Here is a 57,671-nt window from a genome sequence, read left to right as displayed (position 1 = left end):
CGCTCAACGGTGTTTTTCCCGAGGTGAGTAAGGAAAACGGTTGAACGTGTTTCCAGTCATATGGGATATAGGGGTGGGTTCCCTCTTTGCGAGCTTTGAATGGGTAGATCAGGTTCAGTGGAAATGACAAGCCATCGGCAATTCCAGTAACATAAATATTATTAAGATTATGTTGGTCAAGTAATGTTTTGTGCTTGACGTAGAGCCTGTCAAGAATAAACAAGGCCTTGATGCTGGCGTCGGATAGGATGTGGTTGAGTTCGGTATCCATGTACAATGGGTTGACCATGACAACGGTGCAACCCGCTTTGAGGACGCCGAGATATGCAATGATGGTTTGAGGAAGGTTGGGCAACATGATGGCAATACGGTCGCCTGGTCCGTATCCGCTCGCAGCCAATCCCCCGGCAACGGTTTCACTGAGTGTTCTAAGACGCTGGTAGCTGATGTGGGTGTTTTTAAAACGGATAGCTGTTCGTTTCGGTGACGACTCTGCTGCGGCGTCCAATATGGAAAAAAGCGGTTTTTCTTCATACGACATCGGATTTTTTACGATGTCGGCATATTGTGAGAGCCAGGGACGGGAGAATGTATCGGCCATGCTGCTTCCTTGTTAACGACCAAAAGACTCGGGCACTTACCGGTAGAGAACGTCCTCAAAAACGGAAAATGTGATAGTCCGTCTTGGGTGGTAGAAATACGATCGCATTCTCCGTGACATTGATGGTTACTGCATGCGTTGTCGTGTTTGCTCGATATACGAGCAAAGGACACAATGTGCGCGGACGGCATGGAATGAACAACAATGATGAGTAACCTCGCTCTTACGGGATGTTTGAGATATTGTAAATGATCCCGTTGTGATCTCTCTTGTTGAGGTGATTGATGTTCATGAGCAGAGGTTGTGTATCCAATAAGCAAGCGTTCATATCCTGTTGATACGAGCATTGCAGAAGACTTTTTAACACTATTGAATCGTGCTATCTGACGCGCGTTCGCTCCGTGATCAGATACTGTTTCGCCTGTTGGTGATCACCCTTAAAACATGGAGTGCCCTCTGGGTAACGACCGTGTGTATGATGTTTTTCTTTATAAAGGAGTCCACATGACTACGGTGTCTTCATTTTTGGAAACCCATTTCCGTCATTTTAACGCTCGGGAAACGCTTGACGCGGCCAAAGCGTGGAATGACCTGCTTCAGGGCGGGGGAAAAATGTTTCTCTCCATGGCTGGAGCGATGAGTACGGCTGAGATTGGTGTTTCTTTGGCTGAAATGATTCGTCAAGACAAAGTTCATGCGATTTGTTGTACTGCTGCTAATCTTGAAGAGGATTTATTCAACCTCTTCAATCATAATGAGTACAAAATGGTACCCGAATATCGGGATTTGTCCCCCGAAGCAGAGAAAAAACTCTATGACCAGGGGCTCAACCGGGTTACCGACACCTGCATTCCCGAAGGTGTAATGCGTCAAGTGCAGACAATGCTTGTTGAGCAATGGCGCGTGGCCGCAGAATCCAATGATCCGAAGTTTCCATACGAGTTCATTTTCGATTTGCTCGACAACCCTGAAGTGAAATCGTTTTTCCAAATTCCGGTCGAGCATTCTTGGGTTGTCGCGGCAAAAGAAAAAGGAATCCCCATTTTCAGCCCCGGTTTTGAAGACAGCACACTCGGCAATATTTTTTGCTCTGAAGTCATGCGTGGGCATGTACGTGGACACCATGCCGTTCGGAGCGGTACCGAGCAAATGGAGAAATTGGCAAGCTGGTACCTCCAAATGAAGGATGAGAAGGCCCCCATTGGCTTTTTCCAAATTGGTGGTGGTATTGCCGGTGATTTCCCCATATGCGTTGTTCCGATGCTCATTCAAGATATGGAACTCGAGGATACACCGTTCTGGGCTTACTTCGCCCAGATTGGCGACAGCACAACATCGTATGGATCGTATTCCGGTGCTGTTCCCAATGAAAAAATTACGTGGGGAAAATTGGACGTTGATACGCCTCGTTTTATGATCAATTCCGATGCGTCCATTGTGGCGCCTCTTATTTTTGCCTACGTTCTTGGCTGGTAAATCCAGTTATTATAAGAAAAAAGAACGGCTTGCATCCTCAAAAGGGTGCAAGCCGTTTTCTCGTAGAGGCCGTGGAGAGTTATCGTTTTTTATGACCTGAAAATCGTTTGGGATCGAGGCCATGCTTTTTGACTTTATAGTTTACCACGCGATAGCTCTCATGAAGATTCTTGGCTGCTTGAAACATGTTCCCGCTAGCTTTTTTCAGTGCTTCGACCAACAATTCTTCTTCGAATTTGGCGACAGCTTCACCGAATGAGAGCATGGGTTCCGTCCCTGAGCTTTCTGCGGTTTGCAGCGTTGGCGGGAGGTGATAGGCTCGAATAACGCCCTCGTCGCAATTGGCGACGGCCCGATCAATACAACTTCGCAATTCACTGACATTGTCCGGCCAGTGGTATTGATGCAAGAGATCAATGGCGGGGGTGGATATTCGCTTGATCGTTTTGCCTTGTGCTTTGGCAAATTCTTGCAGAAATGATTCGGCCAGCGGCAAAATATCACTTGAGCGATCGCGTAGCGATGGAACGTAAATCGGGTAGACACTCAGACTGTAGTAGAGGTCTTCGAGAAAGGTTCCAGTGGCCATCATATCTTCCAGAGACGACGCCGTGGACGCGACGACGCGCACATCGACAGGAATAGGACTGTCTGCGTCGATGCGTTGAACCGCTCCTTCTTGCAAGACACGAAGCAGTTCTTGCTGGCAGCTTAGACTCATTTCCTCAATGCCATCCAGGTAAACAATACCTCCCTGGGCCAACTCGAAAACACTGCGCTTGGATTGCGTATGTTGCGAAGGACCGCCTTTTTGAATCCCGAACAACTTCCGTTCGAGGTGTTCTTCCGGCTCGGTGAGAAACTGCACTTTGAGAAACGGCTTATCACGTCTGTTGCTTTGTTTATGCAAACTTTCAGCGAGAAATTCTCGTCCAGTTCCTTCTTCACCACGCAACAGCACCGGCGTATCGTTGAGTGCTGTCTGGCTAATTTGGCGCATAACGAGACGCATGCTTTTGGATACGGCCAGGACATTCGTCGGAACCACATCGTCCAGAGGCGTCGGGATGGACGGTTCCGGACGTTTTTTCATGGGTTTGACAAGTTCTTCGGCAAGCTTGGGCACAGTGTTGCCAAATAACGCGGCAAGTACTTCAAGAAAGCGGCAGTGTGTCTCCAGAAAAATGAGAGGAGCTTTGGGAATATCCAAGCTCAATGTGCCCAATACGGTTCGCCCCTGTTCCTGATCCGATGCCGGGAGATTACTCCGTCCTATCACCGGCGCAGACATGACCGGCACGCATAAGAAAGACAGACTATCGAGTTCTGCCGGAGGGCGTCCATAAAAGTCAGGGTGATCGTTAATATTCTCAATAATGAGACGACGTTTGGTTGCAACGACCTGGCCCGTTACAAGCGGGCCAGGTGCGTAAAGATGTTGGAAGCTGTTTTCACCGCCTTTGGTGATACTCATTTTTGAATTGCGCATCGGCAGGTCAAACAGGTCGAGATACACTCGTTTGTAGCCAAGCATATTAATGAGTGTGTCCAAGGCAATATCCAGGGACTGTCTGATGGACCGGTCGGCACCGATTTCCTCGATGATACGCTGAAGAGCACTGAGGAACAGAGGAGACCCGTCATCGAATTGAGCAAAAGCGGTCATGACGCATTATTCACTTGCAGCTTGGACGCCAAGGTCAATGGCGTGGAGGTTCAAATCGACAAGTTTGGGTTTGAGATAAGTTCGCACCGACTGCTTGAGTGCCTCAACACCAAACGGCAACAAATCTTTGGCCAGAAATGCACCGAGCAAGACCATGTTCGCGCTTTGTACGGCGCCAGCCTTCAACCCGAGCGTTTTGCAAGGCAAAAACGAAATAGTCAGTCCACAACTCTGGGCTTGTTGAGCGACCGCATCGACATCGGGATACGTTTCAACCCCCTTGGCCACTCCGGGAGGTAGAATTGATTCCGAATTCGAAATAATCGTTCCGCCTTTTTTAAGATACGGCAGAGCCCGCAGGGTTTCAAGGAGTTCGAAGCCAAGCAACAAATCGGCTTCACCATGAGAAATCTTCGGGCTTCTATAGCCACCGATGAGGATCGTCGATTCGACGACGCCACCACGTTGTGCCATACCATGGATTTCTCCTGAAGTGACCTCAAGGCCGGCATCCATGGCTGTAAGAGCCAGAATTTTGGTTGCAGTCAGTGTTCCCTGTCCGCCTACACCTGTGAGGAAAATGCGTGCCCGCTTCATTTCGCGCCTCGCTTTTGGGCCTTGATGTTGGAACCGACCTGCAAACAATACATACATCCGGCGCAATGATCGGGATCGATATCGAATGTACCAGTGCGTTTATGAAATGCCGGGCAGGCCAGGCTTTCCAAACAGTGTTCGCTTTGGGTGGGATCGCCTTCAACGGATGCCACCATTGGCTTCCCTTTCTTCCCGATTTTTTTGTCATGAATCGGGCAGGGAGCTTCAAGGATAAGGACGCGAACTCCCGATGTGTCACGCATCTGTTCTAATGCCGTAACGGTTGCTTGTTTGTTGAATGGGTTGACCTTTGCGACGTGTGCGACGCCGCATGCCCGGACAATACCCTCAATGTCGACACGGGATTCAGCAGGACCAAGCACGGTATCGCTCACACCGGGGTGCGGCTGATGACCGGTCATTGCTGTTGTGCGATTGTCGAGAATGACAAGGAGAATATCGTGATTGTTGAAAACGGCGTTGATCAGTCCGGTAATCCCGGAGTGAAAGAACGTGGAATCACCGATAAAACTGATAACGGGTTTCCCCGATGCTTTGGAGAAGCCGCTTCCCGCACTAATACTTGACCCCATACAGAGGATAAAATCGACAGCGCGGAAGGGGGGCAGAAAACCAAGCGTGTAACATCCGATGTCGGACGAAAAATAGACATCTTCACCAAAAACTTCACGCACCGCATGGTAGCTTGCCCGGTGTGGGCAGCCCGCGCACAAATTCGGCGGACGTTTCGGAAGCGTTGCTTGAGGCTGACAGATTTTGTTCTGTTCTACCGGTCGGCCAAGAGCCCGTCGAAGGATTCGGCGTACCAATACCGTAGAATACTCGTCATTGAGCGGTGCATCTTCCCCTTTGCCAACAACTTCAAGTGATACGTGATGTTTCTGCAGCAATGCACGAATGGCGGTTTCGAGAATAGGCTCAAGCTCTTCCAATATGATGAGCGTGTCGAGCCCGGAAACAAAGTCGAGAATGCGCTTTTCCGGCAAGGGGTGTGTCATTCCGAGTTCGAAACACTTGACCAACTCGGTTGCATCTTCATCGAGGAGCGCATCGTGCAGATAGGCACGGCAGATGCCCGAAGTGATGACACCGACTTTGCCTTGTCCGGTAATCGTATTCAGGGGAGAGAATTCACTTTTTTCGGAGAACGTTGTCAATCGAGACAATAGCCGCTGATGCTGAATGCGCGAAAACGCAGGGACTGGCACAAATTGGACGGGCTCACGCTCGAACGGTGCATTGTGCGTAGAGACAGGCAATGCGCCGAATGTGACAGCGCCCCGAATATGGTTGACGCGGGTGGTTGTGCGCAACATGACAGGTTGAGCATGTTCAATGGAGAAGCGCATAGCCTCAATCATGTAGTCTTTGCATTCCTGCGCCGTCGACGGTTCGAAGCAGGGGATCTTCGCCAACCGTGCGTAATACCGATTATCCTGTTCATTTTGGCTGGAATGACACCCCGGATCATCGGCAGACAAAATGACAAGGCCTCCCGGTGTGCTGATATACGACAATGTCATGAGAGGGTCAGCCGCGACGTTGACTCCAACGTGCTTCATGGTAACAAGTGTCGGGACACCGGCCAGAGCTGCGCCGCCAGCCACTTCCATAGCCACTTTTTCATTGATCGAATATTCGAACGTGAAGGATGCATCAGAGGCGAGCCGGAAAAATGTGTCAGGCACTTCGGATGATGGGGTACCAGGATAGCAGGATATAAACTGCACACCTGCTTCCAGAGCCCCTCTGACGATGGCTTCGTTCCCAAGTAAAAAATGGACCTGTCCGGGCGCGTCCGCAAGCAGCGGATTAGGCATGAGGTTTACTCCGTGTTGAAGGCAAAAGGGGGATTATTGTCAATTGCCGAAAAGAGCTGGAAGCAGCACGCTTCTACGATGAAGCGGCTTCTTTCGCATTGTCGGGTGTCTCTGTCCGGCTTTTCAATTGCTCAATCTTGAAGTCGATAAACTCCATCAACGGCATGTTGGCGATGGTCTTCATCTTTTCATAACTGGCCAATGCCATCTCATAATTTCCAGCCTGCTCGGCAACCGTGGCCAAGCGCGACGCCACGACCGGTTCCATGGCCTTCGGGGCACTTTTTTGCAGTGCCTCAAGGACTGTTACAGCTTCGGAAAATTGTTTTTGATGGGCCATCGCATCGGCTTCACCCAGAAGGGCAAGCGGTTTGATGTCGCTGTCGGCCACACTTGCCAGGTTTTTCCAAGCAGCTTGGGCCGCGGCAAAATCTCCTGAATCTTGAGCAGCTTTAGCGGTTTCGAGATATATAGATGGTTTGACTGAATCCGGGGCAGTTTTCGCAAAGTCATTCAGAGCGGTGATCAGGTCGCTTCCCGATTTGTCCGTTAAAATGGTCTGAAGATCCTGGTTGGCTTGAGTGGCAACCGAATCGACATGGTTAAGATAAATACTACGACCGATGACAACGGCGAGAAGCAAAGTAATACCAAAGGCTAGCTGTTTCCAATTTCTTCCGAGCGCCGTCAACAGCGGGTGAAGTTCTTCATGCGTTTCTTCGGCAACAGCGTTCAAAAAACCACCATCAGTATGTGACGCGGGCCCAGATGTGGGCTTTTTAGTGGACATATGTGAATTCTCCATTAAAGTTCATAGTGTATTCAGCAAATGAAAGAACCGTAGTAGATAATGGAAAAACCAGATATTTGTCAAAACAGATAGGGGCCAGAAGTTCAAGGTTTTCGAATGCACCCGTTGACTTTTTGGGAAACCGCAGAGTAGTTTTTCCCAGTGTCGACCGGCTGTTGCCGGTTTTCCCTTATCAACAAAACGTGCCGGACGGCGTGACGAATTTCGATTTTCGCTACGCCGGTATGATACCATAGGGAGTTCTGTCGTATGGATATTGAAACGCAAATGCTTGACTTGGCCAAGCGGGCGAAACGAGCTGGGGCCGTGTTGGCGGGGGCTGGTGGCCAACAAAAAGCCAAAGCCATTTCCGACTTGGCTGTACTACTTGAAAAAAATAAAAAAGCTATTTTCGAAGCCAATGCTAAGGATTTAGACGCTGCAGCCCAAAATGGACTCGATGCTCCGAAAATGGACCGGCTGCGCATTGACCAAAAAGTTCTTGATTCTATGATAATGGCATGCGGAGAAGTCGCGGCTATTTCCGATCCTGTGGGAGAGATGGAATCCATGTGGCAACGCCCCAATGGGCTCATGGTCGGCCGTATGCGCATTCCGCTCGGCGTTATTGCCATGATTTACGAATCACGGCCCAACGTCACCGTGGATTCGGCGATTCTTTGCCTTCTCGCAGGAAATGCCGTCATTTTGCGCGGGGGGAAAGAAGCCATCCATTCCAACTCATGTCTAGCCGATATTCTCTCGACGGCTCTTGAACAAAATGGCTTGCCGAGAGATGCCGTTCAACTCGTCAAAACAACAGACCGAGCTGCCGTGACGGCACTGTTGAAGTTGGACGACTATATTGACGTCATTATTCCTCGTGGTGGGGAAGGGCTCATCCGGGCTGTTGTCGAACAGGCGCGTATGCCCGTCTTGAAGCACTACAAGGGCGTTTGCCATATTTATGTGGATGCCGAATGTAATCTGGATGAAGTCGTCGAGGTGGTTCATAACGCCAAAGTTCAGCGTCCGGGCGTTTGTAATGCCTTGGAATGTTTGTTGGTTCATAAAGACGCGGCCCAAACCGTTCTCCCTGAGATCGGTTCCCGTCTTGGGAAAGACGGCGTCAGTTTTCGTGCCTGTGCCGCATCGTTGCCCCTGCTTGGCGATACAGCTCAAGCGGCAACGGATGCCGATTATGGATACGAATTTCATGACCTCATTTTAGCGGTCAAAGTCGTCGACGATATGGACGCAGCTCGTGCTCATATTGCTGAATACGGTTCGAATCATACCGATGTCATTTTGACAACGAATTATGAACGCGCCATGGAATTTATTCGCCTCGTCGATACATCGATGGCCGGAGTCAATTGCTCAACACGCTTTAATGACGGTGGACAGCTCGGGCTGGGTGCGGAAATCGGTATTAGTACATCGAAACTGCATTCGTATGGTGTTATGGGCGTTAAAGAGCTTACAAGCGCTAAATTCGTTGTGTTTGGCAAAGGTCAAATCCGGTCCTGAGTTACTAAGGAACCGAACCTTTTTTATCTTTTTGGGAGAGCACTTCCCTTGGTGTGGGAAGTGCTCTTCATTACCCCAGGCATTGGATATTCTTTAATGGATCGGCACACTTTTCGACTCGGCGTGTATGGAGGAAGTTTCAACCCCATTCACATTGCCCATTTGCGTTTAGTCTTGGAAGCGCAGGAGGCGCTCGGTCTTCACCGGGTCGATCTTGTGCCGTCTGCCAGACCACCTCACAAGTCAGAAAAAGGAATTTTGCCGTTTGCCGTGCGCCGCGAACTTGTGCACTTGGCAGTGGCCGATCTTCCCGGGGTGTTTGTTAACGATATCGAGGAAAGCAGACCGGGGCCTTCCTACACCATAGATACTTTGGCGCAGTATCAACGCGAGAATCCAGGCAAGCAGATTTATTATCTTATGGGAACCTGGGACTTGTTGAGTCTTCCAACATGGCACCGCGGTCTGGAATTATGGACGGTTGCCAATCTTGTCGTCATAGAACGCGGGAACAAAGGAAGAGCGGATGTCGAAGCATTCCTGGACACACATCGTCAACAATTTGCACTTCTTGAGCAAAAAAACGATGACTGCTGGTCGCTGTCACCCGATCGAACTCTGCACTACGTACGTATGCCACGACTTGACATCAGCGCCACGCTTGTTAGAGAGCGCTTCCTTTCAGGAAAAAGTATCACGTTTTTTGTGCCCGAAGCGGTCGAGCATGGGCTTGAGCGTATGCGGGGAATGATTTCCGAGATATGGAACGTTCCCACTCGACACGAAGAAAATGACACCTGCCTCTCGATTTGAAGCGGCATTGCGAAAACGAGGTTGTCCTTGATTTCATCCAATACTCGGCTGCGTTTTGTTACGGCTCTTGTTTCGAGCCTGATATTTCTTGTCCTCATTTCTTTGCCTCTCGCAGCAAAGTTGACCGGACTCGCTTCAACGGTGGAAGTTTCTGAAATCGGTGGCAAGACGCTTCCGGAATTTACTTTGCATCCGGTTGGGTTCGGTCGATATTTTGATGTATTGCGTTCTGGGTATCTCGAAACGCATTATCCCTTTCGCAGCATTTTGATCAGTTGGTATAATTACGCAACAACCCGCTTTATTGCTTCATCCTCCGTTTTTTCAGCGTCCGTTATCACTGGTAAAGATGGTTGGATGTATTTAGCAAAAGATGGTTCGCGTGATGTTCTTATGGAGCATCGGTCAGCGACACCTTTGACGGAACCTGAACTCCAAGCACTGCGCGACGATTACCAAGCTCGCGCCGATTGGCTCGCACAACGTGGAAAGCATTATATGCTTGTTGTGGCGCCGTCGAAAGAAACAATCTATCCCGAGTATTTACCGGAAATATTCAAACAGGTTGGCAAAACGTCTCGGCTTGATCAGGCCCTTGATTATCTGAAGGCACATTCCACGCTGGATGTTGTTGATTTGCGGCCTGTGCTGCTGGATGCCAAGAAAAAAACGCAGATTTTCTATGCGACGGACAGTCATTGGAATGTCCGTGGCGCTTTTGTCGGGTATCGCATGATGATGGAGGAGATCCGTAAGATCATCCCGTCAACGCCGGTACTTTCGAGGAAGGATTTCAACGAAGATTCCTTTGATGAAGTTCCCGGTGATTTGTCATTCATGCTGGGGCTGCAGGATTACGTCAAAGAAACGCGCTATTACTATCTTTCCAAAAAGCCAGCCAAAGCGCGTCCTGTGACACTGACGGACCAGAACGTCGAATTTTTTCAACCCCCGTTATGCTCTGTCATTGAGGATTCTAAGTTGCCGCGTGGCATATTTTTTCACGATTCTTTTTTTTGGGAACTGCTGCCTTTTGTGGCAGAGAGCTTCAGTGAAGGCGTGTACGTGTGGATGAAACCTCCACATGACGGGGCGCCACGTTTTTTTGACAAAGCGTTAATCACTGAAGTGAATCCTGATATCGTGGTGGATGAAATCACGGAACGTTTTTTTCTCCCCAGAGTGGCACAGTAATCGTTCACGGTATGCAGGCCGGTCCATCACTGTTTGGGAGAACAACCAGGACAGACCTCCGAAACCTCTTGCATCAGGGCGTTTCATCCCGTATCCTGACAATGCTTATCTGATCTGTTTGCAAGACCAATTTGTCAAACAACCTGTATCCAGAGAGTCGTTATCAGTATATTGGCAACCACTTTCATGTTCTTGATATACCTCCTATGATTGAACTCGTCGTGGCGGTGACTTTCGCTGTATTGGCGTCGGCGTTTTGCTCCGTCAGTGAGGCCGCCCTCTATTCCATCCCGTGGAGCTGGATTGAAACTCTTCGCAAGAGTGGAAAAAAGTCCGGTGAAGACTTGTACCGTTTGCGTTCGCAGGTCGAGCGCCCCATTACAGCTATTTTAACGCTCAACACCTTTGCCAACATCGCCGGTGCATCCTTGGCCGGAGCTGCGGCCGTGGAAGTGATGGGCGAACAATACCTGTGGATATTTACACTGGGATTTACCGCGCTTATCTTGGTTTTTGGAGAAATAATCCCGAAAACCGTTGGCGTCGTGTATAATCGAAATATTGCTGGAGTCATGGGACCGCCATTGCGCGTCCTTGTTTTCATTATGGCGCCGATTATTTGGGTTGGTGGCTTGCTTGTGAAGATTGTTGATTCTGGCAAAAAAGGGCCGCAGTCCACGGAAGAAGATATTTTTGCGTTAGCCTCGCTTACCAGGAAAGCCGGGGTCATCAAACCGTATGAAGAACTTTCCATCAAAAATATTCTCACGCTGGATAAAAAAGTTGTACGCGACATCATGACGCCGCGTACTGTCGTGTTTTCGCTCCCTGCGGATATGACCGTCGCCCAAGCCCGGGAATACAAATCCTATTGGCCACATAGCCGTATTCCCGTGTATGAGAATGATGATGCCGAAGATGTTGTTGGTATTGTCTATCGACGCCAGGTTCTTGAAGCTTTAGCCAATGATCAAGACGATGTCATGATTGGCGATCTCATGAAACCCGTTCAATTTGCGTTGGAAACAATGACGTTGGATAGGTTACTGATAAAGTTTCTCGAATCACGAATGCATCTCTTTGTTGTCCTCGATGAGTACGGCGGTGTGGGTGGTGTTGTCAGCCTTGAAGATGTCCTTGAAGAAATCTTGGGCAAAGAAATCGTTGATGAAACTGACCAGGTCGCCGATATGCGAGAACTTGCACGAATCCAAAGAGAAAGCCTACTCAATCAGGGTGGGAACATCGATTAAACACATCGTCTGTCTCGAAGTAAACATCACGAAAAAAAAGTTGCCTCTTTCGTGGAGCCGCACCGATGATTACAGAATGAAAAACACATTTTTCAGGGAAGTTCATCTGTGGAGGCTTGCCCGGGGGGATAAGGTGAGGTATGATGAGGGTTGATTCCTCGTTAGGAATTAATCCTAGTGGTGTGGTTGCGGTCACACCGAAACGAGAAGTATTGAGGTAACAATGGCCGGCAAAAAAAATTCGAGTGTATACCTTGTCGCAGCAATCCTGTTTCTGGGAGGGCTGGGCTATCTTATTTTTACGGGGCTTGGCGAAAATAGCGTCTATTTTCTCAATGTCTCGGAGGCATTGGCTCTCGAACCAGGAAAGCTCAATCAAGCTCGTCTCTTTGGAACTGTTTCCCCTGATCGCATCGAATCTGCCGAAGGCAACCTTGGTGTGACGTTTTCTCTGGCTGATAAAGTCGATGCAGGAAAATCTATTCGAGTTGAATATGCTGGTGTTGTTCCCGATACGTTTAAACCCGGCGTCGAAGTGATTGTTGAAGGTGCATACAAGCCGACTGCAGGTATATTCAATGCCAGTACGCTCATGACGAAGTGTCCGTCCAAGTACAAAAAGCAAGAAAATCAGGGCTGATTCCCTTCATTGACAATGTCGGTTTTTCCCGATTAGACACCTCGATTGGCCCGGTTCCAATGTGCCCGGTAAAGCGGGCTTTTTGTTTTTTTGCACAAGGAAGGAGTGCGAATGCGACTTGTTGCTTATTGGTCCTTGCTGGCTGCCCTCGTCATGGCCTTGTTTCTCGCCGGAACCGCGGCATATCAGACATATCGAAAACAAAAAGACGGAGTGCTTCTGCTTGAGCGTGGACAAACGCTTATTTGCCTTCTGTTTTCGCTGAGTTCCGGAGTGTTGTTTTATGCACTGTGGAGCCAAGATTTCTCCTATAAATACGTTGCAGATTATACCGATTCGCTTCTGCCAATGTTTTATACAATAACGGCGTTTTGGGCAGGGCAGGCCGGTTCTATCCTCTTTTGGGGATGGATGACATCGCTGTGCGGGCTTATTTTTTCTCTGACACCGGCCTATGAAACCATGTCAGATAGTACAAAACGATTGTTTTGGTTGTTTTATTTGAGTGTCCTTGCGTTCTTCTTGCTCGTGTTGACGGGACCGAACAATCCGTTCATCGGCCTGTCCCCAGCTCCGGCTGATGGCAAAGGACTCAATCCTCTTTTGCAGAATCCCGGAATGATCTTTCATCCACCGCTGTTGTTTTTGGGATATGCCGGATTTTGTGTACCGGCCTGTCTTGGGTTGGCTGCTTGGATGACGGATGAAACAGGATGGCTCGACCGGAGTCGAAATTTCACCATCATTTCATGGGTCTTCCTGACCGCCGGTATTATTCTTGGTGGTTGGTGGTCATATATGGAGTTGGGGTGGGGTGGCTACTGGGCCTGGGACCCGGTTGAAAATGCTTCCCTTATTCCGTGGCTTGTCGGAACCGCCTTCATCCACACAGCCATTGTCGGACGTCGGTTCAAAATTTTTGGCAAGACCAATGTCTTTTTGGCCATGCTGACCCTCGTCCTGTGTTTCTTTGGAACATATCTTGTGCGAAGCGGTGTTATCGATTCGTTACATGCTTTTGGCGATGGAGGCGTAGGCTTACCACTGCTGCTGTTTGTTCTCTACACCGTGTTTGTGACGGCAATCGTGTTGTTTGTCGTGGTGCCACATGTCGATTTTCATAACAGACCGTTAAGTGGCATGCTCACGTTGTCCGGAACCGTAACCGTACTCGTCTGGCTCATGATTGCACTTGGGCTGGTGGTATTCCTTGGGACAATGTGGCCAGTTTTGTCCAAGCCGTTCACACAAAGTCCAGTTGGCCTTGACGCTGGTTTCTACAACCGTGTTTGTCCTCCTCTGTTTGCTGTGGTCATGCTTCTTGTGGCTATCTGTCCGTGGTTGCCTGTTACGGAGAAACCGGTGTCCATGAAAAGCATGGGATTGCTTGTGGCGGGTTTGGTGCTGGCGGCCGTGGGATCGGCTGTTTTGGGTATCACACTCCCTGTCTCAGTCATTTGTATTGCTTCTGCGTTGGTTTGTTTGGCCGGTATTCTTATTCTCTTTATTACGAAGCCGGCAGCACGCAGGCATTCCGGTGCGCTTGGGGCATATCTGGTTCATGCTGGTTTGGCCTTCGTCGTCATTGGTATTGCCGTCTCCGGTCCATACCAATTGAACCGTGAAGCGATCCTCAAGCCTGACCAGTCGTTTGAAGAAGGTGGCTATCGTTTTACTTACAAGGCTGTGACGCAATCGAAAACGCCAGCCATGGCCATTGCCGAGGCGGAAATTCTCGTCGAAAAAGCGGGAAAGCGGGTCGGCGTTCTCCATCCACAGCGTCGTGTCTACCATAATTTCAATCAGCCTTTTGCCGAAGTCTCGGTTATTCCGTCCCTTGGCGATGAAGTGTATGCGACATTACTCGCATTTACCGAATCCGGTTCGGCGAGTATCAAAGTAAGCATCAATCCGCTTGTCAATTGGATTTGGATTGGCGGCACTTTAATGTGCTTGGCTGGACTTGTTGCGCTTCGTCGGTATCGCGTGAGGCGTTCCTAATGGCTGCACCCCGTCCGACAACGGAGGCGCACCGTGTTGCCACACCGGATGAAAACATTGCTCCACTTTTGCGTGTTCGTTCCATGAGCAAGTTTTTTGGTGAACGGCTTATTCTCAAAAATATTCATGTCGATGTGGTTCCTCAGTCCATTACATTATTAGCCGGGGCGAATGGAGCAGGGAAAACCACATTATTACGTATTATGGCTGGGCTCATTCCGCCTTCAACGGGAAGCGTGCAATCTGATCTTCTCCCGGGGGATCTTGCGTACCTTGGGCATAAGACGTTCGTGTATCGGGATTTGAGTGCGAGACACAATCTCGTATTCTGGCTGCGCCTGCATGGACGAGAGGTCGATGCTGATGAAGTGGATGCCGCTTTGAAGCAAGTCGGCCTTTTCGATTACGCCGATGAATACGCACGAGTCTTTTCACGGGGTATGATGCAGAAGTTGAGTTTGGCGCGAGTCTATATGCTCAAACCGAGACTGCTCTTCCTCGATGAACCCGACACTGGCCTGGATGTTGCTTCACGCCAGGCGCTTTTGTGGGAAATGGAAATCCTGCGCGATGCAGGGACAGCGATTGTCTTTGTCAGTCACCATGTTGATACTGATATTGCTGTTGCCGACACGGCTTTGGCGCTCTCCAATAAATCGATTGTGTATCACGGCCCGGCCGCATCGTATGATGCGGCGGCAGTCCTGGATATGGCATCATGTTAGGTGCTACTCTCCATATCGCGTCAAAAGACCTCCGGTTGTCGTTTCATGGCATGCGTGGAGTCCTGCAATCGGTTCTTCTTGGTCTTTTGCTCATCTTTTTATTTAGCTTATCACGCAATCCGGGGGATGTGATGCCCGCGGTGAGTGCGTCTGCCGTATTCTGGCTCTCAACCGTGTTTGCTCAGGTTCTGGTCTTCAATACATTGTATGGATATGAAGAACAGTCCGGAGCACGTATCGGCCTTGTACTTTCACCGGCCCCCGTTCAGGCGGTTTGGTTGGGAAAAGCTCTTGCTGGTGGTATTTTACTTGTTGCCTGTCAATGTGTTTTCGCTTTGGCGACTGTGGTGTTTCTCGGACAACCCATCGATGGACCGTTGTGGCTGTTTGGTGTCGCGGGAGTGCTCGTTGATGTGGCTGTATGCGCGTTGGGATCACTTTTGGGAGCGCTGTCTGCCGGTAATTCAACTCGTGAATCGCTGATGACCGTCATTTTGTTTCCATTGCTTATCCCGGCATTACTGGCTGGAATTCGTTTGTTCGAAGCTGGACTGGCCGGAGTTGGCGTCGTCGATGTTTCAAGCTGGATCGGCATGGCTACCGCCTTCGATGCCGTGTTTTCTGCAGCCGCACTGGTTCTTTTTCCGTATGTGTACACCGGAGAAGAGTGACATGTGCGGACCAGCTTGTTCAACATATTGGATGATGCAAGCACAACCAAGCGTGATGGAGATGCGTTTCGGAAGACACCCCCGTATGGGATGCCTTTGGTTCAACTGTTCAGCATCAAAGGGATAATCGCATGCCGTTTTTACCACTCCTTGCCGGAGCTGTTATGGCTGTCGGCCAATATTTCATCTGGATGTATGCTCCGGTAGAAGAGACTATGGGCATTGTTCAAAAGATTTTTTATATGCATATGCCCATGGCTTGGTGGTCTCTTGTCAGCTTTTTTGTTGTCTTTGTGGCCAGCATTCTGTTTTTGGCGAAGAAAACGCCGTTTTGGGACCATTTGGCAGGAGCATCCGCAGAAATCGGAGTGGTATTGAGTAGCCTTGCGTTGATCACAGGGTCACTGTGGGCCAGACCGATTTGGAATGTCTGGTGGACCTGGGATCCACGATTAACCACGACGCTTATTATGTGGTTCGTGTATGTTGCGTATTTGCTTGTCCGTTCAGCTGATGTTGGTGGAGAGCGGCGTGGAACTATTTCTGCCGTTCTCGGCATTGTCGCATTTCTTGATGTTCCGCTTGTCTTTCTCTCGGCGCGATACTGGCGCAGCATTCATCCCGCTGTTTTAGGAAGTAAAAGTGGAGGGATGGAGCCGGAAATGTGGACAACGTTGATTGTTTGCCTGATTGGCTGGGGGCTCTTATGGTCGGTTTTTCTGATCATTCGCACGAAATTGAGCCTGAATGAGGCCAAAGTGGGGCGCTTGGCTTTGAAGCGATTCGATAGTGCGTAGCCATATAACGACACGACGAAAAGCGACAAGGAGGATTATATGACCAATGAAACCTACCTGTTAGCGGCGAATATTGTTGTCTGGCTTGGAGTCGGACTCTATGCGGCGGTGTTGATGCAAAAAGGCCGACAACTTGAAAAGCGCATTCGGCGCATGGAGACGTTGCAGGATGACTGAGACGACAGACGTATCCTCTTCCGGCGTCAACTTTGTATTGATCCTGGTAGTATTAGGGCTCGTTGCCATGTTTGCCGGGTCGTTTACGTATAGATTGAGCCATCCCGACCTGACCATTGCACTTCGTTCCAATGGAGCCGGAGGACAGGGAGGAATGGGACAGGCCGGTGGAATGTCCGATCTTGTTGTGTTGATGGGCAAACTCCAGGAAGATCCGAACGATGTTGAAGCCATGCTTACGATTGCTGGGCGTTTTGTGGGGATGGGCGCATTCGACAGAGCCAAGACGTTCATGGACAAGGCCGCCACACTGCGTCCTGACGATGCCGATGTACTCAATGTCCTTGGCGTCTATGCATTTCGCATGAAGGATAATGAGACGGCGAAATCTCGATTTGAACACATGCAAGAACTCGCGCCACAAGATTACAGGGCATATTATAACCTGGGTATCTTGTACGAATACGGTTTCAATGATCGTGCGAAGGCTCAAGAGTTTTTTGAGAAAGCGTTGACAATGGATGGCATTCCCAAAGACACGGCCGACCGTATAACGCAAGAATTGCAAAAGACATCTCCCAATTCTTGAAATGAATTGCATTTTTGTAGAGAATAGGGAATTGTTCAACTTATTTTTTCAAAATTGTGGAAACGCCTGAATAATCCCATAATTGACACTGGGGAAGGTGTTTCCTCATTTGCAATCGGCACAAGGCGGCCCTCTCTATGGGCATTCACCGTTTTGTTTAACAGGAGACCACGAAAATGAGCGTAAGAAATTCCAAATTCGTGAAACTGGCTGTTCTGGCATGCGCCATGGTCACATTTTCTGTTGTTGGCCTGGGGTCTGCCCACGCTGAGGATGTTATCAAGATCGCCGTCCCGTCCCCATTTACTGGCGCTGAGGCCGGGTATGGTGACAATATTAAAGCCGGCGTGGCGATGAAAGTTGAAGAGGTCAATAAAGCCGGTGGGGTGAACGGCAAACAAATTGAAGCCGTTTACCTTGATGAACAGTGCGACCCGAAAGAAGCGGCCACTGTTTCCACCAAGATCGCCAACGATAAAGATTTGGCTGTTATTGTCGGCCACCTGTGCTCGTCGGCTCACTTGGCCGCGCTGCCCACGTATGTGCGTATCGGTGTTCCCGCCATTTCGCCGACGGCAACCAACGTCTCCATCAGCGACAAAAATAAAGATAAAAAAGGCCGCGTTTGGTCTTTCCGTAACGTCTACCGCGATGATTTTCAGGGTGGTTTTCTTGCTGAGTATATAGCCAAAGTACTTGGTCTCAAGAAAGTGGCCGTTTTCTACGAAAATAATGACTACGGTATCGGCCTCAAGACGGCCTTCGTGAATAAAGCCAAAGAAATTGGTCTCGATGTTGTTGGCGAAGAAGCCTATATGAAAGGTGCACAAGATTTCACTCCGCAGTTGACCAAACTGAAATCCATGGACCCACAGGCGTTGTTTATCGCTGGATATTACGCTGAAGGCGCACTTATCGCCGACCAGGCGAAAAAAATGGGACTCAATGTGCCCAAGTTTGGTGCTGAGGGTCTGGATAACGTCGACTACATCAAGCTTGCCGGTGATGCCGCCGAAGACACGTACATGACCACACCGTTCCTGGCTGAAACGGCTAGCGATAAGGGCAAAGCCTTCATTGAAGCGTTTAAAGCTCGTTACGATCGTGATGTCGACTACATGAGCGCCAACGCGTATGATGCTGCTGGTATCGTGATTGAAGCCATCAGCGAGGTTGGACCCGATCGGGCCAAAATTCGCGAATACCTGGCCGCTATGGATTCTCCGGAAAAAGCCTATGACGGCGTAACCGGTGTGACCTATTTCGACGCCAAAGGCGACAGCCAAAAACCGGCGTTTGTTAAGATGGTTAAAGGTGGCGCCTTTGTCCCTGCTGAAAAGCAAATGAAGTAGTTGCAGGCCAAGCTAAAAAAAACACGAGAAACAGGCTGGATTTTTCCAGCCTGTTTCATTATGTGGCCCCAACACCCTTTTTTTATCCTGAACAGACCAGCGGAGCTGGAGGCTTGCTTTGCTTGAACAACAACTCGTAAATGGATTGACGTTGGGCCTCATTTACGCCCTTATCGCTGTGGGATATACCATGGTGTATGGCGTCATCGAGCTGATTAACTTCGCCCATGGTGAAATTTACATGCTCGGTGCTTTTTTTTGTATGACCTTTATTACGATGTTCGGATTGCCCTTGTTTCCGGCAATCCTGCTGTCTATGGTCTGTTGTCTCGCCCTCGGCATCCTTATTGATATCGTCGCCTATCGTCCGTTACGGAAAGCACCACGGCTAGCCGCGCTTATTACGGCTATAGGCATGTCCATTTTTTTACAAAACCTGGCCATGGTGATCTGGGGAAGTCGTCCGACTCCTTTCCCTCGGTCTGCCGTACCTGCCATTTTCAGCGAAACCGCTTTTCAATTTTCAAATGTGAACATTAGCTGGATGCAGGTTTTTATCTATGTCGTGGCCATTTCCCTCATGATTGGCCTGTATCTTATTATTTCCAAAACCCGCATCGGAACGGCAATGCGTGCTCTGGCTCAAAATCAAGTGAGTGCGTCGCTTATGGGGATCAACGTGAATCGTGTCATTTCGTTCACGTTTGCTTTGGGCTCCTCCATGGGAGCGGTTGCCGGAGTGCTTGTCGCCATGTTTTATAACAGCATGTATCCAACCATGGGGTATACGGCTGGTGTCAAAGCATTTGCCGCGGCTGTTCTCGGGGGCATCGGCTCCGTACCGGGGGCGATGTTCGGCGGCATTGTTCTTGGGATCGCAGAGACACTCGGTGCCGGGTATATTTCTTCTCCATATCGCGATGGCGTGGCATACGCCGTGATGATCCTGGTCATCTTGTTTCGGCCGTCCGGTATTCTCGGTAAAGCCGTGGTGGATAAGGCCTAGCAAGGCATTTTTTTGCAACGAAACAACCCGGGATAAGAATTCTCATGAGCGAATCATTCAAATATCTCAAGTATATCATTCTGGCGGCCTTGCTGGCGTATCCGCTCATGCCGTTTAGTGACGTCTATGTCCTGCATGTCATGGTCCTGTGTATGATCTACATGGTACTGGCCATGGGGCTCAATATCGTCCCTGGCTTCTGTGGTCTGCTCGACCTGGGGTATGTTGGCTTCTATGGTATCGGCGCCTATACAGCCGGACTTCTGACCTTAAACTACGGTGTATCGTTCTGGGTTATCGTCCCCTTGGCAGCACTTAATGGCGCATTGTGGGGGGTATTACTCGGTGCTCCGACGCTGCGTCTCACCGGAGACTATTTTGCCATTGTGACGTTTGGCTTTTCCGAGTTGGTGGTCTTGTTTCTCACCAATGAGATTTGGTTGACCCGTGGTCCGCTGGGATTGCCCGGCATTGATCCCGTGGGTATCGACCTGACATTTATCGGGCAATATATTAACCCGGACTGGACTTGGTATTACGATTTTTACGGAGAAGAGCCATATTTCTATTTGGGCATTCTCATGGTCGCACTGGTCTATGTTGTCATGTTGCGTATGGAAGATTCTCGTCTTGGTCGGGCATGGTTCGCCATTCGCGAAGATCCACTGGCCGCGGCAAGCTCCGGTGTTAATATCCTGCTGTATAAAGTTATCGCCTTTGCGGTGTCAGCAGGGATTGGCGCCATTGCCGGTGCATTTTTCGCACGATGGACCATGTTCTTGTCGCCGGATATGTTCAAGTTCTGGGAATCATTTCTTGTCTTGTGTATGGTTGTTCTGGGTGGGCTTGGCAACATTAATGGTTCACTTATCGGTGCTGTCATTCTTATTTCTCTTGGAGAGGTCTTGCGTGTCGTGCTGCCAAAATTCGGTTTGCCAACAGAAACGCGGTTTTTGGCGTATGGTCTCATCATGATTCTTATTATGCGTTTCAGACCGAACGGTTTTTTCCCAAAAATTGCCACGAGCACGCTTCGCAACCAACACATTATCAATCTCAAAGCAAAACTGCGCGCAAGGGGAGTAAATTAAGATGGACTATCTCCTTCGCATAGATGGGCTCAGCAAACGCTTTGGCGGACTTATGGCCCTGAGCGATATATCGTTTGATGTCGTGCAAAATCGTATATCCGGTCTTATCGGCCCAAACGGAGCCGGCAAAACCACGATGTTCAATTGTATCGCCGGGATTTATAAGCCAAGTGAAGGACAAGTCCGTTGGGCCAACAATGGACGTGAAGTCGTCACCAATGGCTTTAAGCCTGAAAGAATGACCGCTTTGGGTGTCGCACGTACATTTCAAAATATTCGTCTTTTTTCTTCGCTCACAGTGCTCGATAATGTACGAATCGGCCGTCACTGCCGCACGAAGTCCAATTTCTTTGGTGCAGTTTTTCGCACCCAAAATCAGAAACGAGAAGAAGGGGAAATTATCGACGCCGCAATGGAGAGCCTTGATTTTGTCGGTCTTGGCAATAAAGCGCTGCATCAGTCGTCGAGCCTTTCCTATGGAGATCAACGTCGTCTTGAAATTGCTCGGGCGTTGGCAACCGATCCAAAGTTGTTGTTGCTTGATGAACCGGCTGCCGGCATGAATCCTCAAGAAACACAGTCGCTGGTCAATCTTGTTCATGCAATTATGGACAAAGGCGTGACCGTTGTTCTCATTGAACATGATATGAAGCTCGTTATGACACTATGTGAACATCTTGTTGTTTTGGACCATGGGACGAAAATCGCCGAAGGCGGTCCTACTGAAATCAGGGAGAACCCCCAGGTCATTGAAGCTTATCTCGGCAGGGGAGCCGCCAATGCTTGAAATCAATGCCATTGAAACGTACTACGGAAACATCCGAGCATTATCCGGTGTAAGCTTGCGTATCAACAAAGGTGAGATCGTGTGTCTCATCGGAGCCAATGGAGCAGGAAAGAGTACAACACTGATGAGTATCAGTGGCGTTACCCCTCCTAAAACAGGTTCTATTACGTTTAATGGCGAAGCCATTCAGTCGTGTTCCACAGAACGCATTGTTTCTATGGGGATTACACAGGTTCCCGAAGGACGAATGATTTTTCCGGTATTGACTGTCCGTGAAAATTTGATGATGGGCGCCTACTTACGAAAGGACAAAGAGGGTATAAAATCGGATGAAGAACGTATATACGGACTTTTCCCGGTTTTGGCCGAACGTCGCCGCCAGCATGGCGGAACGTTGTCCGGTGGTGAGCAACAAATGTTGGCTATTGGACGCGCGTTGATGGCGCGACCGTCATTGCTGTTGCTCGATGAGCCGTCATTGGGGTTGGCTCCTATTGTTGTTGAGAATATTTTTGAAATCATACAGCAGATCAACAAAGAAGGCGTGACAGTCATGCTTGTTGAGCAAAATGCCCAAATGGCATTACAGATTTCAAATAGAGGATACGTCCTCGAAACCGGTCATGTCGCTCTGGAAGGGCCCGCTGCCAATCTCTTGGAAGACCCCAAAGTGCGCTCCGCCTATCTTGGTGAAGACTCATAGCACTCCAGTGCGAGCCAATATCATTTGTAAGTGAATGTGACATAATGTACTCCGCTTGCAAGAAAAATGACGATGCTTTTTAGGACACGGCGATTGAATTAGTATATCGTCGACAAATTCACATGGAACAAAGCAGATTCGACCTCCTGAGCAACCAATGCTGGTTGTTTTCGGCACCGGATAAGCTGTTTTCCTTGAATGACCCAACAAACGTCAGCTCTTGAAGAAGGACGCCATGAAGAAAGTATATGGAGAAGGTCTCACTTTTGACGATGTTCTCCTGCGTCCGGCATATTCCGAAGTGACGCCGGACCTGGTTGACGTCAGCACTTGGCTGACCTCGAAAATTCGACTCAACATCCCGCTCTTGAGCGCGGCCATGGACACCGTTACGGAGTCTCAGATGGCTATTTCTATGGCCAGAACGGGAGGCGTCGGTGTTATCCACAAAAATTTGAGCATTGAGCGTCAACGGCTGGAAGTCGAAAAGGTCAAAAAGTCCGAAAGCGGTATGATCATTTCTCCGGTGACCGTGGAACCGGAAATGACTGTAGAGGATGCCCTCAAAGTCATGTCTGAATACCGTATCTCTGGCTTGCCGGTCGTGAAAAATGATCAGCTCGTCGGCATTGTCACCAACCGCGATGTCCGTTTTGTCAAGGATAGCGTGACGAAAGTCAGCGATGTCATGACCAAAGATCGACTCGTCACGGTTCCTGTGGGGACGACCCTTGATGAAGCCAAGCATCATCTCCACCAAAACCGTATCGAGAAGTTGTTGGTTGTTGATAGCAATAACAAATTGCGCGGCTTGATCACCATTAAAGACATTGAAAAAATTCGCAAATATCCCAATGCCTGCAAGGATGATCTTGGTCGACTTCGTGTCGGGGCAGCCATTGGTGTTGGCGGTGATCGTGATGAGCGTGCGCAGGCTCTTCTTGATTCTGGAGCTGATTTTCTTGTCCTCGACTCGGCGCATGGCCATTCAAAGAATATTCTTGAAGGTATTCAGGCGCTCAAGTCGATGTTTCCGAATAGTCAGATCGTGGCCGGAAATATCGGAACCTATGAAGGCGCTGAGGCTCTTGTGAAGGCTGGAGCCGACGCGGTGAAGGTCGGTATTGGACCTGGCTCTATTTGTACCACCCGTGTGGTTGCCGGGGCCGGTGTTCCGCAAATCACAGCTATTATGGAAGCGGTGAAAGCCTGCCGCGACACCGATGTGAAGGTTATTGCCGACGGTGGCATCAAGTTTTCCGGCGATGTCGTGAAAGCCATGGCTTCGGGTGCCGATTCCGTAATGATGGGTAGCCTGTTCGCCGGTACGGAGGAAAGCCCGGGAGAAACGATTCTCTATCAGGGACGGACATACAAAATCTATCGCGGTATGGGCTCTATTGATGCCATGCGTGAAGGTTCTTCCGACCGATATTTTCAGGACAAACAGAAAACCGACAAGCTTGTCCCCGAAGGGATCGTTGGTCGTGTTCCCTTCAAAGGGAAGGTCACCGACAGCATTTATCAGCTTATCGGTGGATTGCGTTCCGGTATGGGATATGTTGGAGCAAAGGACATCACGGCGTTACAAGAAGATAGTCAATTTATCCGCATCTCTTTGGCAGGACTCAAGGAAAGCCATGTCCATGATGTTATCATCACCAAGGAAGCGCCCAACTACCGCATTGATAACTATTAAGCCGGGAAAGGTCGTTTTATGATTACACCTGACAAAGTCATTATTCTCGACTTCGGTTCTCAGTATACGCAGCTTATCGCTCGTCGTATTCGTGAAACCGGTGTATATTCGGAAATTTTGCCCTGCACAGCTTCTTTAGAAGAAATCAAACAGTCTGGAGCAAAAGCCATCATCCTTTCGGGCGGACCTTCGAGTGTCACTGAGTCAGGCTCTCCGCGGCTTGACCCGGAACTGCTTGAACTCGGATTGCCTCTTTTGGGTATTTGCTACGGTATGCAGTTGATTGCCCATAATTTGTCAGGAGGGCGGGTCTCCGCTGCTCGTGACAGAGAATATGGTCGCGCTGAATTCGAGATTCTGGAAAAAAGTCTCCTCTTTGACGGTATTGATCCTAGCCGCACGCACACGGTCTGGATGTCGCATGGTGACAAAGTCATGTTACCTCCTGAAGGATTTACCGTCATTGGCCGAACAAAGAATGTCGACGTTGCGGCGATAGCAGATAGCTCTCGAAATATTTATGCTTTGCAATTCCATCCGGAAGTCGCTCATACAGAAGACGGTGGCGTGATTTTGCATAACTTCCTCTTCAAAATTGCGAACCTCAACGCCAACTGGAACATGTCTTCATTCGTAGGAAGCGAAATTGAAGCCATGAAGAAAAAGATCGGGGACAGCCATGTTGTCTGCGCCCTGTCCGGCGGTGTGGATTCCACCGTGGTCGCCGTCATGCTGCACAAAGCCATTGGCAAACGATGCCATTGTATCTTTGTGGACAATGGCTTGTTGCGCGCCAATGAAGGTGAAGAGGTTGTCGAATATTTACGTGAGCATTTCGATCTCAACCTTCGCTTTGTGAAAGCACGCGATCTTTTTCTGGGTCGTCTTGATGGTGTCGAGGATCCCGAAGAGAAGCGAAAGATCATCGGTCACACATTCATTGAAGTTTTCGAAAAAGAAGCGTCGGCTATTGAAGGCGTTGATTATCTCGCGCAAGGCACGCTGTATCCCGATGTCATCGAAAGCATTTCGTTCCGCGGACCATCGGCAATCATCAAAAGCCACCACAACGTCGGTGGGTTACCTGATGTCATGAAGCTGCAACTTGTTGAACCGTTACGTGAACTTTTCAAAGACGAAGTCCGGAAGGTCGCTTTGGAACTGGGCTTGCCTGATTTTGTTATTTGGCGGCATCCGTTCCCTGGTCCGGGATTGGCAATTCGTATCATTGGTGAAATCACCGAAGAACGTCTGGAAATTCTGCGGCGAGCTGATAAAATCGTTCAAAGCGAGCTTCATGCAACGGATTGGTACCGCAAGGTTTGGCAAGGATTTGCCGTGTTGCTGCCGCTCAAGACGGTCGGTGTTATGGGAGACGACAGAACCTACGAACACGTCATTGCTTTACGCATCGTTGACAGTCTCGATGCCATGACGGCTGATTGGTCGCGCGTTCCTTCCGAAATTCTGGCCAATATATCCAATCGAATCATCAACGAGGTAAAAGGCGTCAACCGTGTCGTTTACGACATTTCGTCCAAGCCCCCAAGCACGATTGAATGGGAATAGGACTTTCCTGACGCACGTTTTCTAAGCGGGGACACGTATGTTCAATATCGGTTCCACCGAGCTTATGGTGATTATTGTTGTGGCGCTCATTTTCATCGGTCCATCGAAATTGCCCGAACTTATGCGAACTTTTGGGAAGGGGATGGCCGAGTTTCGACGCATGAGTTCCGACGTTAAACATACATTTGAAGCCGAGGTCGAACGGGCTGAACAGAAAAAACGCCAGGAAGAGGCGAAAAAGGAATTATTTCCGGAAGACGATGAAAAGGCCGCTGTGAACACGACGGCGGCCGAGTCGGAAATGAATTCCGTGGATGCCAAAACCGAAGCGGAAAAGCAGAGCGTTGAAGCATCTGCAGAAAACAAAACTCCCGAGACGCCGATCTCCGAGACAGCAACAAAGGCGTAAGATATGACAGAGCATCAGGGCGACACGTCTGTACGGTCTGCCGTGGTGGAGCGCAAGACGGCGGAGACCGATATTCGTCTTGAACTCACACTTGACGGTACAGGGAAAACCGATGTTAAGACTGGCTTCGGTTTTGCCGATCATATGCTGACTTTGCTCGGGTACTGGGCCGAGTTCGATCTTGTCATTGCATGCAATGGCGATATGTATATTGATGCCCACCATTCCATTGAAGATGTCGGTTTGTGCCTGGGAGAGGCGTTTGCCCGTGCTCTTGGAAACAAAGCAGGCATTGAACGCGTGGCCGATGCCCGCGTTCCTATGGATGAGGCTTTAACATCGGTTGTTTTGGATCTTTCCGGTCGTCCTTATGTGGTCTATCAGGGAGATGATGTCTTGCCACCTGTCATTGCAGGAGAGGAAAAGGACCTCTGGCGTGAGTTTTTCAAGTCCTTTGCCTACAAAGGCGGGTTCAATCTGCACATTCATTTGGAATATGGCCAAAACGGTCATCATATGCTCGAAGCGGCCTTCAAGGCATTGGGCCTGGCCCTTCGTCGTGCCATTTCGCGGCGACGGCGGGGTGTTCCCAGCACCAAAGGGAGTCTGGACACATGAAATCGCACCATCGCGGAGTTGTCTGGTCAATCGTTGTCGTATGTCTCATTTTCGGAATTGTTGGTTGTAAACGCCGTCAGCAAAATTCTCCGACTGAAAATGAATCCGCCGTATCGCAATTTACGTTTGGGGTAGCTCCCTTTACCGTGGCGACTTCCAATGAAGATCTTTTGGCCGGCACCATGCCGAGTCAGATTTTCCCCGTGGATCCCAAGTTGTTACCGCAACTTGATGACGCTATGCAGACCCGTATGGCAGCCACGAAGAAACATACGATTTCAGAGCTGACCATGGTGAAATGCCTTGCGGCAACACCGGCACCTACGACCCGACTCAAACAGGCTCTTCGTGACTACTATGCGCATGTGGGGCAATGTGCCTCCGTGGACTATGTCATTGTGCCACAGATTCTTTCAGCCCGAGAGCGGGTCGGTTCACCGATAGGAGCGTCTGTACCGGCATACATCGCACTGAATATGTATGTCGTGGATGTGAACACTGGTGACCTCGTCAAATATGTCCATTTTGAAGAAGAACAACAGGCCCTGGCGGATGATATTTTGAAAGCAGGGGCTTTTTTTGAACGCGGCGGAAAATGGCTGACCGCTTCGGAATTAGCTTCGTTTGGCATCCAAAAGGGATTAAAGGAGCTTGGCCTGTGATTTTGTTTCCCGCTGTCGACATTAAAGACGGACAATGCGTTCGGCTTAAGCAAGGGCTCGCCGACCAAGTGACTGTATTCTCCAAAGACCCTGGATCGATGGCTGAACATTGGCAATCACTTGGTGCTCAATATCTGCATATTGTCGATTTGGACGGGGCATTTAGCGGCAAGCCCAAGAACTTTGATCTTATCAAAGCCATTTGTGAAAAATTGAGCATCCCGGTTCAGCTGGGCGGAGGGATTCGCGATATCGATACGGCAAAAGCCTATATTGATGCCGGGGTGACTCGTCTGCTGATTGGAACGATGGCACTGGAAGATGAAGAGAGCTTTGGCCGTTTGGCGGAAGCGCTTCCCGGTAAAGTCGGGGTTTCATTAGATGCCGTAGACGGAAAGCTCAAAACCAAAGGCTGGGTTGCCGATTCCGGTTTGACCGTTGACGATGTCGTCCCCAGACTTGTTCGTCAGGGATCGGCCTTTTTTGTTTACACAGATATTTCACGCGATGGTATGCAATCCGGCGTTAATATTGCCGCCATGGAGCATCTGCTTTCATTGACCGACAAGCCTGTGTTGGCTGCCGGCGGCGTGGCTGTGCTTGATGACCTTAAAAATTTGTACCCGTTGTTTGCAAAAGGTCTGGAAGGGGTTATAACAGGACGAGCTATTTATGAAGGCACCCTTGATTTCGAGGAAGCCGTAACTTGGCTTGCCGAACGAGCTTAAATCCAGACTGAAGGAGTTGGAGAATGAAGACGGTTGCAGTTAAAGGTATGTCGTGTGAACATTGTGTAAAATCGGTTACTGAGGCGCTTTCCAAAATTGACGGACTCAAAAATGTTTCGGTCAATCTTGAATTGGGCCAAGCGAGCTACGAAGAAGAAAAGCCAGTGGCTGATGATGTTATCAAACTGGCTATTAGTGATATCGGATTTGTACCGGGAAAAATCGACTAAATTTTTAGCGTGATTCTTCTCGCTTACTTCAGGGCGAAAGCACTTAGGTGTTTTCGCCCTGTGTTGTTTCGTGAAGAGAAGATGTCGGCGGGATGAATGGCTCGGCTTGCTCGCCGCCTGGGAATGATTCGACATATAATGTTCGGCTTGGAAAGGCGAAGTCCGATCCCGAGGAATGAACAATATCCATTATGGCGTACGCAAGTTCCTCCTTGATGCGCAGCCATTCGCCCCACTGTGTTGTTTTCGTGAAACAATAGAGCATAACATTGATCGAAGACTCTCCGAAGTTGTCGATATGCACAAACAACGGTGCGTCCGGTGGTAACGCAAAAATGTCAGGCTGTTCTGTAATATACGACTTGATCTGGTTACAAACCGTCCGGAGTTGGTCCACTTTGGTTGCGTACACCAAGCCAATCGTCCAGTAGATGCGTCGATAGTTCATTTTGGAAAAATTGATGGCCGCTTTATCGGAAAGATCAGTATTCGGGACATAAACAGGTGCTTTATCAAACCGTCGGACTCGAGTTGAACGAAACCCGATGTTTTCCACTGTTCCCTCGACGATTCCATCAACGCGTATCCAATCACCTGGATTGAATCGTTTTTCTGAAATGATAATGATTCCCGCGATAAGGTTCTGAAAGAGATCTTTTGCGCCAAGGCCCACTGCGACACTGAAGAGACCCAAACCAGCGAGCACGGGACCAATGGATATTCCCCAGATTTCAAGGAGTGTTGCAAGCCAAATTGTAAGCACAATGGCACGGATTGTTTTGAATAACCAACGAGCCATTGTGGCTGAGAGACGATGCTCAACGTCTTTCGCAATATTGGTGGCTATGGGTTGAAGCAGATTGAATACGCTCCAAAAGAGCACAATGATAAGGAGGGAATGACAGATCTTTTGGATAAGCAGATCAAGCATTCCTGAGAGAGACAAGTACTGCGTTGCAACGAAAAAGCCGATGACAACCGGCAAGAAGCTGAGTGGGGCTTCGAGGGCCGTAATAAGATGATCGTCAATTGTCGTGATTGTTATACGGCTTATGCGATGTGCCCGACGAATAATGAAACGGGATATCCGTGATCGGAAGAAGATAAAAAGACTAAAGAGAAAGAGGGCTCCAATAATTTTGCCAAAACTAATACCGAAGAGCCCGGCATTCCAGATTGTTTCAATGATTTTTATATACGTATCGATGTCTTGGTGCAACGGTTCGAGCATCGAACGTATTTTGAGGAGAATTTGCTGTTCCATAAGAGAAATGGATTAAGCGTGCCGGTTATTTCGACAAGGTTAAAATGACTTTTTTTGAACCTCTCGATATGGCCAGCGCAAATGCATCGGCGAAAGAATCCAAGGGATAGGTTGCTTCGACAAGTTCCGACGTATCAATGAGATTTTCTTTCAAGTAGTGCAAGGCGAGTTCAAATCGGCCGCACCGTGATCCAATAATCTCTATTTCGTCGACGACAATTTTTGCCAAGTTGAGGCTTCCAGATTCCGCTGATGTCGTCTTGAGAACAAGTTTTCCTTCTGGACGGAGCAGATTAAGCGCGTAATGCACGCCGTCTGGTCGGCCAGTGGCCTCAATGACGATATCGCATGGTCCGATTTCTTCGGGGATGCGTCTATCAAGGTCGGACAAAGAGGCAATGCGACGTGTCCTCACGTTTTGATTGGCGGCAATTTGGAGATTACTGCTGTGTTTGCCGATAAGAATGATTTCCGGGCAAAAATGTCGAAGACTACAAGCGATAAGGATACCAAGCTTGCCGTCTCCTAAAACTGCAACTCGGTCATGCGCCTGAAGATGGACTTGTTGGCTTATTTCCAAGGCTGCAGCCAGTGGCTCGACAAAAACCGCTTTCGTTGTTGGGATAGACCCGTCGACAACATGGAGATTCTCTCTGGGGAGACGGATATATTCCGCAAATGCTCCTTGTCTATTGGCAATACCAATAACCGTCCGGTTCGGGCAATGCCGGGGATCGTCTTGGTTACACCAGGAGCAATCTCCACACCCGACATTAATGTCGGCGACAACACGTTTGCCGACAAGGTCCGGGTCTGGGGCCTCTTCGACAACGCCGACGAATTCATGCCCAGGGATACCGCTAAAATTCATATATCCTTGGAGAAGTTCGACATCGGTATTACATATGCCAGCGCACAAGACCCGAACGAGAACTTCTCCATCCTCGCTGTTTGGCATGGGGACATCTTCAATACTAAATGTTTTGTCTTTATAAATAATGGCTTTCATGTGGGGCTCCCTTGGGTGAAAATATATGGGATAGATGAATAAAAACGCTAAACCATTGACGACAACTTGACAATATGTCTGTCTGCAACGAGTCTTTCTCATAACATTTCGATCGACTTTGTCGTCGGTCGAGTCGCATAGGTATACAACATGGACACCGATTTGCAATCCGAACGCGTTGAGGAGCGTATTGTTCCTGATGGAACACCAGAGCTTCGTTGCGATATTTGGTTAGCGTCTCAACTTGAAGAGCGTGCTATCACACGGGCTAAAGTCCAGGATATGATTAAGTCGGGGTTGGTACAGGTTAACGGCCACGTCTGGCGAAAGCCATCGATGAAAATTTTCTCGGGAGCATGCGTCCGTTTTGAACTCCCCGAGTCGACGTGTGGTCTCATACCACAACGTGGTGAACTCTGTGTGCTTTATGAAGACGATGATATGATCGTTGTGAATAAGCCACCAAACCTCACGGTCCATCCTGCTCCGAGCTGTCCTCATGGAACGTTGGCCCACCGTCTGATAGAGCGCTATCCTGGTTTAATGGACTTGGATTCTGTCCGTCCCGGTATTGTGCACCGGCTTGATAAAGACACCTCGGGGCTTATCGCCGTTGCCTTGAATGAACCAGCACGTTTGACTCTCAGTACGGCTTTTGCGGAGAGAACAGTTTCCAAAACCTATCTTGCTCTTGTTGTTGGCAGGCCAGAAAGGGAGAACGGTGTCATTAACGTCCCCTTAGGTCGTGATCCAGACATTAAAACGCGCATGGCTGTAGTTAAAAAGGGGGGACGCGATGCGCTGACACGATATCGTGTTGTATGGTCGGACCCGGAAAAGCGTGTCTCACTCCTTGAAGTCGTCATTGAAACCGGACGAACGCATCAGATTCGAGTCCACCTTGATCATATTGGGCATCCCATTGTGGGGGATGCGGTGTACGGTCGTTCAAAACTGACGGCTTTTATGAGCAGCCTTGGGAGTATGGCCCGACTGTTTCCGCGGCAAATGCTGCATGCCTGGCGTCTTTGTGTGCCGCATCCCACGACCGGCGAAGTCATGGAGTTTACCGCGGCGTTACCCAAGGATTTTGCCAGGTTGCCGCTTGTCTTTGCTCGTTCCCGACAACGGATCGTCGTCGTCGGCCCTGCAGGCTGTGGAAAATCCGCTTTTTTGTCATGCATTGAAAAGCGCGGGTGGCCTGTATTTAATTCCGATAAGGTTGTTGCTGAGACCTATGGCCCGGACGGGGACGGCACATATCTTCTCAAACAGCGTTATGGTTCACGTTTTGTCAATGCTGACGGGGTTGATAAAAAGACACTGTTATCGGCACTTCTTGAAGACGATAATCTCAGGCGTGAAATAATGCATATGATTCATCCGCTGGTGGATGTTCGTTTGGAGGACTTTTGGCGTCAGACACAAACTCGTCGTGCAGGATTTGCTGAGATTCCCTTATTCTTTGAAATTGGCTGGCATAACAAAGATAAAGCCGATGTCGTTGTAGGGGTTTTTTGTTCTTCCGCACAACGGGCACATCGCTTGGCCGAACGGCAATGGAATGCGAGAACGGCAGCAACGGTGGATTCCTGGCAGTGGAATCCGGAGAAAAAGAGAAACTTGTGTCATGAAACCATTGATAACGATGGTGATCTCAAGCAGCTTGATGACGATGTGCAAAATCTTCTGTCATCTTTGCGTCATCGACGAATATCGGCTGTATTCCAATTGATTCAGCATTTTCGTTCTACCGGATATTTGGGCGTAGAGTCCGGTATCGCCCGTGTGATGATCGGAGAATGACGTCGTGATTCCATTGAAGGCGAATATTCCACGACATACACCAGCGCTTGTCACCTGGGTGATATTTCTTGGAAATGTGCTTGTGTTTTTTTGGCAACTTCGGCTTCCGACAGCCTATCAAACGGCGCTTATCTATCATTATGGCCTTGTTCCTGCCCGGTTGAGCGATCGAACGTGGGCCATAATGAGTGGTTATACCTCTTCAGGAGTAGAGACGTTTTTTACCTACATGTTTTTGCATGGCAGTATATGGCACTTTGCTTTGAATATGTGGGTGTTGTGGATTTTTGCACGCAATATTGAAGACGTGCTTGGTCATACACGGTTTGCTCTGTTTTATCTTGGAACCGGCATTGCCGCTTCGATTTTGCATTTTATTGTTGATCCACTTTCCACCTCACCAATTATTGGAGCCTCCGGGGCGATTGCCGGCGTAATGGGGGCGTATATGCGACTTTTTCCTCATGCAAGGGTTGTCACACTCATACCAATATTTATCTTTCCTTGGATAGTAGAAGTCCCGGCGTTGCTGTTTCTTGGAATCTGGTTTTTTATTCAAATTGCATCGGGATTTGCGGAGTGGGCCTCAACCGGACAATCCGGAGGAGGCGTGGCATGGTGGGCGCATGTGGGAGGATTTGCTGCGGGGTGGCTTTTGATATTTGTCTTTTCCCGTGGTCGCCCTTGTCGGTATTGTTATATTGCTGACAGAAAACACTATGAGAAGACCACTTGACACAGGTCAGACTCTAAGGGAATTCCGTATAGACATCCGTCTGTAGGTTGCTTATGAATTTTGTCCTTCGAACGGAATTTGAGCGATTGAAAAATGATCGCTAGAGTATAACATGTTACAAAAAAGGCGCGAAAATGCTTGTAATCGAAGATCTTCACGTCAAGATCGGCGAACGGGAAGTGCTCTCGGGCATCAATCTCAAGATCGCAGAGAGCGAAACGTTTATCCTGTTCGGTCCCAATGGCTCGGGAAAAACGACGTTGCTCATGACGCTTATGGGTTTTGGCAACTACGAAATCACCAAGGGACGCATTATGTTCCGTGGAACGGATATTACGCACGCGCCCATGTACGAACGGGCTCGGCTCGGTATTGGCATGTCCTTCCAGCGTCCTCCAACTATTCATGGCTTGAAGACCCGGCATCTTGTCCAACTCTGCGCCCGTGGTCGCAATATCGATGTTGATACGCTTGCTGAGCAAGTTAATATGCAATCCTTTCTGGAACGCGATATTAACTCCGGTTTTTCCGGTGGTGAAATCAAACGGTCCGAATTGCTTCAGCTGCGTGCACAAGACCCCTACCTTTTGTTGTTCGACGAACCAGAATCCGGTGTCGACCTCGAAAACATGAAACTTGTCGGGAGTGTTGTTCGTGAAATGCTCCGCGGTGATACGACTCCCCAACCGGACAAGAGCATGAAAGAGATCACTGCCACCAAACAGACATCGGGACTGATTATTACCCATACCGGTTATATTCTGGAATATGTCAACGCCGACCGGGCGCAGGTGCTCTACAATGGTCATTTGTGTTGCGAGTCCAGACCTCGTGATATTTTGGACCACGTTAGCAAGTACGGTTATCAGGAATGCGTCCGCTGCCTGCAATAGGCGGATTTGAAAGTAAGGGAGAGCACCATGAACACCATCGATTTGAAACAATTCGATTTTGAAAGCCAGGCACAAGAGGTTATCGACGACCTGAGCACCATTAGCGAAGACGATAAGCAACAACTCTTGATGTCCGGCATCGATGTGGACGAAGCCCAGCGTAGCGGGACGTTTTTGCTTTTTGACCATAAGAATGTCCATTGCCGGACAACCCATGCCGGCGTCGAAATGATGGATATCAAAGACGCTCTGAAAAAATATGATGGTCTTCCTGATTACTATTGGAAGCTTGTTGACAAAGATAAAGATGAGTACACCCGCGCCACGAGCGAAAATCTGCATGGCGGCTATTTTATCCGCACGGAAAAAGGCGCGAAAATCACGGAACCCATTCAGTCCTGCTTATTCCTGAAAGGAAATAAGATCGGTCAGAATGTCCACAACATCGTTATCGTGGAAGAAGACTCCGAGCTGCATATCATCACGGGATGCTCGGTTTCGCATGGGGCTGAAGGCGGCGCACACCTTGGAATTTCCGAATTCTACGTGAAGAAGAACGCAAAGCTCACCTTCACCATGGTGCACAATTGGTCGGAAAGCATGGTTGTACGCCCCCGTACGGCCGGGGTGGTTGAGGAAGGCGGTGTTTTTCTCAACAACTATGTTCTGCTGAAACCAGTCAAGGACCTGCAGGCGTATCCCCGCATCGATCTGAACGGCCGCGGTGCCGTTGCACGGTTCAACTCGGTTATTGTGGCTCCTGAAGGTTCGGTGATCGATACCGGAAGCCGTATTGAACTTAATGCGCCCGAGACCAAAGGTGAAATGATTGCCCGCACCATTACCACGGGCGGCAAAATCATTGCGCGCGGCTATATTGGCGGAAACAGCGTTCCGGCACGTGGTCACCTCGAGTGCCGTGGGCTTATTCTTGGTGGTGGTTCCATCCATGCTGTGCCTGAGCTGATGGCGACGATCGACGGAGTAGAACTGTCTCACGAAGCTGCTGTGGGCAAAATTGCACAGGAAGAAATCGAATATCTCATGGCCAGAGGCATGGACGAAGACGAAGCTACGTCGACCATTGTCCGCGGATTTTTAAATGTGGATATTATGGGGTTGCCCAAGAAGCTCCAAGATTCCATTGAAAGAACGATACAAGAAACCGAAAAGGATATGTTCTAATCGGTTTCTGGCATGTCTTTTCAGGCCGAGAAGGATCCGTTCCTCTCGGCCTTTTTTTCGTCACATACGAGTTGCTATCGTCTTCTCTTGGATCGCCATTGGCGCCAGAGTTTCCACGGTCGCAACCAAGGCAGTATGACGACAATAAGAAGCAGGATGAGATAGATCAGTTCGAGCCAACCGGCCGAAGTGAGTTCTGTAGTAAAGTTCACGGAAGCACATCCATACCCGTATTACGGAAAGTGTTTTTTTGTGAATCAAGAATATTACCAAACAGATGGCAATCTGTAATGTCTTGAGGAGGAATAAAAGACATGCCCGGATATAGAACCCATATTTTCGGAGCATTGGTTGCTGGGGCAGCCGTTTTGGCCGGCTTGTACTGGTTGGGACGATCCATGCCGAGCATAGAAATGTGTCTTTTTTTGGCCGTTCTTGTTGTGCTGGGAGGACTATTTCCCGATGTGGATACGGACTCCAAGGGACAGAATCTCTTTTATCTCGCTTTGGTCGGATTGGATCTATATCTTATTTTTAACAAACAATATCGTTATGCCGCATTGCTTGGTTTTTGTGCATTGCTGCCGGCTTTAGGGCCACACCGAGGATGGACGCACACGCTATGGGCCATGGCTCTTGTTCCGCTTCCGGTATTACTTGTTCCTACATTTTTTTATGGAATTCCATGGCAATCCATGTTGCCATACTATCTTGCCGTTGTTCTAGGATATTTCTCCCATTTGGCGTTGGATCGTAAATTCTGGTAAATCTTTATGAAATCAAATTGTTAGCCAAGCGCCATGACAACGGTTTGGCTCGGGACAATATAATCTCCCTCGATATTGGGCATGCCTTCTCCGTTTTGGCCGGTCATGGTTGCTCCCATTGGTAATGCCGGTCCGCCTTCAAAGATCACATCGTCTGCGCCAAGTAAAAATTCGGTGGGACCAATAAAAATGCCAGACATAATTCCACCATTTACCCCGCCATCGTCGCCTTGGCTGAGCATAATTTGTGATTCCTGCATGAGCGCTGGCATCCCGAGAACGTTCACCGTGTCGGCGCATGTCGCCGGATCGGCCATCTCACCCATTGACATATTGGGGTAAGGGATAGGAATTGGACCGACAGGAGTCGGTGTCAGGCAGACATCGGGAAATGCCATACACATGCCGTTCATCATCGTCAGCGCAAACATGACTCCTCCTTCTGGTAGAGCATTATTATCCTAAGTGAACTTCTTCACCGTCAATCGTGACGGTTTCCTCAGCATTGAGACTCGCTTTACGTCCCCGCATAAACAATGATCCATCCACCAAGCAACGGAATCGTCCCAAACAGGCCTGCTCAAGCTCTTCGACATAACGGTAGCTGCATTTCGATCGCGCCACGACACGATCACAGACGGAGTCGAGGCTTTCCGCAATCACTTCGGCAATACCAACACCGGCATGCAGTATTGAGGAAAACAATGAAAAAGTCCTGGTGCGCATAACGGTTTCATCGGCATCAAGGTGTGTGGAACGACCTGCTAATTGCAACGTGTCATTGGCCTGAATAGCAACATGCTCAGCGTCAATATCGAAACGATTGCCAGGGGCGCTGACAGAAACTCCGTCCGGAAAAGCAATTTTCGAGGGGGTTGCGTTGGGCCGCATCAATATCGCCAGAATAAACAGATGCCCCACTTCATCTTTGCCACAGAGGACGGTGTCTCCCGTTTCTGGTTCAATGAGGCAGCTTACTGCTTTGTGAGCTTGATACACACCATGTGTGGAACGGAGTGTATAGATGGCATCAATCCGTCCTTCAATACGGCCGGTCAGCATGCCAGTCGAATCATTGAGAGAAAGGTGCGAAGCGTGATCATACATAGGGCGTCTCCATTAGCGAGATGAAACCTGAACCGGAACAAACGCTTCAGCCTGCGCTCGGATCGGGTCTGTGGGTAAAACCGTGGTCATGGACGCGTCTCGTACCGTGGCGCGATGTACGTCAACAGCATGCAAATTGGTATATTCAAGTTTGGTCCGGGCAAGGAGTGCTTCGGTGATATCGGCATGCGAAAGGTCGCAATACGACAGAGTCGTATCGGAAAAATTGGCCGCATGGAGGAATGCTTTTTTGAAGATACATTTTTCCAAGATCGCGCGAGAGAAGTCGGTACGATCAACATGGGCCGCGTTGAAAAAACAGGCGGTGAGATGCGCATCGGTCCAAAGCGTTTTCGAGGCGTGGGCTTCACCGAATTGACAGGACGTAAGCTGGCTTTCCATAAAGTAAGCTTTTTCGAGCTGTGCTTTAAGGAAAAACACCTGATTTAAACGCATACCACGAAAATCTCCATCATGTGCGATGGCTTCGTTGAGTTTGGCTTGGTTCAATATGCATCCCTGAAAATGAAGCCCCGTCAAGTTTGCCCGAGTAAGATTGGCCCCGCTCAAATCGGTGGTCCCCAAAACCATTCGTTGCATATCAACCCCGGTGAAGTCCGCACGGTGAAATACTGTTTCATGGCATTGAAGCCCGTCCACGATGGCACCGCGCATGCTAAGACGCTGGGTTTGCGCTTTCTGGAAATTGGCTCCTGTCAGATTGGATGCGCTGAAGTCACATCTCGTGAGCGTGGATTGAGAAAACACAGCTTGCTGGCAATCATTACCGGAAAAGTCTCCATCTTCGACATGACAGCCAGCCCAGTTTGTTGATTCGAGTTTCGTGGTGTGAAAGAGCGACTTCGTTATTGTGGCTTCCGTAATTTGTGCACCCGTCAAATCTACACCGATAAACGATGTTTTATGGAGAATCGTAGCTGAGAGGTTGCATGCAGTCATCCGGCAGCGTTCAAAAATAACCTTGCTCAAATCGAGATGCGAAAGGTCCATCCCTGAAAGGTCTAGCTCAACAAGAGCCCGATTGCTGGCAAGCGCATGAACAAAATCGTCACGGTTCATGATTTTCCCCAATCGGCTAAGAGTGTTTGATGGAGGTTGGTGCCATCAAAGCGTGTGTTATCGACGACGACTTTATACACATCGGCTCCATAGAGGTTGGCTTGACGGAGGTCGGCACGCTGAAGACTGGCCTTGCGTAATCGTGCATGCATCGCATTCATGCCTGTGAGATTCGCGTGGTCAAGGTTGGCTTTGGTAAATACAATGTTCGGGGCATTGCTGGCTGCAAACGATGCTCCGTCGAGATGGGCTCCCTGAAAGCTGGTCCGGAGAAGACGCGCCTTGCTGAAGTCTGCTTTCGGGAGCTTTGCAAATCGCATGGACATCCTGGGGAGGTCACTGTCGGTAAAAATAGCGTTAATAAGTTCCGTGTTCCGGTTGCCGCGAACATGTTCTAAAGACGTCTTTACCAAACTGATACCGTTGGCTTGAGCTCCGAAAAACAATACTTTTGACCCCGTGGCGCCGTCGAAGACAGCGTTATCGAGTTTAGCAGAGCTGAAGTCGGTTGTTGCCATGACAGATTTATCAAATCGCGTTCCCACCGCATGGACACCCGTCATTTGTGTGGTCTTGAGATGGGTTTCCGTCAAATCGGCTGCATCAAGTATTGCCTGTTCAAAGCAAGCTTGATCCAAAATAGACTGTTTCAGCACGGCATTGGTTGCATTCGCTTGGCTAAAATCCGCTTTGGTTGCATTGACTTGAAGAAGTGATGCATTTTGAAACTGAGAACGGATGCCTTGAAAACCACGGAGATCGGCGGAGTCCATTCGTGCCTGGTTGAATGAGGCATCGGTTGCATCGAATTGTTGAGCTGAAATTCTATCGAGTTGCGCCTGATCGAAACATGCATGCAGCGCGGTAGCCTTGTCGAAGCGAGCAGCACTGCATCGTGCGTTGACAAACGTTGCCCCATCAAGACGGGCTCCGGTTAAATCGGCTGCACTGAGATCAGCTCCGGAAAAGTTTGTTCCTCGGAGATCGGCACCGCAAAAGAGAATCCCGGAAAGGGAAAGGCCGCTGTAATCCATTCCTCGACAGTCCGTGTTTGCGAAAGACCGACCTGCTGCATGACCGTCGGTGATGTCTTGACGACTCAAGCCGGGAGCCGATGACCAGAGCGGTTTCTCTGAAGGGACGTCTTCTTTTCGAGGGAGCTGTGTTTCCGGTTGTGCTGGAGGCGTTTGTGGATGTTCTGACTTCGGGAGTCTCTCACGGCGCTCCTGTACTTTTGCTAAGTAGACATCGGGAGATGTCGGGGAATCATCGAGTGATTCGGTCCAACATAAAATCCAGCCGAGATTCGATGCTTCTTCATCCGCAACAGTGAAAACAGCACGATAGAACAGCATACCTATGCCGACATCGGGAAACAACCACACCGTGTCCAAGTTTGTAGGAGGTTCTTGCGCGTTGTCATCGGCAAGTGACTCGCCGGAGAGACAGCGAACACGGATCTTGGGTAAATGTGTCTCAATACAAGTATCTTGCGGGTGCATATTGAAGAGGGCAATGGATTCATCTCCCTTCCAATAGCCATTGATACGTTGATCGTCGGGGGCGCAATTGAAGAAGCGCCAGTTGAGGTCAGAAGGAAAACCCGGCCAATCCCTCCTTTTCCAGTTTTGGTCATACGTTCCGGCAAGTTGGCGACGTTGTGACCAATGGGGGGGGATCGGCCCCAAACCTACCGGCTGAGGTCGGTCGTTGATGGAGCCGATGAGGTGGTTGGGATGTTCAATATTGGGAAGAGAGATAGCAGTTGATCGCTTCTGAGGAGAGGGATCAAGAAATCCTTTCCCGATAGGATTGGAATCGTAGCCCGGTCCACCGAAGGCATTGGCCCATGTGATAGGCATTGATTGAAATGGTGTGGGAACAGGAAGCCGCGCGTTTGTTTTGCGGCTTTGCCATGAGCGATCGCCGAAAACATAAAGGTGCTTGTTCTGCGGACCGACGGTAACAGCGACTTCCAACGCTTCGACTGGAGTGTTTTGTGATGCCCAGCATGTGCCGGCGACAAGAAATTCACCGCGTCCTTTCGGCATGCCTGCGTCGAGACCGCCGATCTGTTCAGCAAGAGGAGCCAGTTGTTTCCAAGCGTGTGCTGCTTTTATTGTTTGGGAGGGGGATGTAAGCGTGAACGCAAGTTGTGCAGTCACGCAAAGACGATGATTTCCCTGCCATGTGAATGGTTTGCGCGAAATAACAAGTTCCGGTGGTCGAAGCAGTTTCACAATATACCCTCAGATTGTTGTTATGCTCCTTCAAATTCGCCAAGAACGGTGCAATCGCCTTCTATGGTGCAATCGCCTTCTATCGACGCTGCACCTTCAATATTGCAATCTCCATTGATAAACGTTTCTTCGTTTATGGTTGTTATTCCATCGATTGTCACGGTCGTGTTCGCGACGACGGCTCCTTCAAAGGTGGATGTCCCCGTAACATTCAGCATTCCGTCAATTTTAACATCACCGTTGAGTGTGATGGAAGGCGCTGTAATAGTAAGTTTCGGCGTGACGAGTGTCACCTCCGTTGCATTCATTTTCATGGTGGTATCCGGCGCTTCCGCTTGCATATGCAGAAGAGTCGGTTTCATGACAATAAACGTTGGTGCTGGCGGTTGGTCTGTTGCTTCGATTTCCGCGACGCTGGAACTCGTCATACCGGCGACCACGCCGCCAAGTACGCCCGCTCCCATAACGGCTCCGGTTGCAACACCGGCAAGAGACTCGGAGCTCACTCCAAGACCAGCGCCAATGACGGCACCTGCCGCCGCCGAAGTTTTGAATGCCTGATCTTGGAATTCGGTTGAGGGTTCAGTAATACCCGCTGTCAAAACAAATAAGCTTTCCGCATTATATATTTTTTGCTTGTGTTGACTCATCGATACGAGGTCGCCTTTCTCATATTTGATGCCTTTTTGGTATTCGATTTTTGTTCCCAAAAACGCACCAAAATCGGTGCCGACGGTGAGGTCCGCAGCGACACCTAAGACGGTCTTGTTGTGAAAACCTCCCACAATGGTTTCTTCGCCGCCTAGCGTCAGGCTTGTGGAGTTGCCGCCAACCTCCACTTTGTACGATTCTTTGAAGATTCCGTTGTATGATCCCTCCGTACTGAATGCGAAACCATCGACATTGGTGTGGGAGTCTTCGTCATCGTCATCGCCTGTCGTGGCCGTGGTTGCGGCTGGTGGATCATTGGGCGCCCCCATGCGAAACCACGAACTTTGGGTCGGAGACGAAAGCAAAATGCGTTGTTGACCTTCCAGATCCTGCATGTGGAAGCGGTTATTCCCGCCGCTGGTCAATTCGATGTGTGTTTGATTCGTGTTTGTGACCGGACTTTGTGTCTCAACGTTGGGCACGGCACCGGCGATAATGGGGCGATCGGGGTCGCCGTCGATGAATGTCAGCAGCACTTCGGTACCTTTATGGAGTGGAGCATGAAACCCCATACCGCCTGATCCAGCGTACGGCTGCATCATACGAATCCAGTAGGTAGCGTGACCGTCATGGCGTCCTGAAAGGTCCAACGGCAGGATCACTTTATATCGGCCTTGGTCATCAAGTTCGGCATATTTCCCGTTGCCCTCGGCATCGATTTTGGCGTTCATCGTTCCGTGGAATCGGGCACGTGTGGTTTTGCGCTCAGGTCGATACTGAACCTTGGCCGGGATACACGTGAATTGATTGGAGTAATCCATGCGGACATGATCTTTGGATATATCGAGACCAAGTCCGGATTGAAGATATGCTTCTTGATGTCCTTCATGAGTAATGCTGGTAATGAGATAGGTGCTATTGAATGTCGTTTTGGGATGACGGTGAAGAGAGAAGAGGTATCCCGCACGAAACGAAGGAACCATGCTTTTTCCATGGTAGACTTTTTCCTGGCAGGTGAGTTCTTGTGCTCGGATTTTGGCGAGAGCTTCGGCTTCCTCCGTCGAACGCAAATGGTCGCCATAAATATATACCTCGCCCATTCCATTGGGGGATACGGTGGCTTTGCTGGAAAGATCCAAAGACGGCATTTCGTAATTATAATCTTTCAGAAGAACGGATTGTGGCAGTGGGCGTTGGCGTAATATGAAATCATTGACGACATTGTTACGGACCGGTTCGTCAAGGGCCGAAGGAAGGACGTATATCACCTCGTCACAACCTTGAGCGACAACATGGGTCATCAAGTCGTCCGTGACGATCATTTTTTCCTGACTCCCCGATTGATCAAAATAGTAATACAGCCCGTCGCGTTCCATCCACCGTGAGATAAAATTAAAATGTGATTCATTGAATTGACAGACGTAATTCCACGACGAGTACGGTCTATGAAGCACAAAGCCGAAATCGATATCCGGTGACAAGCCACCGTCTTGCATGGCGCTTTCAAGAATTTGTGGGACGGTTTGATCGAGGAAAATCTGGTTATGCTGCGTCATTGTCAAGAGCCAAAGACGCGGAACAAGTCTGATTTGGTAAAATGTGTACCCATCAACCTCCCGCAATTGTTCAAAAAGCGCCGGGACTCCATGCACCGGTACCGGTGTCTCCCAAAGGTTCATGACGAGGGTACACGTTTTATTCATAAGCTGATCAATATCGATGTCATATTCCGAAGACGCGAGCATGATATCGTACTGATACAACCCGGAAAGCGTTTCATTGCCCTGAAAATGGATGACCGAGAAGGTATTGTCGGGCAGACCTTCGATCGAAAAGGAGTAGAGTGGTTTGGAATAATCCATCGCAAACTCGCCTTGTGGTTAAAAAGATCATGTCGGGGCAAAATTAAACGATGCTCACAAACCTACATGAAAGGTTTGGTGGTGGGAAGGGGGGAAGCATATCCTTCGTGTATATCGTCACGGGATACGATCGGTTCTTGTATGGGGGGCTTCCTCCCTCAAAAAACTTTTTCCTCATTCCGAAGTCGAATATCAACGTATCAAGAATATGTTTGCAGTTGAGCAATGAAAGCATCTTGGGCAAACGAAATCTCAACGTATGGTGTGACAAGCCAAGGTGGAAAGTCAGTGTTTATGCGGGGATCCAATATGCTTTTGATACTCTTGCTTGCATTCGCTTGCCTCACGGTGACCGCATGTGCCATCCTCAACCAGGCGAAGTTTGGAAAATCCCCCGAAGGTGACCGACTCGAAAGGATAAAGTGTTCACCGCATTATGTAGATGGTGAATTCAAAAATCAGATTCCCACGTTTACGTTGGTGGAAGATCAGAGTACATTCAAAATCATTCTAAACGGTTGGTTTTTCCCAAAAGAACGCTTGCGGCCGGAGAAACCGTTGCCGACCGTCAGACTTGATCTTTCTGAGCCGAACGCTATTGACCGGAATCAAGATATGTTGATCTGGCTCGGTCATTCCTCATTCTTTATTCAACTGGGTGGTAAAAGACTTTTAGTGGACCCTGTTTTCAGCGATCATGGAGCGCCGTTTTCGTTTCTCAATAAAATATTTCCGGGAACGGATATTTATAATTCAGAGGACATGCCGGAGATTGATTATCTCTTGATTTCGCATGACCACTGGGACCACCTGGATTATCCTACTATCACCGCACTGGAGCAAAAAGTTAAAACCGTCACCTGCCCACTCGGCGTCGATGCGGATTTCGAATATTGGGACTACCCGAGAGAAAAAGTGCATGAAGCTGACTGGAATACGACATTACGTTTCGAAAACGGGTTGATCATCAGCGTCGTTCCAGCCCGGCACTATTCCGGTCGTCTTTTTACCAAAAACAAGACGCTGTGGGCTGGTTTTGTCATAGAGACGCCCGAATACAGAGTTTTTTTGAATGGTGATGAGGGTACGGCCCTCACTTTACAGATATCGCACAATCATTCGGCACATTCGACATAGCTGTCCTTGATGGAGGACAATATGATCCGCGATGGCCACTTATTCATATGACGCCGGAAGAAGCTGTACGTGCTGCCGATGATATGGGCGTGAAGTCCATGATACTCACCCATGTCGGCAAGTTTTGTATTTCGGCTCATTCATGGGATGAGCCGTTCAATCGTGTTGTTGAAGCAAGTCAGGGAAAGGATTTCCGTTTGCTTACCCCCAAAATTGGTAAACCAATACGACTTGATGGCGCTGAGCAATCGTTTAGCCGCTGGTGGGAGGATATCAATTGAGGGAGAAATGTACTTGCACGAAGAGGATTGTGTGGGCTTGCATTCAACGTGAAGAATCAATGATTATGAAATAGAGGGGAAGACGCATGGAAAAAGCAAAAGTTTTTTTTACAAATTTCCGAACAAAGGCCTTTGGTGATGGACTTCCTACCAAGCTCAAAAAGATGATCAAGAAAGCCGGAATCGGCGATATTGATATGGAAGGACGCTTTGTTGCCATCAAGCTGCACTTTGGCGAGTTGGGAAACATTAGCTACCTGCGTCCCAACTATTCCAAGGCCGTGGCGGATGTTGTCAAAGAGCTGGGAGGAAAACCTTTTCTTACGGATTGTAACACCATGTATCCGGGCAAGCGAAAGAATGCTTTGGAGCATCTGGAGTGTGCCTGGGGAAACGGTTTCACACCGCTGACTGTTGGCTGTCCGATCCTGATTGGCGACGGCCTCAAAGGGACCGATGACATCGCCGTGCCCGTTGAAGGTGGCGAATACGTGAAGGAAGCCAAAATTGGTCGAGCTGTCATGGACGCCGACGTTTTTATCAGTCTGACCCACTTTAAAGGTCACGAAGTGACCGGATTCGGTGGTGCAATCAAGAACATCGGTATGGGCTGCGGCTCTCGTGCAGGCAAAACGGAGCAACACAGCGACAGCAAGGCAACGATTAACGAAGAGCTCTGTAAGGGGTGTCGCTCCTGCCTGAAGGAATGCGCCAACAATGCACTGGATTTCAACACCGAGACCAACAAAGCGAGCGTTAACCAAGACAACTGTGTTGGCTGTGGGCGTTGCCTCGGGGCGTGTAACTTTGACGCTATTTCCTTTGGATTTAACGCGGCGGTCAAATCTCTGAATTGCCGTATGGCAGAGTATACCAAAGCTGTTGTGGATGGTCGCCCGCACTTCCACATTTCGTTGGTTGTGGATGTTTCTCCAAACTGTGATTGTCATGGTGAAAATGACGTCCCCATTCTGCCCAACCTTGGTATGTTCGCATCCTTTGATCCTTTGGCTCTAGACCAGGCCTGTGTGGACGCTTGCATGGCGGCCTCACCACTTCCGGGTAGCCAACTTGCAGAAAATCTGGCGAAGCCGGACTTCGAGGACCACCATGACCACTTTTCCAACTCTACGCCCGAATCCGAATGGCGGACCTGCCTGGATCATGCCGAAAAAATTGGACTTGGAACCCGCGAATATGAATTGATTGTGGTAAAATAAAACACCATCACCCTCATTCCTCTTTGTCGAGACAAAGCGGTCTATTGAGGAACAAAGCATAAAAACGACTTCTCCCTTTTTTCATGGGAGAAGTCGTTTTTTATGCGTGTGGCGTTTCGTGTGAAAAGAGCAGGTTGTTCGTTGCTTTTTGGGGGGCGGGCAGGACTCTCGCATTCTTTGGGACATGAGACGATTATCAGAAGGGATTGTCTTTTCGATTAAGGAATAGTGTATCCTCCATCCAGAACGAGAGCATGACCAATGACAAAGCTCAATGCGGAATTGCTCAACCATATGACAGTCTCTTCATTAATATCAGCTATTGCAACAGAGGCTCCCGCGCTTGCATAGGCCTGAATGGTAGCCAATCCCATGCCAGCCAAGTCCCAGTAACAAGAGTTGCTTTCCCTCTGAAAGCATATTGCATTGTATTTTCCTCTCTGTTGAGTTCAATAATTGCGTGACAATTTCTCCACGTAGCAATCACAAGGAGATACAGACGGAGAGCATGTGATCCACAAACAAGCGAACACGTTGAGGAAGTTGGTCGGAGCCCGTTACCAAATTCACGTCGTGCATGAATCCTCCGCTCCAGTCCGAGAGAAGACGCACCAGACGTCCAGCGTTCTCATCCGGGTCGACCAGTCCTTTACGGAGCATGGTAACACCATGCCCTGCCAGAGCGAAATCACGACACATTTCCACGGAGCTGAAGCTGTACTTGGGGTGGACTTCGACGATAACCTGTTGGTTACCGTTATGCATGGGCCATCGCCATCCGAACCGCTGAAGAACGATGCATGGAAGTTGGTTCAATTCATGGGGTTCACGAGGTAGAGGGTAGCGTTCGAAAAGTTTAGGCGAGGCATAGAGAAAAGGTTCAACGGTCAATAATTTCTTGGCGATAAGTGAGGGATCAAAGGAAGATCCGATAAGAAAGGCCACGTCGTAGGGAGCGATACGCATATCCACAGGATAGTCGACGAAAGCCAGATCCATTTGTATATCCGGCCATGTTGAGGCGAAATTGATCAACGCATCCTTGAACAGCCTATTGTAGACGTCCGAAAACATACAAATCCGGATCAACCCTGAGGGTTTCTGCATGTTCATAACCACAGAATCATACGTTTTTTGTACTTCCTCAAGAATGAAGCCACACCGATCCAATAAATACATACCGTTTTCAGTCGGCTCAACGTTTCGGGTGTCCCTATAAAAGAGGAGAACTCCCATTCGTTCTTCCAGCTGTTTTATGCGCCGAGATAAGGTTGATACACCTATTCCTAATGTATCCGCGGCCTTGGTGAAACTTTTTTGTTTTGCCACTTCGACCAATAACGGAACGTCATTGAGAAATTCATGCATTATTATGCTCATAAATGAAAAAGAGTTTTTTACTAAAGTTATTTATTTTGTTTGTGAGCATGGTATAAAAAGACTTGGAAGAACGAAATACGCCCGAACAGAGCGAATTTCGGGCGAGCAACCACAGGAGGAAGTTATGACAATACAATCCATACTCAATGATACCGCTACTTTTTTGGACCATCTCGGTTTGGGCGAGGAACCTTTCGGGGCTTACTATAGCGATAGCAAACCGGAAGACGCATATGGTCCGAAAGAGGGAACGCCCATCTCTCGTGAGTTAGAGGATCGGGGTGAAGTGGACATGCAGGAAGTCATGAAGACGTTTTCCTGTGTTATAGGCAACATTTGGTTAGCCCGGAAAAAAAATGGTGCAGCCTTCATTTCCGCTAAACAATATGGATGTCTGGGAGGTGTATACTACTGTTCGATGATGAAACCCCATCTTCGGTTTATCGAGCATTATGTGTCTACGGGATTTAAAGGGACACCTCTGCATGGTGAGCGATATATGCCTAGTCCTGATGCCATGCGTGAATTTATGTTGAAGGTGAATCCCCGTAAGGCTCCAGGCAAATATTGCATATTCAAACCATTGTCGCAGTTCTCAGATGCCGAACTGCCCGAATTCGTCATTTTCTTTGCTCGTCCAGAGGTGTTGACCGGCCTCTTTACCCAAACCGTCTTCACCACTGGTGATATGGAATGCGTTGTCTCTCCCTTTGGCGCAGGTTGTACCAACATCATCTCCTGGCCGCTGTATTACAAAGAACAGGGGTTGGAAAAAGCGGTCATTGGCGGTTTTGATCCTTCAGCCAGGAAATTCATGAAAACGGATGAACTGACATTCACAGTTTCCTTGAGCCTCTACGAAAAAATGTTGGCAGCCTTACCGGAATCAATGTTTAATCATGAAACCGATTGGAAGAGCGTACGCAAAAAAGTTGAACGAAGTGCCAAGGCGTGGGGAGAAGAGCAGGAGTAGGTCTTTTCTTCATAGAAGTGACCTTAAGCGAGTGTGCTGGGCTTTTGAAGCGGCATTCTATACGGAGAGCTCAATACGTGACGTTGCTTTGCAGAATTCAGCCAGGGGGGAGATCCCCTGGCTGAATTCCATTTCACATGGCTGAAAGCAGGCTTTGACAATATGATTAATTCGAATCCAAGAGCAGTATCAACACCGATCCTATAGTGGGGGGGCCGGTGCCTGAGTCAGGGAAACCCTGAAAAATATAGCATCCATACTTTCCCCCCTCAGGTTTCACACGGCAGGAATAGATACCGGACACAAGATCAGTGAAATGAAATGTTTTCTCTGCCGTGAGGTAATACCACTCTATAATATTGCCTTGAGGATCCCAGCAGTGGACGTAGCCATTCGAACTCTTCAGTGTGTCGCTGAGCGGAGTGAAGATGACATCGAAAGGGGCATCTCCAGCTTGGGCAGTAAACGAGAAATAGTCCACTGCATCGCGTTCGTCTTTTCGCCTGGTATAACCGACCGAACCCACGGTGGTGGGATGTGCGGTGTTGGCCTGTTCCAAGGTATCGTTCACTTCGGATTCGGTGACAGCCTGAGAGCAGGGTGATTCAAAGCTGGAAGTGATGGTGTAGGGCCCATATCGATTACCAAGTCCCAGGAAGAGCTGCACATAGAATGTACCAGGTGAGAGAGGATAGCGCAGGGTCTCGGTCGTGCTGCCTACGAGTTCGTAGGTGATGCGTTCGCCGTCGGCGTCGTAAAGATTCATATATGTGGCGTTGGCGTTCACCATTGTGGTAGCGGTCTGCAAAATGAGTTGCAAGACCGCGTCTGTAGCAACCTCAATTTTGTACCAGTCGCTCAGGTCCGTTTCATTTGCGGATCGTTTATAGCCGATGGAGCCACCAAAAGAAGAGGTTGTCACGTTGTTGGCTTGGACTTGGGTGTCGTTGACCTCACTCTCCGTGGCCGCACTGTTAGCCTGGTCATAATCCGCAACAACAGTGAAACTGCCGGGTGTATTTAATCCATTGTGGACATAGATCGTAAAGATCCCAGGAGCTACCGGAACGTATAGCTCTTTGGGGGATGACGAGACATAAGTAAAATCAATAGTTTGGTTCGCGGCATCTTTGAGAGCCAAGGTCGTATACTGACTCACGAGAGCGCTATCCACTGTGATGGTCAGAGTAAGCATGCCGTCGGCAGCAATAGGAGGCAGATCTTGACTTGCCGAATTGGGTTGCGGACCAGGAAGTGTGCTGTTGAACGTATCGATTTGGGCTGCAATACATGGCGGGATCAGACACAGAGCGAGCGTTAACACAAAGAGAAGAACACGAAAATTATGCACCATATACCTCCAAAGTTTGGATCAAACAATAAAATGGGGGAATATGAGCAACTGTTTTTTTTCTCCCTACATGCTTCCATAAGTATGACGCAAGAGGAAAATCATTGTATGAGGACTGCGATTTCCCTGTGGATTCATATGAACAACGTCTTGAAAATTTGGCCAAGAAAACAGGTCGAACCAAAACATTTTACGCCCGGGAAGCAATCCTCGCGCATCTCGAAGACCTTGAGGACTATTGTTTCGCGGCCGAATCGTATGCAGAGTTCTGGATAAATAATAAGGACTGCATTTCTGCCGAAGATGTGGTGAATCGCTTTGACCTGGGAGATTAAATTCATATCCAAAGCGGAAAAGTCGCTTTCAAAGATAGAGAAGACAACTGTCAATTTGTTCGTGAAGTGAGCCCGCCGTCCTGACAAGCAAATTTAAAGGATCAATTCAGGATATTTCCTCATTCAAAATTTTATTCTCCTCGATAGGCTTCAAGTCCGGCCATAGTGAACTTCACTACGTGCTCTGCTAGCTCTTCGAAATATTTTTCAAAAGGGGCATGGCTGGGGTTGATTTTGTTGATGAGAGACCTTCCGAGTACCCCGTAAAGAATTTGACCGGAAATGCTGTACTCACAGTCATCAATTGTTTGTTGTGAAATATTGGGACCTAAATGCTCTCGTAAAAGGGAGCAAAGAAATTCTCGCGGTGGTTTGAGGTGACGCTCGACCATCTCTTCAAAATATGGACTGGGATTCCCTGCTTCTTTTATGAAAAGTTGATACAATGCTCTATCCAGATCGTTCTGTATTGAATAGTACGCTCGGCAAAGAAATCGAATCATCATTTCGAGTTTAGTCTTGGCATCAAAGGATTTTTGGAGAGAATCGGGGATATCTTCCCTGAATTTTTCTGCTTCACGAAACATAAAATCCAAAGTTGCTTTGTAGAGTTCTTCCTTGCTGCCGAAGTAATAGACGATGGAATTTAAATTCTTTTCGCCTGCGCGTTTGACGATGCTGCGCACAGTTGTAGCCTGATAACCATGCGCAGCAAATTCGCTCACTGCCGCCAAAAGCAAATTCTCTTTGGTATTCTTGGGCATTCGACCTTCTAACCACATCTCTTAGAAGTTTTTCAACGTCGTTGTCCTACAAGCTGTATGGTATGTACGGAGTATTGCAAGGATTGCCAACGGCAACATGTATGACATGTTTGGATGGAACCATGATAATCGAAGCTGTAGTTGCCGATGGGGGAAAGTCCGATTTCGGGTCGACATGTGAACAAATTGCTTTGGGATAATTCTCGTGGTCAGACAAAAAGCGCATCATTGTCTCAGGAGTGATTTTGCCTCGTGCATCCTGTGTAAGTTGAAGCAATCGTTGATAACGAAGTGGCGAGTCTGGAACAAAGGGAAGAAAAATATCTTTGGTTCGGAATCTTTCTGAGAGGTAATGGTTGGAATGAACGAGGATATCGTTTTCCGGACGAAGGATTTCATGATCTCGGAGACCGAGTTCTACCCCCACCAATTCCCCATCTCCGTTCGCAAGGAGGAAACTCGCTAGGTTCTGTTCTGTTTCCCTGAATACTGACAATGCCGAATTGAAGTTTTTTTGGCGAGCAGCTTTGTTCATGACCATGCTGATAGGAACTGTGAGGTGGTCTGGATGATCAGTCCAGGATGCAGTTAGGGTCGCAGCAATGCCAAATGGAGACGCATTAAGATATTGCGAAAGTCCATATTCCCAGATTCCTCCCATGGAGAGCGTGAGTTGACGTACCCCATTCGGCCAAGTGATCTTTAAGAGCACCATGGGGAGGCCGGGATGCCAGTCAATATTCTGTCCAATAATGGTCTCACCCGTTTCTGTAGCACTTTTTGTGAGAGCAAACGAAGTGCACATTCCCTCTGATCTTCCGGAATAAAAAAGAACTTCAAGGAGAGTACGGATGGCAAAGAACGTTTCAAATTGCATCTCTGCACCATCTGCAAAACCACGAAGCACTTGCATAAAATCCGGATCGTAGTCGCTCGCCAAGGTCATATACTGACTGCTAATTTGGATCACGTTTTCGAGATTCAGTCCGAGAATGGCAGTGATGGCCTCCATTTCAATGCGTACAACGTTTGGCATGTCGTTTTTGAACGCCTTTCCCCAACCTACACCGATTTCATAGTAAGATCCCTTCAATTCAACAATATTCAACATGATGTGACCTCCTCCAACGGAACGTGGTTTGGTGAACATGTGTGAAAATGAATAGACTTCTGAGAACTTCAAAACAGTGGTGCTGATTAATACATATGTATTAATACAAATGTATTAGTGTCTCGTCAAGATTTTCAGTCAGATGATTTGATTGGAACTGGCGAGTCTTCACAATGTGTTATGGTAAGTTGTAAAGTGTTTAAAAGTTTTAAATTATTATGAGATTGGACATTCACAACTTGTGCGTGAGACGGGCGAAAGAAATTGATGAAGAGATCGTATAGGTCGTTTGTTTAAGATTGTGTGATCAACATCACAGAACCGCCTGCTGCCAAGTGCTATTTGGCATTCATCAAGCAATCTGACGAAGCAGGAGGAGACAACATGTTGAAAATGAAACTGTTCATTGATACGCACGATAAGGAAAATGGCACTTTTCCTGAAAAAATCAGCCAAGAGGATTTTTCAGGAGTCTATGAAAAGTATGCTGCGGCGTGTGCGCAAGAGGGTGTGGTGATCTTCAAAACTTTGGTGAACGCAAGCGATGGGAAAATGTATTGCCTCAATATGGCTCCCAGCGCTGAAGCAATTCGTAAAGCCCATGAGCACATTGGACTTTCATTCGATAGCATTCATGAAGTTGCGACGGCATCTCCCGAAGATATGCACTTTGAATGGAAATAACCATATAACGCGAGTCGCCTTTTATGGACGCAAGGAAAATTCGCCATCTTTTTTCTGCCCATGCAATTCAAATTGAGGGAAGAAAAACAGATATTTTGATCTCCAAAGGGGATAAAGTCTCGGGTGTTTTCCTCGTGACAGAAGGACGGTTACGTGTTTTTGCCATGAATTCTGAAGGAAAGCAGGCAACGCTGTATCGGCTGAAGCCACAAGAGCTGTGCCTGCTTTCTCTCAACAGCACATTCACGGGAGGAAACTATCCTGCTTGGGTATATGTTGAATCTGATGTCGCCACCGTCTTGGCGATGCCAGGCGAGACTTTTAGAAAGCTCTTTGCTGAAGAGCCAGATGTTCAAGAGGTTCTCTTATCGAGCTTAACGACTTCGATATCAAGTTTGCTGCTGCAATTGGATGAGCTGCTGCTTTCAAGTCTTGGTGAGCGAGTATTGAGCTTCTTGAAAAACAACTGGGATAGCGAGGGGAAAATTACTCTTACTCATCAAGAATTAGCGGATCATCTGGGAGCAACCCGAGAGGCGATATCTCGGGAGCTTGCCATTTTGCGGAACCAGGGAATAATTGACTGCGGACGAGGCGTCGTGCGACTGTGTGGCCATGCTGAACTTCAACCGTAGCTGAAGGGGACGTGCGTCTCGTTGAGCGAGTTTGGCTACGCCAATCGCCTCATGCTGCGAGCAAATCTCTAGACCGCTTTTGAGGTCGCAGAATTTTCAATCATATTTTTGATTTCAGTGATAATGCTTTCATAATCCGATAAGGGTTTCAAAAAAACAGATTTCGAAACACTCGGTGTCGAAGCGAGATGGGATGAGAGTTGGAATATGGGAGAGCCCGTGTAGATTATAAACAGCAACGCTTGCCATTGTTTTTTGGCGCTTTGAATAAACTCCGTTCCGTTCATGCCTGGTAATCTGAGATCAACGACGACGAGATCAATGTTTTCTTTCTCAAGCACCTTGAAAGCTTCTTCTGCGCTTATAGCCTGAAAGACAAGAAAACCTTCGTCTTCGAGGTTCATAGCAAGGCTTTCCCGGACATGATGATCGTCGTCAAGAACCAGAATGGAGTATGACATATTTATAACTCTTCAGTTGTTATTATGGGGAGCCGTATCGAAAAACGAGTCCACTTCCCTTGTGCAGAGTCAACCGTCATCGTTCCATTATGCTGATCATTTATTATAAAATATGAAACAGACAAGCCAAGCCCCGTTCCTTTGCCTGTAGGTTTTGTCGTGAAAAAAGGGTCGAGTACGCGTTTCATGGTCGTCTCATCCATACCCGGTCCGTTGTCTTCAACTTCAACCAAAACCATATCATCGTCTTGCTTGACCCTGAGTATTATGCAGGGGGAGGCATGGGAATAATGTTTATCAGCCATGGCTTCAGAGGCGTTCTTAAGTAAATTTAAAAAAACCTGCTTAATTTCGTTTCCTTCGCAATATACCGCTGGTGTATCTGCTGTATATTCACGAATTATTTTTATTTTCCCAAAATCGTATCGCTTTTTGAAATCATAGTCGATGACGAGCAACTCAAGAGTATCATCTAAGAGCTGTTCAAGATTATAGCGACCATATTTTTTTTCGCTTTTCCGGCTGAAACTGAGCATATTATTGATGATAGTCGCAGCACGCTCACCTGATTCTTGTATGCCGTCGAGCATCTTCAGAATGTCACGGTTCTCTATATATTGCCGTATGTTGTCCAGAGAGATACCGCATTCCTCGGCAACAACTTCATTTTTATTGAGTGATCCGAAAATTCGTCGCCTAATGTTATGCGTATACCCCAGAATTGCGGCTAACGGATTGTTGATCTCATGAGCCATTCCTGCAGCTAATCCACCAATTGACATCATTTTTTCAGATTGAATCATCATTTGTTCAAGATTGACGCGTTCTGTTATGTCATCGATCCGAATGACTGCTCCTTCAACACCGTTTGCTATGAGAGGATACACAGTGATGTCTTCATGGTGTGTCTTCCCATCGCTATGAAAACGACGTTTTAAATCAAATTGTTTTTCTCGTGTTTCTATTGCCCTGGTGATGGACTGCATAATCCCCGAGAGTGAGGGGAGAAGGGTTTCTATTTCTGCGTTGATGGCCTTCTGTTGTGGGATACCTGTTAATTGCTCCGCACGGTTATTCCATTGTGTTACGTTGCCGGCAGGATCAACGCCAATGATGGCTGAAGGCATGGAGTTGATAATATTTGATAGATAATTTTGCAGTTTAACAAGCTCTATTTCTGTTCGCTTACGGTGCTCAAGCTCCATTTGACGTTCCATATTTCTTGAAGCTAAATTTGAGAGAAATTTTGACATGGCAATATTGTGTCTCAGAATCTCCTGAACTTTCTCTCGTTTGAAGCGAGGGACGCTTCGTACAGCGTCTAAGTATTCTTTTTTATCAAAACTATATTGGTCTGCTTGTTTGGAGAAGAACTCCAAATCAACGGGTTCATCATCATAAAAAAATTGGCCAAGAAAATAGGTCGCAATATGCTGATCAAAACAAAAAATGGGAACTCCAATATCCCATAGACCGTTTGCACACTTGTACGCATGTGGCTCGCCTGCTTGGATTTTATTCAAGATAAACGTATCACTTTTTATACAAAGAGCATTTGTCTTAGGATGCGCACGGTGAAAATGTGTACAGATGCGCTGCCATCCAGCTCCAGCATAAATTTCACCAGTATCAACCCCAATAATACCAGACGGCATTCCCGTGGCTGCATAATTGACTTCGACTAAATTTTGTAGCTCTTCAACATTAATCAAATCTGAAAAATTATATTTTTTTCTAACAATATCAGAGGGAATATGTGCTTTAGGCCCAAGAGAGTCAGACATTATGAGATTCCTTCTTATAGACGGAGAATAAAGACTATGACTACACCGCGTAACCTCCATATTGGGATTTTACTGTAAAAACGAGTTCAAGTGCAACTAGGAAATGTTTCTAGGCTTTCTCAATGAGATGAGTCATAAATTGGTAGGAGCATTACCAAGGAATTTATTTCCGAGCATTTTGATTTTCTAAAAGGAGCACTCAACCATTTGGTGTATCAATGCTTTGCAAGCATACACAGTTTTTGTCCATAATATAGTATTGAACGTGGAGGCCTGAGATTTCATTGATTTTGAAGGATTTTTATAACCGTAAACATCGGTTATAATGCATTGAAATCGATGATCAAATTTGAATATGCTTCCTTGTGAGGTGCTTTAGTCGGCCTTGAAAGCATCCAAATAAACTTCACCAGGCAAAGGGTAAGACTCTCTTGTTTGTAAAAAATATAAGCGAAAGAAGGAAATCGTTCCATGGATTGTGCCAAGCGAAAAATCGAATTTTCTGAAGGCCATTAGCATCGCTCGGTTGTGGTGGTGGAGCGAACCCAAAAGTTAAATGAAATCCATAGTCGGCTACGTGCTAATTTTGATGCTATTCCAGGCCATGTTTATGTCATTGATGATGTATTTCGAGTTGTTGATGTTGGAGATAAATTTCTCAGATCAATAGGGCGAACACGAGAGAGTGTTATTGGCAAACGTTGTTATGATGTTTTCCACAATTCTTCGTCTATTTGTGACTTTTGCCATTTACAAGATGCAGTCAATATGCAGTCTATGAGCTCTCGTGCTTCATCGCCGAAAGAGGAAAAATTTTTTGGGATGCCGTTCATGTTGTATTCATCTCCTGTTCATAACGTAGCAGATGAGTATATAGGTATTATTGTATGCATGATGTATGCTAGGGAGATTCGTGCAATAGAAACTGAACTTCTCCATGCCAAGCAGCTTGCGGAGCATGCAAATCAGGCCAAAAGCGAATTTCTAGCAAAAATGAGCCATGAGCTTCGAACTCCGCTGAATTCTATTTTGGGAATGGCAGCTTTCACATTGCAAACACATCTTGATACGGAACAACAAAGTAACATTGATGCTATCTCCTATGCTGGGCAGATTCTGTTAAATCTTGTGAATGACTTGCTTGATGTTTCAAAAATAGAAGCTGAAAAACTTGAAATAGAGCCTGAACATTTCTCTCTATCTGTGCTACTTGATTCCATTATAAAGACATTTGAAACGCTCACACGGGATAAAAATATAAAATTGGAACTCATTCAAACGGATGATGTTCAAGAGTGGTACTTCGGTGATCAGATGCGAATTCGGCAAGTTGTAGTAAATTTAATCAGTAACGCTGTAAAATTTACTCATAATGGTTTCATTACGGTCTCTATTGCCGTTGATCATACACAGCAGACTAAGTATCCTTTTGGAGTCGTTACGTTCGAAGTTGTAGATACAGGTCAAGGCATTGAAGCTGATAAACTCGATGCTATTTTTGAACCATTCCACCAGGCTAGTCAGAACGCAGGAATACGTGTTGCGGGAACAGGGCTCGGGCTCGCTATCTGCCGTCACTCGTTGAGCTTATGGAAGGAGAATTAATAGTCGAAAGCACCTTGGGAAAAGGAAGTACTTTTTCCTTTTGGCTCCCACTTGAACCCGGTGATGCAGAGCAAGCTTCACCAACGAAAGCTCCGAATGTGATTTTGGATGGAATTGTGGAGCCGGCACAACCTGTTCGTTTGCTTCTTGCTGAAGATAATCCCATGAATGTTCGTTTGTTGGAGACGATGGCCAAAAAATTGGGGCACAGCCTGACCGTAGTGGAAAATGGGATACTTGTCATTGAAGCTCTGCGTGAGCAGGACTTTGATGTTGTTCTTATGGATATGGACATGCTAGAAATGGATGGATTTCAAGCCACAAAATTGATTCGATCCGGTAAAAGTGGTGTGCGCTCTCCATCAATTCTAATCATTGCTTTGACTGCTCACGCTTTAGCAGATGTTCGAAAAGCGTGTTTTGAAGCTGGAGTTGATGCGTTTGTGACAAAACCTATTGATTTCTCGCAACTGCTTGGGGCCATTGGAAGATTGACGACAACAAATCAGGAAATAGTCCCTAAAGCTCACGCGAGTGATATTCCTTCTTCTCATAGGAAGAGAGAAGAGAAGTCAATCCTACGGGTTGATATTGCTCTTCAACTTGTTGAGAATGATGAAAATTTGCTCAGAGAGCTGTGTAGGATATTTCTCGCTGAGTTCGACGAGACAGCACAAAATATTGAGAAAAAATATCTTCAGGATGATCGACGTGGATTAGCCCAGTTACTGCACTCCATGAGAAATAGTTGTGGTGCAGTAGGGGCGGCACATTGTCACGATTTGGCTCTGAAGTTAGAGGTGGCATTGGTGGAAGAAAAGGACGTTAATTTAGCAGAGACGATTGCTGAACGTTTGGAAGCGTTCAATGAGGCTCGGGACGCGGTACTTTCTTATCTTAAAGAAAAGTAAGCTTCTCGTTGGAAGGGATAGGTTGGAAAAAGTTCTAAAATAAACATATAAAATAGACTATTAAGAATTTATTTCAACTTTTTCAAAAAAAGTGATTGACGTTGGCGCGTCATTCCCATAGACATCCACCTCCCGACGCGAACGGGGGCCGGTTTTGCCGGCTTCGCCAAGCGGCTGAAAAAAAGTTTTCAGAAAGTGCTTGACGAAGGGGAGACGAAGACGTA

At 48.2% G+C, this 57,671-nt stretch carries 58 protein-coding genes (1 of these 58 running past the window's edge); 38 read left to right on the top strand and 20 right to left on the bottom strand.

Going from position 1 to position 57,671, the window contains the following annotated elements:
- A protein-coding gene (locus tag G451_RS0114850; protein WP_027184875.1) for a long-chain-fatty-acid--CoA ligase crosses the window boundary here: on the bottom strand, positions 1 to 601 show its 5' end (the start). It extends 1,103 nt beyond the left edge of the window; 601 of the gene's 1,704 nt are visible here — the first part of the coding sequence; the start codon lies at positions 599 to 601; the stop codon falls past the left edge of the window.
- Positions 602 to 1,105: 504 nt separating this feature from the next.
- Between G451_RS0114850 and G451_RS0114845 the strand changes: the two genes are divergently transcribed.
- Positions 1,106 to 2,077, top strand: coding sequence for a deoxyhypusine synthase family protein (locus G451_RS0114845; protein ID WP_027184874.1), 972 nt, complete (start codon positions 1,106 to 1,108; stop codon positions 2,075 to 2,077).
- A gap of 79 nt (positions 2,078 to 2,156) precedes the next feature.
- On the opposite strand, the gene G451_RS0114840 is transcribed toward G451_RS0114845, so the two are convergent.
- The 4 genes from G451_RS0114840 to G451_RS32915 all read right to left on the bottom strand — a co-directional run bounded on the left by G451_RS0114840 (position 2,157) and on the right by G451_RS32915 (position 6,971).
- Positions 2,157 to 3,743 (bottom strand): sigma 54-interacting transcriptional regulator, encoded by a 1,587-nt coding sequence (locus G451_RS0114840; protein WP_027184873.1) that lies wholly within the window; start codon positions 3,741 to 3,743, stop codon positions 2,157 to 2,159.
- 6 nt (positions 3,744 to 3,749) lie between these two features.
- On the bottom strand, positions 3,750 to 4,340 hold the full coding sequence (locus G451_RS0114835; protein ID WP_027184872.1) for an indolepyruvate oxidoreductase subunit beta: 591 nt from the start codon (positions 4,338 to 4,340) through the stop codon (positions 3,750 to 3,752).
- Entirely contained in the window at positions 4,337 to 6,181 is a 1,845-nt protein-coding gene (iorA, locus tag G451_RS0114830) for an indolepyruvate ferredoxin oxidoreductase subunit alpha (protein ID WP_027184871.1), read from the bottom strand. Before iorA ends, G451_RS0114835 begins: the two co-directional genes overlap by 4 nt.
- 73 nt (positions 6,182 to 6,254) lie before the next feature.
- The gene (locus G451_RS32915; protein WP_051261539.1) at positions 6,255 to 6,971 is read right to left on the bottom strand and encodes a tetratricopeptide repeat protein; all 717 of its coding nucleotides are present in this window, start codon (positions 6,969 to 6,971) and stop codon (positions 6,255 to 6,257) included.
- 270 nt (positions 6,972 to 7,241) lie between these two features.
- Here G451_RS32915 and G451_RS0114820 point away from each other — a divergent pair, with 270 nt between their 5' ends.
- The 23 genes from G451_RS0114820 to G451_RS0114710 all read left to right on the top strand — a co-directional run bounded on the left by G451_RS0114820 (position 7,242) and on the right by G451_RS0114710 (position 28,215).
- Positions 7,242 to 8,501, top strand: a complete 1,260-nt coding sequence (locus G451_RS0114820; RefSeq protein WP_027184870.1) for a glutamate-5-semialdehyde dehydrogenase — start codon at positions 7,242 to 7,244, stop codon at positions 8,499 to 8,501.
- Positions 8,502 to 8,597: 96 nt separating this feature from the next.
- Complete coding sequence (gene nadD, locus G451_RS0114815; RefSeq protein ID WP_027184869.1) at positions 8,598 to 9,314, top strand: nicotinate (nicotinamide) nucleotide adenylyltransferase; 717 nt, start codon at positions 8,598 to 8,600, stop codon at positions 9,312 to 9,314.
- A 27-nt stretch (positions 9,315 to 9,341) separates the two neighbouring features.
- Positions 9,342 to 10,508, top strand: coding sequence for an alginate O-acetyltransferase AlgX-related protein (locus G451_RS29660; protein WP_051261538.1), 1,167 nt, complete (start codon positions 9,342 to 9,344; stop codon positions 10,506 to 10,508).
- Between the two features lie 206 nt (positions 10,509 to 10,714).
- Entirely contained in the window at positions 10,715 to 11,761 is a 1,047-nt protein-coding gene (locus G451_RS0114805) for a hemolysin family protein (RefSeq protein ID WP_027184868.1), read from the top strand.
- Positions 11,762 to 11,984: 223 nt separating this feature from the next.
- On the top strand, positions 11,985 to 12,401 hold the full coding sequence (locus tag G451_RS0114800) for a cytochrome c maturation protein CcmE (protein WP_027184867.1): 417 nt from the start codon (positions 11,985 to 11,987) through the stop codon (positions 12,399 to 12,401).
- 111 nt (positions 12,402 to 12,512) lie between these two features.
- Positions 12,513 to 14,402, top strand: coding sequence for a heme lyase CcmF/NrfE family subunit (locus G451_RS0114795; RefSeq protein WP_027184866.1), 1,890 nt, complete (start codon positions 12,513 to 12,515; stop codon positions 14,400 to 14,402).
- Complete coding sequence (locus tag G451_RS0114790) at positions 14,402 to 15,127, top strand: ABC transporter ATP-binding protein (RefSeq protein ID WP_084448596.1); 726 nt, start codon at positions 14,402 to 14,404, stop codon at positions 15,125 to 15,127. Before G451_RS0114795 ends, G451_RS0114790 begins: the two co-directional genes overlap by 1 nt.
- Positions 15,121 to 15,798: a heme exporter protein CcmB gene (locus tag G451_RS0114785; protein WP_027184864.1), complete on the top strand. Its 678-nt coding sequence runs from the start codon at positions 15,121 to 15,123 to the stop codon at positions 15,796 to 15,798. Before G451_RS0114790 ends, G451_RS0114785 begins: the two co-directional genes overlap by 7 nt.
- 131 nt (positions 15,799 to 15,929) lie before the next feature.
- The gene (gene ccsA / locus G451_RS0114780) at positions 15,930 to 16,595 is read left to right on the top strand and encodes a cytochrome c biogenesis protein CcsA (protein WP_027184863.1); all 666 of its coding nucleotides are present in this window, start codon (positions 15,930 to 15,932) and stop codon (positions 16,593 to 16,595) included.
- Positions 16,596 to 16,634: 39 nt separating this feature from the next.
- A complete protein-coding gene (locus G451_RS33695; protein WP_084448595.1) occupies positions 16,635 to 16,772 on the top strand; it encodes a CcmD family protein in 138 nt (45 codons plus the stop codon).
- Entirely contained in the window at positions 16,765 to 17,361 is a 597-nt protein-coding gene (locus G451_RS29655) for a tetratricopeptide repeat protein (RefSeq protein WP_051261537.1), read from the top strand. The genes G451_RS33695 and G451_RS29655 overlap by 8 nt, the downstream gene beginning before the upstream one ends.
- A 176-nt stretch (positions 17,362 to 17,537) precedes the next feature.
- Positions 17,538 to 18,713 carry an ABC transporter substrate-binding protein gene (locus tag G451_RS0114765; protein ID WP_027184862.1) on the top strand — a complete coding sequence of 392 codons (1,176 nt, stop codon included), beginning with the start codon at positions 17,538 to 17,540 and terminating at the stop codon, positions 18,711 to 18,713.
- A 118-nt stretch (positions 18,714 to 18,831) separates the two neighbouring features.
- A complete protein-coding gene (locus G451_RS0114760) occupies positions 18,832 to 19,719 on the top strand; it encodes a branched-chain amino acid ABC transporter permease (RefSeq protein ID WP_027184861.1) in 888 nt (295 codons plus the stop codon).
- Between the two features lie 44 nt (positions 19,720 to 19,763).
- The gene (locus G451_RS0114755; RefSeq protein WP_027184860.1) at positions 19,764 to 20,810 is read left to right on the top strand and encodes a branched-chain amino acid ABC transporter permease; all 1,047 of its coding nucleotides are present in this window, start codon (positions 19,764 to 19,766) and stop codon (positions 20,808 to 20,810) included.
- A 1-nt stretch (position 20,811) separates the two neighbouring features.
- The gene (locus G451_RS0114750) at positions 20,812 to 21,597 is read left to right on the top strand and encodes an ABC transporter ATP-binding protein (RefSeq protein ID WP_027184859.1); all 786 of its coding nucleotides are present in this window, start codon (positions 20,812 to 20,814) and stop codon (positions 21,595 to 21,597) included.
- A complete protein-coding gene (locus G451_RS0114745; protein ID WP_027184858.1) occupies positions 21,590 to 22,300 on the top strand; it encodes an ABC transporter ATP-binding protein in 711 nt (236 codons plus the stop codon). Before G451_RS0114750 ends, G451_RS0114745 begins: the two co-directional genes overlap by 8 nt.
- A gap of 235 nt (positions 22,301 to 22,535) precedes the next feature.
- Positions 22,536 to 23,999 (top strand): IMP dehydrogenase, encoded by a 1,464-nt coding sequence (guaB, locus tag G451_RS0114740; RefSeq protein ID WP_027184857.1) that lies wholly within the window; start codon positions 22,536 to 22,538, stop codon positions 23,997 to 23,999.
- Between the two features lie 18 nt (positions 24,000 to 24,017).
- A complete protein-coding gene (gene guaA, locus G451_RS0114735) occupies positions 24,018 to 25,568 on the top strand; it encodes a glutamine-hydrolyzing GMP synthase (RefSeq protein ID WP_027184856.1) in 1,551 nt (516 codons plus the stop codon).
- Between the two features lie 37 nt (positions 25,569 to 25,605).
- Positions 25,606 to 25,977, top strand: a complete 372-nt coding sequence (gene tatB / locus G451_RS0114730) for a Sec-independent protein translocase protein TatB (RefSeq protein ID WP_027184855.1) — start codon at positions 25,606 to 25,608, stop codon at positions 25,975 to 25,977.
- A 3-nt stretch (positions 25,978 to 25,980) separates the two neighbouring features.
- A complete protein-coding gene (hisB, locus tag G451_RS0114725; protein WP_027184854.1) occupies positions 25,981 to 26,595 on the top strand; it encodes an imidazoleglycerol-phosphate dehydratase HisB in 615 nt (204 codons plus the stop codon).
- Positions 26,592 to 27,257, top strand: a complete 666-nt coding sequence (locus tag G451_RS29650; protein WP_034642419.1) for a hypothetical protein — start codon at positions 26,592 to 26,594, stop codon at positions 27,255 to 27,257. The genes hisB and G451_RS29650 overlap by 4 nt, the downstream gene beginning before the upstream one ends.
- Positions 27,254 to 27,985 (top strand): 1-(5-phosphoribosyl)-5-[(5-phosphoribosylamino)methylideneamino]imidazole-4-carboxamide isomerase, encoded by a 732-nt coding sequence (hisA, locus tag G451_RS0114715; RefSeq protein WP_027184853.1) that lies wholly within the window; start codon positions 27,254 to 27,256, stop codon positions 27,983 to 27,985. The genes G451_RS29650 and hisA overlap by 4 nt, the downstream gene beginning before the upstream one ends.
- A gap of 23 nt (positions 27,986 to 28,008) precedes the next feature.
- A complete protein-coding gene (locus tag G451_RS0114710) occupies positions 28,009 to 28,215 on the top strand; it encodes a heavy-metal-associated domain-containing protein (protein WP_027184852.1) in 207 nt (68 codons plus the stop codon).
- 43 nt (positions 28,216 to 28,258) lie between these two features.
- On the opposite strand, the gene G451_RS29645 is transcribed toward G451_RS0114710, so the two are convergent.
- Both G451_RS29645 and G451_RS0114700 read right to left on the bottom strand, forming a co-directional pair.
- On the bottom strand, positions 28,259 to 29,479 hold the full coding sequence (locus tag G451_RS29645) for a mechanosensitive ion channel family protein (RefSeq protein ID WP_051261536.1): 1,221 nt from the start codon (positions 29,477 to 29,479) through the stop codon (positions 28,259 to 28,261).
- A 25-nt stretch (positions 29,480 to 29,504) separates the two neighbouring features.
- On the bottom strand, positions 29,505 to 30,488 hold the full coding sequence (locus tag G451_RS0114700) for an MDR/zinc-dependent alcohol dehydrogenase-like family protein (RefSeq protein ID WP_027184851.1): 984 nt from the start codon (positions 30,486 to 30,488) through the stop codon (positions 29,505 to 29,507).
- 150 nt (positions 30,489 to 30,638) lie between these two features.
- Between G451_RS0114700 and coaE the strand changes: the two genes are divergently transcribed.
- From coaE to G451_RS0114680, 4 genes are all read left to right on the top strand, one after another.
- On the top strand, positions 30,639 to 32,294 hold the full coding sequence (gene coaE, locus G451_RS29640) for a dephospho-CoA kinase (protein WP_051261535.1): 1,656 nt from the start codon (positions 30,639 to 30,641) through the stop codon (positions 32,292 to 32,294).
- Positions 32,295 to 32,298: 4 nt separating this feature from the next.
- Positions 32,299 to 33,030 carry a rhomboid family intramembrane serine protease gene (locus G451_RS0114690; protein ID WP_027184850.1) on the top strand — a complete coding sequence of 244 codons (732 nt, stop codon included), beginning with the start codon at positions 32,299 to 32,301 and terminating at the stop codon, positions 33,028 to 33,030.
- 134 nt (positions 33,031 to 33,164) lie between these two features.
- Positions 33,165 to 33,923 carry an ABC transporter ATP-binding protein gene (locus G451_RS0114685; protein ID WP_027184849.1) on the top strand — a complete coding sequence of 253 codons (759 nt, stop codon included), beginning with the start codon at positions 33,165 to 33,167 and terminating at the stop codon, positions 33,921 to 33,923.
- 27 nt (positions 33,924 to 33,950) lie between these two features.
- The gene (locus tag G451_RS0114680) at positions 33,951 to 35,108 is read left to right on the top strand and encodes a SufB/SufD family protein (RefSeq protein ID WP_027184848.1); all 1,158 of its coding nucleotides are present in this window, start codon (positions 33,951 to 33,953) and stop codon (positions 35,106 to 35,108) included.
- 74 nt (positions 35,109 to 35,182) lie between these two features.
- Here the strand turns inward: G451_RS0114680 and G451_RS34175 are convergent, their stop codons facing one another.
- Positions 35,183 to 35,320, bottom strand: a complete 138-nt coding sequence (locus tag G451_RS34175) for a hypothetical protein (RefSeq protein ID WP_156921664.1) — start codon at positions 35,318 to 35,320, stop codon at positions 35,183 to 35,185.
- Positions 35,321 to 35,422: 102 nt separating this feature from the next.
- On the opposite strand from G451_RS34175, the gene G451_RS0114675 reads away from it, so the two are divergent.
- A complete protein-coding gene (locus G451_RS0114675) occupies positions 35,423 to 35,875 on the top strand; it encodes a metal-dependent hydrolase (RefSeq protein WP_027184847.1) in 453 nt (150 codons plus the stop codon).
- Between the two features lie 20 nt (positions 35,876 to 35,895).
- Here the strand turns inward: G451_RS0114675 and G451_RS0114670 are convergent, their stop codons facing one another.
- The 5 genes from G451_RS0114670 to tssI are packed head-to-tail and all read right to left on the bottom strand — an operon-like array spanning position 35,896 to position 42,815.
- On the bottom strand, positions 35,896 to 36,306 hold the full coding sequence (locus G451_RS0114670) for a DUF4150 domain-containing protein (RefSeq protein ID WP_027184846.1): 411 nt from the start codon (positions 36,304 to 36,306) through the stop codon (positions 35,896 to 35,898).
- Between the two features lie 25 nt (positions 36,307 to 36,331).
- Positions 36,332 to 36,982 carry a DUF3540 domain-containing protein gene (locus tag G451_RS0114665; RefSeq protein ID WP_027184845.1) on the bottom strand — a complete coding sequence of 217 codons (651 nt, stop codon included), beginning with the start codon at positions 36,980 to 36,982 and terminating at the stop codon, positions 36,332 to 36,334.
- A gap of 12 nt (positions 36,983 to 36,994) precedes the next feature.
- Positions 36,995 to 38,062, bottom strand: coding sequence for a pentapeptide repeat-containing protein (locus G451_RS0114660; RefSeq protein ID WP_027184844.1), 1,068 nt, complete (start codon positions 38,060 to 38,062; stop codon positions 36,995 to 36,997).
- Positions 38,059 to 40,302, bottom strand: coding sequence for a DUF2169 family type VI secretion system accessory protein (locus G451_RS0114655; RefSeq protein WP_027184843.1), 2,244 nt, complete (start codon positions 40,300 to 40,302; stop codon positions 38,059 to 38,061). Before G451_RS0114655 ends, G451_RS0114660 begins: the two co-directional genes overlap by 4 nt.
- Positions 40,303 to 40,322: 20 nt before the next feature.
- Positions 40,323 to 42,815: a type VI secretion system tip protein TssI/VgrG gene (gene tssI, locus G451_RS32910; RefSeq protein ID WP_051261534.1), complete on the bottom strand. Its 2,493-nt coding sequence runs from the start codon at positions 42,813 to 42,815 to the stop codon at positions 40,323 to 40,325.
- A gap of 309 nt (positions 42,816 to 43,124) precedes the next feature.
- Here tssI and G451_RS35205 point away from each other — a divergent pair, with 309 nt between their 5' ends.
- The 3 genes from G451_RS35205 (at position 43,125) to G451_RS0114640 (ending at position 45,453) form a co-directional block, all read left to right on the top strand.
- On the top strand, positions 43,125 to 43,952 hold the full coding sequence (locus G451_RS35205; protein ID WP_211236355.1) for an MBL fold metallo-hydrolase: 828 nt from the start codon (positions 43,125 to 43,127) through the stop codon (positions 43,950 to 43,952).
- Positions 43,922 to 44,233, top strand: a complete 312-nt coding sequence (locus G451_RS35200) for an MBL fold metallo-hydrolase (RefSeq protein ID WP_211236357.1) — start codon at positions 43,922 to 43,924, stop codon at positions 44,231 to 44,233. The genes G451_RS35205 and G451_RS35200 overlap by 31 nt, the downstream gene beginning before the upstream one ends.
- Positions 44,234 to 44,319: 86 nt before the next feature.
- Entirely contained in the window at positions 44,320 to 45,453 is a 1,134-nt protein-coding gene (locus G451_RS0114640) for a DUF362 domain-containing protein (protein ID WP_027184842.1), read from the top strand.
- A 218-nt stretch (positions 45,454 to 45,671) separates the two neighbouring features.
- On the opposite strand, the gene G451_RS34170 is transcribed toward G451_RS0114640, so the two are convergent.
- Complete coding sequence (locus G451_RS34170; RefSeq protein ID WP_156921662.1) at positions 45,672 to 45,827, bottom strand: hypothetical protein; 156 nt, start codon at positions 45,825 to 45,827, stop codon at positions 45,672 to 45,674.
- A 109-nt stretch (positions 45,828 to 45,936) separates the two neighbouring features.
- Positions 45,937 to 46,821: a LysR family transcriptional regulator gene (locus tag G451_RS0114630; protein ID WP_034642414.1), complete on the bottom strand. Its 885-nt coding sequence runs from the start codon at positions 46,819 to 46,821 to the stop codon at positions 45,937 to 45,939.
- Positions 46,822 to 46,957: 136 nt separating this feature from the next.
- Here G451_RS0114630 and G451_RS0114625 point away from each other — a divergent pair, with 136 nt between their 5' ends.
- Positions 46,958 to 47,806, top strand: a complete 849-nt coding sequence (locus G451_RS0114625; RefSeq protein ID WP_027184840.1) for a DUF169 domain-containing protein — start codon at positions 46,958 to 46,960, stop codon at positions 47,804 to 47,806.
- Between the two features lie 166 nt (positions 47,807 to 47,972).
- Here G451_RS0114625 and G451_RS0114620 read toward each other — a convergent pair whose 3' ends face one another.
- On the bottom strand, positions 47,973 to 49,160 hold the full coding sequence (locus G451_RS0114620; RefSeq protein ID WP_027184839.1) for a hypothetical protein: 1,188 nt from the start codon (positions 49,158 to 49,160) through the stop codon (positions 47,973 to 47,975).
- A gap of 125 nt (positions 49,161 to 49,285) precedes the next feature.
- Here G451_RS0114620 and relB point away from each other — a divergent pair, with 125 nt between their 5' ends.
- Positions 49,286 to 49,492, top strand: a complete 207-nt coding sequence (gene relB, locus G451_RS0114615) for a type II toxin-antitoxin system RelB family antitoxin (RefSeq protein ID WP_027184838.1) — start codon at positions 49,286 to 49,288, stop codon at positions 49,490 to 49,492.
- 131 nt (positions 49,493 to 49,623) lie between these two features.
- Here the strand turns inward: relB and G451_RS0114610 are convergent, their stop codons facing one another.
- A complete protein-coding gene (locus G451_RS0114610) occupies positions 49,624 to 50,256 on the bottom strand; it encodes a TetR/AcrR family transcriptional regulator (protein ID WP_027184837.1) in 633 nt (210 codons plus the stop codon).
- 46 nt (positions 50,257 to 50,302) lie between these two features.
- Positions 50,303 to 51,367 (bottom strand): C45 family autoproteolytic acyltransferase/hydrolase, encoded by a 1,065-nt coding sequence (locus G451_RS0114605; RefSeq protein WP_027184836.1) that lies wholly within the window; start codon positions 51,365 to 51,367, stop codon positions 50,303 to 50,305.
- A gap of 384 nt (positions 51,368 to 51,751) precedes the next feature.
- Here G451_RS0114605 and G451_RS0114600 point away from each other — a divergent pair, with 384 nt between their 5' ends.
- Positions 51,752 to 52,051: a DUF4242 domain-containing protein gene (locus tag G451_RS0114600; protein ID WP_027184835.1), complete on the top strand. Its 300-nt coding sequence runs from the start codon at positions 51,752 to 51,754 to the stop codon at positions 52,049 to 52,051.
- Between the two features lie 23 nt (positions 52,052 to 52,074).
- A complete protein-coding gene (locus G451_RS0114595) occupies positions 52,075 to 52,686 on the top strand; it encodes a Crp/Fnr family transcriptional regulator (RefSeq protein ID WP_027184834.1) in 612 nt (203 codons plus the stop codon).
- Positions 52,687 to 52,754: 68 nt separating this feature from the next.
- Here G451_RS0114595 and G451_RS0114590 read toward each other — a convergent pair whose 3' ends face one another.
- Positions 52,755 to 53,147 (bottom strand): response regulator, encoded by a 393-nt coding sequence (locus G451_RS0114590; protein ID WP_027184833.1) that lies wholly within the window; start codon positions 53,145 to 53,147, stop codon positions 52,755 to 52,757.
- A gap of 2 nt (positions 53,148 to 53,149) precedes the next feature.
- Positions 53,150 to 54,931, bottom strand: a complete 1,782-nt coding sequence (locus G451_RS0114585) for a PocR ligand-binding domain-containing protein (protein ID WP_051261532.1) — start codon at positions 54,929 to 54,931, stop codon at positions 53,150 to 53,152.
- 534 nt (positions 54,932 to 55,465) lie between these two features.
- Between G451_RS0114585 and G451_RS32905 the strand changes: the two genes are divergently transcribed.
- Positions 55,466 to 56,536, top strand: coding sequence for a PAS domain-containing protein (locus tag G451_RS32905; protein WP_156921660.1), 1,071 nt, complete (start codon positions 55,466 to 55,468; stop codon positions 56,534 to 56,536).
- Complete coding sequence (locus tag G451_RS32900) at positions 56,521 to 57,447, top strand: response regulator (RefSeq protein ID WP_027184830.1); 927 nt, start codon at positions 56,521 to 56,523, stop codon at positions 57,445 to 57,447. Before G451_RS32905 ends, G451_RS32900 begins: the two co-directional genes overlap by 16 nt.
- The last annotated feature ends 224 nt before the right edge of the window (positions 57,448 to 57,671 follow it).

The organism is Desulfovibrio inopinatus DSM 10711 (assembly GCF_000429305.1).
In the GTDB taxonomy this organism is placed as follows: domain Bacteria; phylum Desulfobacterota; class Desulfovibrionia; order Desulfovibrionales; family Desulfovibrionaceae; genus Alteridesulfovibrio; species Alteridesulfovibrio inopinatus.
The sequence above is the reverse complement of the archived record's forward strand: the minus strand, read 5'-3'. Positions and strand labels throughout refer to the sequence as shown.

Coding starts and splice junctions, on each gene's coding strand:
- G451_RS0114820 (WP_027184870.1), top strand. CDS start 7,242: ATGGATATTGAAACGCAAATGCTTGACTTGGCCAAGCGGGCGAAACGA.
- guaA (WP_027184856.1), top strand. CDS start 24,018: ATGATTACACCTGACAAAGTCATTATTCTCGACTTCGGTTCTCAGTAT.
- G451_RS34170 (WP_156921662.1), bottom strand. CDS start 45,827: ATGGGATTGGCTACCATTCAGGCCTATGCAAGCGCGGGAGCCTCTGTT.
- coaE (WP_051261535.1), top strand. CDS start 30,639: ATGGACACCGATTTGCAATCCGAACGCGTTGAGGAGCGTATTGTTCCT.
- G451_RS0114845 (WP_027184874.1), top strand. CDS start 1,106: ATGACTACGGTGTCTTCATTTTTGGAAACCCATTTCCGTCATTTTAAC.
- G451_RS0114605 (WP_027184836.1), bottom strand. CDS start 51,367: ATGTTGAATATTGTTGAATTGAAGGGATCTTACTATGAAATCGGTGTA.
- G451_RS0114680 (WP_027184848.1), top strand. CDS start 33,951: ATGAACACCATCGATTTGAAACAATTCGATTTTGAAAGCCAGGCACAA.
- iorA (WP_027184871.1), bottom strand. CDS start 6,181: ATGCCTAATCCGCTGCTTGCGGACGCGCCCGGACAGGTCCATTTTTTA.
- G451_RS0114595 (WP_027184834.1), top strand. CDS start 52,075: ATGGACGCAAGGAAAATTCGCCATCTTTTTTCTGCCCATGCAATTCAA.
- G451_RS0114745 (WP_027184858.1), top strand. CDS start 21,590: ATGCTTGAAATCAATGCCATTGAAACGTACTACGGAAACATCCGAGCA.
- G451_RS0114630 (WP_034642414.1), bottom strand. CDS start 46,821: ATGCATGAATTTCTCAATGACGTTCCGTTATTGGTCGAAGTGGCAAAA.
- G451_RS0114800 (WP_027184867.1), top strand. CDS start 11,985: ATGGCCGGCAAAAAAAATTCGAGTGTATACCTTGTCGCAGCAATCCTG.
- hisB (WP_027184854.1), top strand. CDS start 25,981: ATGACAGAGCATCAGGGCGACACGTCTGTACGGTCTGCCGTGGTGGAG.
- G451_RS29655 (WP_051261537.1), top strand. CDS start 16,765: ATGACTGAGACGACAGACGTATCCTCTTCCGGCGTCAACTTTGTATTG.
- G451_RS0114610 (WP_027184837.1), bottom strand. CDS start 50,256: ATGCCCAAGAATACCAAAGAGAATTTGCTTTTGGCGGCAGTGAGCGAA.
- G451_RS0114765 (WP_027184862.1), top strand. CDS start 17,538: ATGAGCGTAAGAAATTCCAAATTCGTGAAACTGGCTGTTCTGGCATGC.
- G451_RS0114590 (WP_027184833.1), bottom strand. CDS start 53,147: ATGTCATACTCCATTCTGGTTCTTGACGACGATCATCATGTCCGGGAA.
- G451_RS0114835 (WP_027184872.1), bottom strand. CDS start 4,340: ATGAAGCGGGCACGCATTTTCCTCACAGGTGTAGGCGGACAGGGAACA.
- G451_RS0114675 (WP_027184847.1), top strand. CDS start 35,423: ATGCCCGGATATAGAACCCATATTTTCGGAGCATTGGTTGCTGGGGCA.
- G451_RS0114685 (WP_027184849.1), top strand. CDS start 33,165: ATGCTTGTAATCGAAGATCTTCACGTCAAGATCGGCGAACGGGAAGTG.
- G451_RS0114640 (WP_027184842.1), top strand. CDS start 44,320: ATGGAAAAAGCAAAAGTTTTTTTTACAAATTTCCGAACAAAGGCCTTT.
- G451_RS0114625 (WP_027184840.1), top strand. CDS start 46,958: ATGACAATACAATCCATACTCAATGATACCGCTACTTTTTTGGACCAT.
- tssI (WP_051261534.1), bottom strand. CDS start 42,815: ATGGATTATTCCAAACCACTCTACTCCTTTTCGATCGAAGGTCTGCCC.
- G451_RS0114795 (WP_027184866.1), top strand. CDS start 12,513: ATGCGACTTGTTGCTTATTGGTCCTTGCTGGCTGCCCTCGTCATGGCC.
- G451_RS0114660 (WP_027184844.1), bottom strand. CDS start 38,062: ATGAACCGTGACGATTTTGTTCATGCGCTTGCCAGCAATCGGGCTCTT.
- G451_RS0114750 (WP_027184859.1), top strand. CDS start 20,812: ATGGACTATCTCCTTCGCATAGATGGGCTCAGCAAACGCTTTGGCGGA.
- G451_RS0114600 (WP_027184835.1), top strand. CDS start 51,752: ATGTTGAAAATGAAACTGTTCATTGATACGCACGATAAGGAAAATGGC.
- G451_RS0114670 (WP_027184846.1), bottom strand. CDS start 36,306: ATGTTTGCGCTGACGATGATGAACGGCATGTGTATGGCATTTCCCGAT.
- G451_RS0114585 (WP_051261532.1), bottom strand. CDS start 54,931: ATGTCTGACTCTCTTGGGCCTAAAGCACATATTCCCTCTGATATTGTT.
- G451_RS0114710 (WP_027184852.1), top strand. CDS start 28,009: ATGAAGACGGTTGCAGTTAAAGGTATGTCGTGTGAACATTGTGTAAAA.
- G451_RS32915 (WP_051261539.1), bottom strand. CDS start 6,971: ATGTCCACTAAAAAGCCCACATCTGGGCCCGCGTCACATACTGATGGT.
- G451_RS0114790 (WP_084448596.1), top strand. CDS start 14,402: ATGGCTGCACCCCGTCCGACAACGGAGGCGCACCGTGTTGCCACACCG.
- G451_RS0114840 (WP_027184873.1), bottom strand. CDS start 3,743: ATGACCGCTTTTGCTCAATTCGATGACGGGTCTCCTCTGTTCCTCAGT.
- guaB (WP_027184857.1), top strand. CDS start 22,536: ATGAAGAAAGTATATGGAGAAGGTCTCACTTTTGACGATGTTCTCCTG.
- G451_RS33695 (WP_084448595.1), top strand. CDS start 16,635: ATGACCAATGAAACCTACCTGTTAGCGGCGAATATTGTTGTCTGGCTT.
- G451_RS29645 (WP_051261536.1), bottom strand. CDS start 29,479: ATGGAACAGCAAATTCTCCTCAAAATACGTTCGATGCTCGAACCGTTG.
- ccsA (WP_027184863.1), top strand. CDS start 15,930: ATGCCGTTTTTACCACTCCTTGCCGGAGCTGTTATGGCTGTCGGCCAA.
- G451_RS0114805 (WP_027184868.1), top strand. CDS start 10,715: ATGATTGAACTCGTCGTGGCGGTGACTTTCGCTGTATTGGCGTCGGCG.
- tatB (WP_027184855.1), top strand. CDS start 25,606: ATGTTCAATATCGGTTCCACCGAGCTTATGGTGATTATTGTTGTGGCG.
- G451_RS32900 (WP_027184830.1), top strand. CDS start 56,521: ATGGAAGGAGAATTAATAGTCGAAAGCACCTTGGGAAAAGGAAGTACT.
- G451_RS0114755 (WP_027184860.1), top strand. CDS start 19,764: ATGAGCGAATCATTCAAATATCTCAAGTATATCATTCTGGCGGCCTTG.
- nadD (WP_027184869.1), top strand. CDS start 8,598: ATGGATCGGCACACTTTTCGACTCGGCGTGTATGGAGGAAGTTTCAAC.
- G451_RS35205 (WP_211236355.1), top strand. CDS start 43,125: ATGCTTTTGATACTCTTGCTTGCATTCGCTTGCCTCACGGTGACCGCA.
- G451_RS29650 (WP_034642419.1), top strand. CDS start 26,592: ATGAAATCGCACCATCGCGGAGTTGTCTGGTCAATCGTTGTCGTATGT.
- G451_RS0114785 (WP_027184864.1), top strand. CDS start 15,121: ATGTTAGGTGCTACTCTCCATATCGCGTCAAAAGACCTCCGGTTGTCG.
- G451_RS0114665 (WP_027184845.1), bottom strand. CDS start 36,982: ATGTATGATCACGCTTCGCACCTTTCTCTCAATGATTCGACTGGCATG.
- G451_RS0114620 (WP_027184839.1), bottom strand. CDS start 49,160: ATGGTGCATAATTTTCGTGTTCTTCTCTTTGTGTTAACGCTCGCTCTG.
- G451_RS0114700 (WP_027184851.1), bottom strand. CDS start 30,488: ATGAAAGCCATTATTTATAAAGACAAAACATTTAGTATTGAAGATGTC.